At 69.6% G+C, this 50,521-nt stretch carries 52 protein-coding genes and 1 pseudogene (1 of these 53 running past the window's edge); 32 read left to right on the top strand and 21 right to left on the bottom strand.

Annotation, left to right across the window (positions count from 1 at the left end; translation table 11 throughout):
- Positions 1-178 precede the first annotated feature (178 nt).
- From fdxA to ASG29_RS01410, 6 genes are all read left to right on the top strand, one after another.
- Positions 179-520 (top strand): ferredoxin FdxA, encoded by a 342-nt coding sequence (fdxA, locus tag ASG29_RS01435; protein WP_055979124.1) that lies wholly within the window; start codon positions 179-181, stop codon positions 518-520.
- Positions 521-527: 7 nt separating this feature from the next.
- Positions 528-1,499, top strand: coding sequence for a proline iminopeptidase-family hydrolase (locus ASG29_RS01430; RefSeq protein WP_055979121.1), 972 nt, complete (start codon positions 528-530; stop codon positions 1,497-1,499).
- 190 nt (positions 1,500-1,689) lie between these two features.
- On the top strand, positions 1,690-2,223 hold the full coding sequence (locus tag ASG29_RS01425; protein ID WP_055979118.1) for a CarD family transcriptional regulator: 534 nt from the start codon (positions 1,690-1,692) through the stop codon (positions 2,221-2,223).
- A 65-nt stretch (positions 2,224-2,288) separates the two neighbouring features.
- Complete coding sequence (locus ASG29_RS01420; RefSeq protein ID WP_082515545.1) at positions 2,289-3,044, top strand: GIN domain-containing protein; 756 nt, start codon at positions 2,289-2,291, stop codon at positions 3,042-3,044.
- Positions 3,045-3,099: 55 nt separating this feature from the next.
- Positions 3,100-3,813 (top strand): head GIN domain-containing protein, encoded by a 714-nt coding sequence (locus tag ASG29_RS01415; RefSeq protein ID WP_055979112.1) that lies wholly within the window; start codon positions 3,100-3,102, stop codon positions 3,811-3,813.
- The gene (locus ASG29_RS01410; protein ID WP_055979109.1) at positions 3,801-4,493 is read left to right on the top strand and encodes a GIN domain-containing protein; all 693 of its coding nucleotides are present in this window, start codon (positions 3,801-3,803) and stop codon (positions 4,491-4,493) included. The genes ASG29_RS01415 and ASG29_RS01410 overlap by 13 nt, the downstream gene beginning before the upstream one ends.
- 117 nt (positions 4,494-4,610) lie before the next feature.
- Here ASG29_RS01410 and ASG29_RS01405 read toward each other — a convergent pair whose 3' ends face one another.
- Complete coding sequence (locus ASG29_RS01405) at positions 4,611-5,150, bottom strand: SixA phosphatase family protein (RefSeq protein WP_055979106.1); 540 nt, start codon at positions 5,148-5,150, stop codon at positions 4,611-4,613.
- 72 nt (positions 5,151-5,222) lie between these two features.
- Entirely contained in the window at positions 5,223-5,504 is a 282-nt protein-coding gene (locus ASG29_RS01400; RefSeq protein WP_156457827.1) for a BolA family protein, read from the bottom strand.
- 32 nt (positions 5,505-5,536) lie between these two features.
- Between ASG29_RS01400 and ASG29_RS01395 the strand changes: the two genes are divergently transcribed.
- A complete protein-coding gene (locus ASG29_RS01395) occupies positions 5,537-6,136 on the top strand; it encodes a J domain-containing protein (RefSeq protein WP_055979100.1) in 600 nt (199 codons plus the stop codon).
- Between the two features lie 9 nt (positions 6,137-6,145).
- Here ASG29_RS01395 and ASG29_RS01390 read toward each other — a convergent pair whose 3' ends face one another.
- The 7 genes from ASG29_RS01390 to cobT form a co-directional block, all read right to left on the bottom strand.
- Positions 6,146-7,150, bottom strand: coding sequence for a PepSY-associated TM helix domain-containing protein (locus tag ASG29_RS01390; protein ID WP_055979097.1), 1,005 nt, complete (start codon positions 7,148-7,150; stop codon positions 6,146-6,148).
- A 46-nt stretch (positions 7,151-7,196) separates the two neighbouring features.
- Positions 7,197-7,880: a Fe2+-dependent dioxygenase gene (locus ASG29_RS01385; protein WP_055979094.1), complete on the bottom strand. Its 684-nt coding sequence runs from the start codon at positions 7,878-7,880 to the stop codon at positions 7,197-7,199.
- A 52-nt stretch (positions 7,881-7,932) separates the two neighbouring features.
- Positions 7,933-10,326, bottom strand: a complete 2,394-nt coding sequence (locus ASG29_RS01380) for a TonB-dependent receptor (protein ID WP_055979091.1) — start codon at positions 10,324-10,326, stop codon at positions 7,933-7,935.
- Between the two features lie 61 nt (positions 10,327-10,387).
- Complete coding sequence (locus ASG29_RS01375; protein WP_235532724.1) at positions 10,388-10,687, bottom strand: ribbon-helix-helix domain-containing protein; 300 nt, start codon at positions 10,685-10,687, stop codon at positions 10,388-10,390.
- On the bottom strand, positions 10,654-11,280 hold the full coding sequence (locus ASG29_RS01370) for an NADAR family protein (RefSeq protein WP_082515544.1): 627 nt from the start codon (positions 11,278-11,280) through the stop codon (positions 10,654-10,656). Before ASG29_RS01370 ends, ASG29_RS01375 begins: the two co-directional genes overlap by 34 nt.
- Complete coding sequence (locus tag ASG29_RS01365) at positions 11,277-12,278, bottom strand: hypothetical protein (protein ID WP_055979088.1); 1,002 nt, start codon at positions 12,276-12,278, stop codon at positions 11,277-11,279. Before ASG29_RS01365 ends, ASG29_RS01370 begins: the two co-directional genes overlap by 4 nt.
- Before the next feature lie 86 nt (positions 12,279-12,364).
- On the bottom strand, positions 12,365-14,188 hold the full coding sequence (gene cobT / locus ASG29_RS01360) for a cobaltochelatase subunit CobT (RefSeq protein ID WP_055979084.1): 1,824 nt from the start codon (positions 14,186-14,188) through the stop codon (positions 12,365-12,367).
- A gap of 343 nt (positions 14,189-14,531) precedes the next feature.
- Between cobT and ASG29_RS17330 the strand changes: the two genes are divergently transcribed.
- Positions 14,532-15,491, top strand: a complete 960-nt coding sequence (locus ASG29_RS17330) for a PEPxxWA-CTERM sorting domain-containing protein (protein WP_055979080.1) — start codon at positions 14,532-14,534, stop codon at positions 15,489-15,491.
- A 141-nt stretch (positions 15,492-15,632) separates the two neighbouring features.
- On the opposite strand, the gene cobS is transcribed toward ASG29_RS17330, so the two are convergent.
- Together cobS and ASG29_RS01345 are read right to left on the bottom strand one after the other, a co-directional pair.
- Positions 15,633-16,637 (bottom strand): cobaltochelatase subunit CobS, encoded by a 1,005-nt coding sequence (cobS, locus tag ASG29_RS01350; RefSeq protein WP_055979077.1) that lies wholly within the window; start codon positions 16,635-16,637, stop codon positions 15,633-15,635.
- Between the two features lie 74 nt (positions 16,638-16,711).
- The gene (locus ASG29_RS01345; RefSeq protein WP_055979074.1) at positions 16,712-17,383 is read right to left on the bottom strand and encodes a winged helix-turn-helix transcriptional regulator; all 672 of its coding nucleotides are present in this window, start codon (positions 17,381-17,383) and stop codon (positions 16,712-16,714) included.
- 67 nt (positions 17,384-17,450) lie between these two features.
- Between ASG29_RS01345 and ASG29_RS01340 the strand changes: the two genes are divergently transcribed.
- From ASG29_RS01340 to cysN, 17 genes and pseudogenes are all read left to right on the top strand, one after another.
- The gene (locus ASG29_RS01340) at positions 17,451-17,879 is read left to right on the top strand and encodes a VOC family protein (protein WP_055979071.1); all 429 of its coding nucleotides are present in this window, start codon (positions 17,451-17,453) and stop codon (positions 17,877-17,879) included.
- Between the two features lie 117 nt (positions 17,880-17,996).
- A complete protein-coding gene (locus tag ASG29_RS01335) occupies positions 17,997-18,701 on the top strand; it encodes a glutathione S-transferase family protein (protein WP_055979069.1) in 705 nt (234 codons plus the stop codon).
- A pseudogene (locus ASG29_RS17325) lies at positions 18,698-18,991 on the top strand (DUF1428 domain-containing protein); the annotation flags it as partial. The gene ASG29_RS01335 and the pseudogene ASG29_RS17325, both read left to right, overlap by 4 nt.
- Positions 18,992-19,009: 18 nt before the next feature.
- Positions 19,010-19,414 carry a DUF1428 domain-containing protein gene (locus ASG29_RS17320; protein ID WP_321163178.1) on the top strand — a complete coding sequence of 135 codons (405 nt, stop codon included), beginning with the start codon at positions 19,010-19,012 and terminating at the stop codon, positions 19,412-19,414.
- Between the two features lie 16 nt (positions 19,415-19,430).
- Positions 19,431-20,216 carry a VOC family protein gene (locus tag ASG29_RS01325; protein WP_055979062.1) on the top strand — a complete coding sequence of 262 codons (786 nt, stop codon included), beginning with the start codon at positions 19,431-19,433 and terminating at the stop codon, positions 20,214-20,216.
- A 1-nt stretch (position 20,217) separates the two neighbouring features.
- A complete protein-coding gene (locus tag ASG29_RS01320) occupies positions 20,218-20,694 on the top strand; it encodes a VOC family protein (RefSeq protein ID WP_055979059.1) in 477 nt (158 codons plus the stop codon).
- A complete protein-coding gene (locus ASG29_RS01315; RefSeq protein ID WP_055979057.1) occupies positions 20,691-21,146 on the top strand; it encodes an SRPBCC family protein in 456 nt (151 codons plus the stop codon). Before ASG29_RS01320 ends, ASG29_RS01315 begins: the two co-directional genes overlap by 4 nt.
- A gap of 112 nt (positions 21,147-21,258) precedes the next feature.
- On the top strand, positions 21,259-23,175 hold the full coding sequence (locus ASG29_RS01310; protein WP_055979055.1) for a heme lyase CcmF/NrfE family subunit: 1,917 nt from the start codon (positions 21,259-21,261) through the stop codon (positions 23,173-23,175).
- Positions 23,172-23,699 (top strand): DsbE family thiol:disulfide interchange protein, encoded by a 528-nt coding sequence (locus ASG29_RS01305; protein WP_055979052.1) that lies wholly within the window; start codon positions 23,172-23,174, stop codon positions 23,697-23,699. Before ASG29_RS01310 ends, ASG29_RS01305 begins: the two co-directional genes overlap by 4 nt.
- Positions 23,696-24,067, top strand: coding sequence for a cytochrome c-type biogenesis protein (locus ASG29_RS01300; RefSeq protein ID WP_055979050.1), 372 nt, complete (start codon positions 23,696-23,698; stop codon positions 24,065-24,067). Before ASG29_RS01305 ends, ASG29_RS01300 begins: the two co-directional genes overlap by 4 nt.
- Before the next feature lie 117 nt (positions 24,068-24,184).
- The gene (locus tag ASG29_RS01295; protein WP_082515543.1) at positions 24,185-25,399 is read left to right on the top strand and encodes an LLM class flavin-dependent oxidoreductase; all 1,215 of its coding nucleotides are present in this window, start codon (positions 24,185-24,187) and stop codon (positions 25,397-25,399) included.
- Positions 25,396-26,187, top strand: a complete 792-nt coding sequence (locus ASG29_RS01290) for a glutathione S-transferase family protein (protein WP_200932335.1) — start codon at positions 25,396-25,398, stop codon at positions 26,185-26,187. The genes ASG29_RS01295 and ASG29_RS01290 overlap by 4 nt, the downstream gene beginning before the upstream one ends.
- Before the next feature lie 14 nt (positions 26,188-26,201).
- Positions 26,202-27,278, top strand: a complete 1,077-nt coding sequence (locus ASG29_RS01285) for a zinc-binding dehydrogenase (protein ID WP_055980659.1) — start codon at positions 26,202-26,204, stop codon at positions 27,276-27,278.
- Between the two features lie 93 nt (positions 27,279-27,371).
- Positions 27,372-28,727: a cytochrome P450 gene (locus tag ASG29_RS01280; RefSeq protein ID WP_055979047.1), complete on the top strand. Its 1,356-nt coding sequence runs from the start codon at positions 27,372-27,374 to the stop codon at positions 28,725-28,727.
- A gap of 96 nt (positions 28,728-28,823) precedes the next feature.
- Positions 28,824-29,639 (top strand): 3'(2'),5'-bisphosphate nucleotidase CysQ, encoded by an 816-nt coding sequence (gene cysQ / locus ASG29_RS17315; protein ID WP_055979044.1) that lies wholly within the window; start codon positions 28,824-28,826, stop codon positions 29,637-29,639.
- Positions 29,636-30,526: a sulfate adenylyltransferase subunit CysD gene (gene cysD, locus ASG29_RS01270; protein WP_055979041.1), complete on the top strand. Its 891-nt coding sequence runs from the start codon at positions 29,636-29,638 to the stop codon at positions 30,524-30,526. Before cysQ ends, cysD begins: the two co-directional genes overlap by 4 nt.
- Before the next feature lie 40 nt (positions 30,527-30,566).
- On the top strand, positions 30,567-32,471 hold the full coding sequence (gene cysN / locus ASG29_RS01265) for a sulfate adenylyltransferase subunit CysN (protein ID WP_055979038.1): 1,905 nt from the start codon (positions 30,567-30,569) through the stop codon (positions 32,469-32,471).
- Positions 32,472-32,570: 99 nt separating this feature from the next.
- Here cysN and ASG29_RS01260 read toward each other — a convergent pair whose 3' ends face one another.
- The 8 genes from ASG29_RS01260 to ASG29_RS01225 all read right to left on the bottom strand — a co-directional run bounded on the left by ASG29_RS01260 (position 32,571) and on the right by ASG29_RS01225 (position 40,332).
- Positions 32,571-33,593 (bottom strand): sensor histidine kinase, encoded by a 1,023-nt coding sequence (locus ASG29_RS01260; RefSeq protein ID WP_235532723.1) that lies wholly within the window; start codon positions 33,591-33,593, stop codon positions 32,571-32,573.
- Between the two features lie 4 nt (positions 33,594-33,597).
- Complete coding sequence (locus ASG29_RS01255) at positions 33,598-34,047, bottom strand: response regulator (protein WP_055979032.1); 450 nt, start codon at positions 34,045-34,047, stop codon at positions 33,598-33,600.
- On the bottom strand, positions 34,044-35,558 hold the full coding sequence (locus ASG29_RS01250) for a sensor histidine kinase (RefSeq protein WP_055979027.1): 1,515 nt from the start codon (positions 35,556-35,558) through the stop codon (positions 34,044-34,046). Before ASG29_RS01250 ends, ASG29_RS01255 begins: the two co-directional genes overlap by 4 nt.
- Before the next feature lie 45 nt (positions 35,559-35,603).
- Positions 35,604-36,365, bottom strand: a complete 762-nt coding sequence (locus ASG29_RS01245) for an exonuclease domain-containing protein (RefSeq protein ID WP_055979026.1) — start codon at positions 36,363-36,365, stop codon at positions 35,604-35,606.
- A gap of 17 nt (positions 36,366-36,382) precedes the next feature.
- Positions 36,383-37,468, bottom strand: a complete 1,086-nt coding sequence (locus tag ASG29_RS01240) for an MBL fold metallo-hydrolase (protein ID WP_055979023.1) — start codon at positions 37,466-37,468, stop codon at positions 36,383-36,385.
- 206 nt (positions 37,469-37,674) lie between these two features.
- On the bottom strand, positions 37,675-38,355 hold the full coding sequence (locus ASG29_RS01235) for a DUF1013 domain-containing protein (RefSeq protein ID WP_055979020.1): 681 nt from the start codon (positions 38,353-38,355) through the stop codon (positions 37,675-37,677).
- Between the two features lie 92 nt (positions 38,356-38,447).
- A complete protein-coding gene (locus ASG29_RS01230) occupies positions 38,448-39,479 on the bottom strand; it encodes a glycosyltransferase family 4 protein (RefSeq protein ID WP_055979018.1) in 1,032 nt (343 codons plus the stop codon).
- Between the two features lie 10 nt (positions 39,480-39,489).
- A complete protein-coding gene (locus tag ASG29_RS01225; protein WP_055979015.1) occupies positions 39,490-40,332 on the bottom strand; it encodes a UDP-2,3-diacylglucosamine diphosphatase in 843 nt (280 codons plus the stop codon).
- A gap of 216 nt (positions 40,333-40,548) precedes the next feature.
- Here ASG29_RS01225 and ASG29_RS01220 point away from each other — a divergent pair, with 216 nt between their 5' ends.
- Both ASG29_RS01220 and ASG29_RS01215 read left to right on the top strand, forming a co-directional pair.
- Entirely contained in the window at positions 40,549-40,803 is a 255-nt protein-coding gene (locus ASG29_RS01220; RefSeq protein ID WP_055979012.1) for a hypothetical protein, read from the top strand.
- Between the two features lie 687 nt (positions 40,804-41,490).
- Entirely contained in the window at positions 41,491-42,222 is a 732-nt protein-coding gene (locus ASG29_RS01215) for a hypothetical protein (protein WP_055979009.1), read from the top strand.
- Between the two features lie 48 nt (positions 42,223-42,270).
- Here ASG29_RS01215 and ASG29_RS01210 read toward each other — a convergent pair whose 3' ends face one another.
- Complete coding sequence (locus tag ASG29_RS01210) at positions 42,271-43,272, bottom strand: NAD(P)H-quinone oxidoreductase (RefSeq protein ID WP_200932334.1); 1,002 nt, start codon at positions 43,270-43,272, stop codon at positions 42,271-42,273.
- A gap of 89 nt (positions 43,273-43,361) precedes the next feature.
- Here ASG29_RS01210 and ASG29_RS01205 point away from each other — a divergent pair, with 89 nt between their 5' ends.
- From ASG29_RS01205 to ASG29_RS01185, 5 genes are all read left to right on the top strand, one after another.
- Positions 43,362-43,559: a DUF1192 domain-containing protein gene (locus tag ASG29_RS01205; protein ID WP_055979006.1), complete on the top strand. Its 198-nt coding sequence runs from the start codon at positions 43,362-43,364 to the stop codon at positions 43,557-43,559.
- Positions 43,560-43,689: 130 nt separating this feature from the next.
- Complete coding sequence (clpA, locus tag ASG29_RS01200; protein ID WP_055979003.1) at positions 43,690-46,011, top strand: ATP-dependent Clp protease ATP-binding subunit ClpA; 2,322 nt, start codon at positions 43,690-43,692, stop codon at positions 46,009-46,011.
- Positions 46,012-46,110: 99 nt separating this feature from the next.
- Complete coding sequence (locus tag ASG29_RS01195; protein WP_055979000.1) at positions 46,111-47,784, top strand: sensor domain-containing diguanylate cyclase; 1,674 nt, start codon at positions 46,111-46,113, stop codon at positions 47,782-47,784.
- A gap of 63 nt (positions 47,785-47,847) precedes the next feature.
- Positions 47,848-48,063: a hypothetical protein gene (locus ASG29_RS01190; RefSeq protein WP_055978996.1), complete on the top strand. Its 216-nt coding sequence runs from the start codon at positions 47,848-47,850 to the stop codon at positions 48,061-48,063.
- Between the two features lie 46 nt (positions 48,064-48,109).
- Positions 48,110-49,786, top strand: a complete 1,677-nt coding sequence (locus ASG29_RS01185; protein WP_055978993.1) for an AMP-binding protein — start codon at positions 48,110-48,112, stop codon at positions 49,784-49,786.
- Positions 49,787-49,798: 12 nt separating this feature from the next.
- Here ASG29_RS01185 and ASG29_RS01180 read toward each other — a convergent pair whose 3' ends face one another.
- A protein-coding gene (locus tag ASG29_RS01180; protein ID WP_055978990.1) for a DMT family transporter crosses the window boundary here: on the bottom strand, positions 49,799-50,521 show its 3' portion. The gene runs 111 nt beyond the window's last position; the window shows 723 of its 834 coding nt (coding positions 112-834); its start codon lies beyond the right edge, outside the window; the stop codon is at positions 49,799-49,801.

Genomic DNA, 50,521 nt, shown 5'->3' with positions numbered 1-50,521 from the left:
CCGCCTCCCATTCAATATACTGACATGGGAGGCGGGGCGGGGGAGAGGGCCGGCCAGGCGACATGCCCGAGAGGGCATCAGACAAACGCGAACGTGTCGCATCAGGCCGCGGATTATTGACGCCTCCCCGCGGCAGGCATAGCAGCCGTTGCAACGGACAAAGAGGGTAGAACAGGCCATGACCTACGTCGTCACCGACGCGTGCATCCGCTGCAAGTACATGGACTGCGTGGAAGTGTGTCCGGTCGACTGCTTCTACGAAGGCGACAACATGCTCGTCATCAATCCCAGCGAGTGCATCGACTGCGGCGTGTGCGAGCCGGAATGCCCCGCGGAGGCGATCCTGCCCGATACCGAGAACGGGCTGGAGCAGTGGCTGGAGCTGAACACCACCTTCTCCGCGCAATGGCCCAACGTGACGCGCAAGGGGGACCAGACCCCCGCCGACGCGGACGAGCACAAGGGCGAGGAAGGGAAGTACGACAAGTATTTCTCGCCGGAGCCGGGCGCGGGCGACTGATCCGCGCATGCTGACCCGCCGCGCGCTGCTGGCCGGGGCGGCGGCGCTGCCGCTGGCGCGTGCGGGCGCGGCGAAGGGGCTGGCCACGGTCCCGCCCCCGACGAGGGAAGCGATGGTGCCGGTGCCGGGCGGGCGCGTGTACGTGCGCGTCGACGGCGACCTGTCGGGCCCGCGACCGCCCGTCATCCTGGCGCACGGCGGGCCGGGCGGCACGCATGCGGGGCTGGTGGAGGCGATCGCGCTGGCCGATCAGCGCGCCGTCATCCTGTACGACCAGCTCGACACCGGGCGGTCGGAACGGCCGAACGATCCGAGACTGTGGACCGTGGCGCGCTTCACCGACGAGCTGGAGGCGATCCGCCGCGCGCTGAACGTCCCGCGATGGCACATGGGCGGATTCAGCTGGGGCGGGACGCTGGCGCTGGAATATGGCGCGCGGCGGCCCGCGGCGCTGGCGGGACTTGTTCTGGGCAGTCCGCTGATCTCGACGACGCGCTGGATCGCGGACAGCGATGCGTGGCGCGCCTTGCTGCCCGCGGACGTGCAGGCGACGCTGACCGCGTGCGAGCGTCCCCTGCCGCCCGCGAAGCCCGCGTGCACCGCGGCGGAGGACGCCTTCTACGCCCGCCACATGGTCCGCACGCGGCGCAACCCCGCGGTCGCGGCCTATGCCGCCGCCGCGGGGGTGACGGGCAACGACCGGATGTATGCGGCCATGTGGGGGCCGACCGAATTCACCGCGACCGGCACGCTGAAGGACTATGACGGGACGCCGCTGCTCGCGCGGCTGGACGGGCGGCGGGCGTTGTTCGTGGCGGGGCAGTATGACGAGGCGCGCCCGGCCACCGTCGCCGCCTTCGCCCAAAGGGTGCCCGATGCGGAACTGGCGGTGGTGCCCGGCGCGGGCCACGCGCTGTTCGCCGATCGCCCGGACGAGACGATCGCGATCCTGCGCGCGTTCCTGGCGCGGCACGACTGAGGCGCCGCGGACGGCGCAGGCCGCGCTGGCATTTTTTCCAATAACGTGGTACGTCGTATACGACCCTGCATGATCGATCCTCGATCGCGCGCGGGCCGGAGACGTCTAGAACCCTTTCCCGCCAGCATCGATGCGCACCGCCTGCGCACCGGCGCCGCTACGGCGGGGCATTCAGAACGAAAGGCCACCCATGGCTGCCAAGGCTCTGCATTTCGATGTCGGTGATTATGTCGTTTACCCGAAGCACGGGGTCGGCCGTGTCATCGAGTTGCAGAAACAGGAGATCGCGGGGATGCAGCTGGAGCTGTACGTCCTGCGGTTCGAGAAGGAGCGCATGACGTTGCGCGTCCCCACGAACAAGGCCGAGAGCGTCGGCATGCGCAAGCTGTCCAGCGACAAGACGATGCGCGAGGCGATGGAGACGCTGAAGGGCAAGCCCCGCGTCAAGCGCACGATGTGGTCGCGCCGCGCGCAGGAATATGAGGCGAAGATCAACTCGGGCGACCTGGCGTCGATCGCCGAGGTGGTCCGCGACCTGTTCCGCGCCGACGACCAGCCCGAACAGAGCTATTCCGAGCGCCAGATCTTCGAAGGCGCGTGCAGCCGCCTGGCGCGCGAGCTGGCCGCGATGGAGCAGATCGACGAGCCGGCCGCGAGCGAGAAGATCCTGGAGATCCTGCGCGCCGCCGCCGCGATCTACAACAAGGACAAGGTGCCCGCCTGATCGGCGTTTACATCCGTAATCGAAAGCGCTAGGAGGCGCATCGTCCGGTTCGCAGGAGAACGACGATGCGCCTCTTTTCATTGATGTTGCTGCCTTTGACCGCGCTGCTCGCCGCCGCGCCCGCCGCCGGTGCGCGCGACCGCGACCGCGGCCCGGGCATCGCGGGGGAGCGGCAGGGCGATACGACGGTCTATCGCGTCGCCGGTTTCGACAGACTGGCGGTCGGCGGACCGGCGTCGTCGGACGTGCGCGTCGGTCCCGCATGGTCGCTGCGCATCGACGGCCCGCCCGAGGCGGTCGCGCGGTTGCGCGTCGTGGTGGAACGCGGGCGACTGGAGATCGGGCCACGCGCGAACGACGCGCGCGCCGATCGCGCCGAGGTCGACGCCGACAGGCGCGTCCGCATCGCGGTGACGATGCCGCGGCTGTCCGACGTGGCGCTGGGCGGATCCGGGCGGATGACGGTCGACCGCGTGACGGGGGACCGCTTCGCCGCCGCGCTGGGCGGCAGCGGCGCACTGTCGATCGGACGGCTGGCGGTGGGCGACGCCACCGTGTCGATCGGCGGTTCGGGGCAGGTGTCGACCGCGGGCGAGGTCCGGACGCTGACCCTGAACCTGGGCGGGTCGGGCGACCTGATCGCGCCGGACCTGCGCGCCGGGTCCGCCACCGTTTCCGCCGCGGGATCGGGCAGCGTACGCGCGCAGGTGGACGGCGAGGCGCGCGTGAGCCTGGTCGGCAGCGCGTCGGTCGACCTGGGCCCGCGCGCGCGATGCCGCACCACGCGCATGGGCAGCGGGACGGTGCGCTGCGGCGGTTGATCCGGTCGGGCGAGCCGTGTATTATCGTGGCAACACACACGATGGAGGATGCCCGATGCGCAAGTTCCTGATCGCGGCGCTGCTGCCGCTCGCCGCGTGCGGCAACGATGCCGACGACCGTGCCGGAATCCAGGGAACGGGGACCGGCGACGCGCGCAGCTATGCCGTCGCCGGGTTCAGCCGCGTCGCGGCGGCGGGCAGCGACGACGTGGACGTGCGGGTCGGCCCCGCCTTCTCGGTCCGGGCGGAGGGCGATTCGGACGTGCTCGACCGGCTGAAGATCGAGCGGGACGGCGACGCGCTGAAGATCGGGCGGCGCAGCGGCAATTTCTTCTCCTCCGGCGAGGCGAAGGTGTTCGTGACCATGCCCGCGCTGTCGGGCGCCAGCCTGGCGGGATCGGGCGACATGGCGATCGACCGCGCGCAGGGCGACGGGCTGAAGGCGTCGCTGGCCGGATCGGGCAATATCCGCTTCGCGCAGGTGGCGGTCGGCAAGGCCGAATTCTCGATCGCGGGATCGGGCGACATCGAGGCCGCGGGCACCGCGAAGGCGCTGGAGGTGTCGATCGCGGGATCGGGCGACGTGAAGGCGAAGGACCTGACCGCCAGCCAGGCCGACATCCGCATCGCCGGATCGGGCAGCGTGCGCGCGACCGTCAACGGCCCGGCGAAGGTGCGCGCCGCCGGATCGGGCGACGTCGACCTGGGCGCGGGCGCGCGGTGCGACACGAAGGACCTGGGATCGGGCGAGGTGACGTGCGGCGGCTGATGCTGCCGGTCGCGTTGCTCGCCGCGCCCCCGGCGGCGGCGGACAAGGTATGGCCGGTAAGCTCGTTCGAGCGGCTGCGCGTCGAGGGGCCGGTGGCGGTGTCGGTCGCGGTCGGCAGCCCGTCGGCGCGCACGGCGACGACGGATCGCGCGATCCTCGCCCGGCTGACCGTGACGCGCGAGGGCGATACGCTGCTGGTCCGGCTGAAGGGCGCGGCGCCGACCGGACTGGGCGTGGCGAGCGACGATGCGCCGCTCGCGCGGGTTTCCCTGTCGACGCCGCGCCTGTCCGCGCTGCGGGTGCAGGGGACGGCGCCCGTATCGGTCGCGCGCCTGTCGGGCACGCGCGTCGACGTGGCGGCGACCGGCGGCGGCACCGTCACGGTCGCGGCGATCGACGCGTCCGTGCTGGGCGTGACGATGGTGGGCGGCGGCGCGCTGGCGCTGGCGGGGCGCGCGGCGACGGCGCGGCTGACGCTGAACGGCGATGGCGCGATCGACGCGGGCGCGCTGGCGGCGGATGCGGCCGCGATATCACTGGTCGGCAAGGGCGCGGTGCGCGCGGCGGCACGCCACAGTGCGCAAGTGGTGGCGAGCGGCGGCGGGCGCGTGACCGTCACGGGCAACGCACGCTGCACGGTGCGCGCCACCGGCGGGACGGTGGTCGACTGCGGCCGTTGAGTTGGTCGCGCGGCGGTGTCGGGCCCGCCGCGATGTCCCGTCCGCCATCGGCGGCTAGTGTTCGGGGTTTCGCCGGTGCGAGACGGTGCCTCGACCGGATCAACGCCGAGCGAAGACTCAGTCCTCGTCCGGCCCCAGCGTCGGATCGAGATCGCGCGGGCGGACGAAGCGGGTCAGCGCCGCCTGCCCCGCGCGCACGTCGGCCCAGCGTGTCACCGCGAAGGTCAGTTCGGCCAGCGTGGCGGTCGGATATTTCTCCTCCACGCTGTCGCGCAGGTCGCCGCCCGCATCGGGGACGAGGTCGAGCACCAGTTCCTCCAGCCCCGGATTGTGCCCGACCAGCAGCAGGACGCCGTGCGCGTCGTCGGTCTCGCGCACCATGTCCAGCAGCATCGCGCTGCTGGCCAGGTACGCGCGCTTGTCCCACGCGGGGGCCAGCGTGCGGCCGTAGCCCGATTCGATCTCCCCGATCGTCTCCGTCACGCGTACCGCGGGACTGGCGACGACATGGTCGAACGACAGGCCCAGGACGCGCATCTGCCGCCCCATCGCGGCAGCGGCGCGACGGCCCTTGGCATTGAGCGGACGGTCGAAATCGCGCGCGACGGGATCGTCCCAGCCCGATTTGGCATGGCGCAGCAGCGTCAGCGTCTTCACGGGGCGCACGTCTCCGGGGCGAATGGCGGGATCATTGGTTAGGCGAGCAGGCGGGGCCGGGCAAGCGTCGCGTCAGGCCGGGGGGCGGGCGACGATCGCGAGCGCGTGGATGCGATCGACCAGCAGGTCGGCGAGCGCGCGATTGACCATGCGCTGGCGTTCGACGCGCGAGACGCCGGCGAACGCGGCGCTTTCGATCACCACGCGGAAATGGCTTTCGCCCGTGCCGTCGTCGCCCATGTGACCGCGGTGCGCCGCGCTTTCGTTCTGCACCTCCAGCAGGGTCGGGGCGAGCGCGGCGGTGAGACGATCGGTGATGGCCTGTTCGACGGGGCCGGTGGCGGTATCGGTCATGGCCCCCATATAGGCCGCTTTTTGCGGAAAGGGTGACGAAAGCCTTGTCGAAGGAACGACCGAGCCCGCGCTTCCACGGCCGCGTCGAGGGGACGGGACGGGAATGCGCGCATCCGGGATGCGCGGCGGCGGGCGAATTCCGCGCGCCGCCATTGGAGGGACCGGGCGACGGCAACCGCCCGCCCGCGTTCCGCTGGTTCTGCCTGGAGCATGTGCGCGCGTTCAACGCGGGCTACAATTATTTCGACGGGATGACCGCGGAGGAGATCCGCGTGGCGCAGAGCCCGATCGCGGGATGGGAGCGCGAGACGCGCGCGTTCGCGCAAGGGGGCGATCCCGGGCCGCGCTGGCGCGACTTCGCCGACCCGCTGGACGCCATCGGCGCGCGCTTCCGCCGCGAGACGACCGCGCCGCGCCCGGACGGGAAGCCGTTGACGGGGGAGGATCGCCGCAACCTGGACACGCTCGGGCTGGGGCCGGACGTCGACCGGATGGCGCTGCGGCGGCGCTATTCCGAACTGGTGCGCAAATATCATCCCGACCGCAACGGCGGCGACCGCAGCCACGAGGCGCGGCTGACGACGGTGATCGCGGCGTACCAGAGCCTGCGGCGCGCGAAGGCGTTCGCCTGATCCTTCGGCTCAGCCGCGGCGGCGCGGGCGCCGCCACCACATCGCGACCCCCGTCGTCGCCAGCAGCAGCGGGACCAGGCCGCCCGCGGACAGCAGCAGTCGCCACGCGGTCCCCATGTCGGTCCCGTCGTGCAACCGCCGGACCCAGCGCGCCAGCGTCGGCCCGCGATCGACGACCGGCGCGACCGTCCCGCTGTCGTCGGCGACGGTGACGACGCGCATCGGTTGCGTCGCATAGGCGAGCGTCCAGTCGGCCCGCGTCGCGGTCGGCCAGACGATCGTGCGCAGCGGCGCCGTCCGTTCCACCCCGGCGCCCAGCGCGGCCGCCGCCGCCACCGACAGCGCGGGGCGGGCGAGCGGGCGCGACGGGGGCGGAAGGCGGGTGGCGGCGGCGCGCGGCGCCTCCCCGGTCAGCAGCGCGAACGCCGCGGGAAAGGCGATCCAGGTGCCGGTCAGCGCGATCCCCAGCAGCGGTAGCGCGCCCCACAGGCCGACGACATGGTGCACCGCGGCGGCGCGCCCCGCCCGATGCCGCCGCGCGCGGGCGGGGCGCCACAGCCACAGGCCCGACAGCGCCAGGACGATCGTCGCCACGCCGACCCACCCGACGATCGCGCGGCCGATGCCGGGGATCATCAGCCCGCCGTGAAGCCGATGCAGGACGCGCACGGCACCGCCGTCGTCGCCGCCGCGGACCGCCAGCAGGCGCGCGGTCGGCGGATCGAGGTACAGGCGCCGGCCGTCCTCGGCAGTGACGGTGACGGGTGCGTCCACGGCGTCGGGCAGGACGATGTTGCCGATGCGCACGTCGCCCAGCCGCGCGCGCGCGGTCGCGACATAGCGGTCGAGCGGCAGCATCGTCGCGCCGCCGACCGCATAGCGATCCGGCGACAGCAGGCGGTCGAGCGGGGCGCGCCAGACCAGCGCGCTGCCGCTGGCCGCGATCGCGACGACGGCCAGCGCGATGCCGAGGCCGAGCCAGCGGTGGAGGAGGGCCCAGGCGCGGCGGGTCATGTCGGATGTATCCCCCTGGTGCAGCCGTGGTCGCGACGACGAGCGGTCAGGCGTCGGCCCAGCGGCGCAGGAGGTTGTGGTACACGCCGGTCAGCCGCACGACCGCCGGATCGCCCTGCCCCTGCGCCACGGCCACTTCCTGCACCCCGCGGTCCAGGTCGAACAGGATGCGGCGCGCGCCGTCGTCGCGGACCATCGACTGGACCCAGAAGAAACAGGCGACGCGCGTGCCGCGCGTGACGGGCTCGACGCGATGCAGGCTGGAGGCGGGATAGAGGACCATGTGGCCCGCGGGCAGCTTCACGCGGCTTTCCCCGAACTGATCCTCGATCACCAGGTCGCCGCCGTCATAGTCGTCCGGCGGCGACAGGAACAGGGTGGCGGACAGGTCGCTGCGGATGCGAAAGTCGGTGCCGCGCCGCGTGCGCACCGCATTGTCGACGTGCATCCCGAACGCCTGTCCGCCCGCATAGCGATTGAACAGGGGCGGGAAGACCTTCAGCGGCAGCGCGGCGGCGACGAACAGCGGCGTCGCGCCCAGCGCGTCCAGCACCAGCCCGCCCGCCTCCCGCGCGGCGGGCGTATCCTCCGCCAATTGCTCGTTGCGCTTGGCCAGGGCGGACTGCGCGCCCGAGGTGACGTTGCCGTCGACCCACTCGCCCGCGTCGACGATCGATCGCAGCCGCGCCACGCCGGCGGCATCCAGAACGTCGGGTATCGCGATCAGCATGGCGGCTCCATCGGTCGCCTCCCCCGCGGCAGGCGGGGGAGGCGTACCGCGATCACAGGCTGTAGAACAGGCTCAGCACCGCCTGCCGCCGCTCGCCCGGATTGGCCCAGCCGCCGGTGACGACGCCCGCGGTGGGAGCGGTCGCGCTGATATTGTTGCGCACGGTGGTGACGTAGCGTTCGTCGGTGAAGTTCTGGACGTTCAGCTGCATCGTCAGCCGGTCCGCGATGGTATAGGCCAGATAGGCGCGGTGGATGAGGTAATCGTCCACCTGGAACTGGCGCAGGTTCGCCGCGACCGGATTGTTGCCGACGAACGCGCCCTGGTAGGTCAGGCCGTAGCCGACCTCCAGCCCGAACGGCAGCTTGTACGTCGTGAACAGGCTACCCGAATGTTCGGGCGTCTGGATCAGCCGCGCACCCGCCTGCGGATCGGCGACGCCCGCCGCGCGATCGCGGTCGGAGATCGATTGCAGGACCTTGCCGTCCAGGTACGTGTAGTTGGCGAACATCGTCCAGGCGGGCGTGATGTTGCCCGAAATGCCCAGCGCGACCCCGTCGACGCGGCTGCGTCCGTCCAGCACCTGCAACCCCGCGGGCAGCGCCGGGTCGTTCGACGGCACGCGATAGTTCGTGCGTTCGTTGCGGAACACCGCGGCGGTCAGTTCCAGCCGCCGACCGAACAGCCCCGCCTTCACCCCCGCCTCGTAATTGCGCGCGGTTTCGGGCGCGACCGCGCACGGATCCGCCGCGGTCGCCGTCGTCGGCACGCCGCAGCCCAGCCGGACCGTGGCCGACGACGGCGTGCGCGCATTGCCGACGCCGGCGTAGAGGCTGACGTCCTTTACCGGATGGAACACGCCGCCGACGCGCCAGGAAAACAATCGTTCGTCGCTGACCTGCGCGCGTTGTTGCAGCGCGGTCAGCGCGGCCGTGCCGGGGGGCACGACCTGCAACGGCAGGTTGCGGAACGTCGCGCGCTGCCGTTCCCAGCGGACGCCGCCGTTGACCTCGAACAGCGGCCCCAGTTCCAGCGTGTCGAAGGCGTAGAGTGCGACGTTCGTGGTTTCGCTGCGCGATTGCGCGGTCGTCGTGTAGTTGACCGGGCCGGTGTACCGCGTGTCGGGATTCGCGATATCGATCAGCGGCAGCGGCGTCACCGCCGACCCGTCGGCGTTGCGCAGCAGCGATCCGGTGGTGATGTCGTAATCCTCCACCGCGAAGGATACGCCGACGTTCGCGGTATTGCGGATGCCCCCCTTGCGGCCGTGTTCCAGCCGCAGGTCGGTCTGGTTGAACAGCAACTGGTTCTCCTGATCGCGCACGAGGCCGCGCGGCCCGGACGGGCGGTAGAAACCCGCGGGTACCGTGGCGGGGCAGGGCGCGCCGACGGTGCCCGTCGCGGTGTCCGTGATCGGCTGGCGGCCGGTGGACGCCAGGCAGAACGTCCCCTGCGGCGCGCTGGTCACGCTGTCCTGGCGCACGCGCTGCCACCGCGTCAGGTTGCGGACCGACACGGCGTCGTCGATCGCGTGGCGGAACGTCGCGGTCAGGCGATCGACGTCGGTATCCTGCCGGTCGAGGTTGGCGATGCCGTAATAGGCCGACCGGTCGAAATCGGGCGCGACGCCCCCGGTGACGCCGTTGTCGAAATACGGGACGCCGAACAGCGGCGTGTTGCGATCCTCCTGATGGACATAGGCCAAGGTCAGGCTGGTCGGGCCGTCGATGCCGATCGTGATCGCGGGCGCGACGCCCCAGCGTTCGTACTTCTCGACATCGCGGCCGGGGACGTCGTTGCGGTGATAGACGCCGTTCAGCCGTACCGCGACCAGATCGGACACGCGCACGTTGCTGTCGATCGCGCCGCGATAGTAATCGTCGGTCCCGACGGAGCCCTGCGCGATCGTCAGCGTCTCGGGCGTCGGCACCTTGCTGACCAGGTTGATCGTGCCGCCGACGCTGCCCGATCCGTTGAAGACCGAATTGGCGCCGTTGTAGACCTCGATCTGTTGCAGGTTGAACGGGTCGGTGCGGCTGTACTGCGCGCTGTCGCGCACGCCGTCGATGGTGATGTCGTTATTGGCCGAATAGCCGCGCAGGTTGATGCTGTCGCCGTACCCGCCGCCGCCCTCGCCCGCGCCGAAGGTGATCCCGGGAATGGTCTGGAGCGCGTCGCGCAGCGTTTGCAGGTTCTGCTTGCGCAGCACCTGGTCGCTGATGACGGTCACGGTCTGCGGCGTGTCGAGCAGCGCGGACGTGGCCTTCGGGCTTTCCAGCGCGGGTGCCGGATCCTGCCGCTTGCCGTTCACGATCACGGCGTCGCGTTCGGCGACGCGGTCCTGCGGGTCGGTCGGCGCCGCGGTTTCCGGCGCGGCATAGGCGGGCGCGCTGGCGATGAACCCGACGCAGGACAGCGCCAGGAAGCCCGACAGGGTGGACGACATTCGATTGGTTCCCCTTGGTGACGGGGGCTTCGCTATTGAGAGTCGTTCGCACTGTCAAACGTTATTGCGACATGTTCGCATCGTCGTCGCACATTTGTGCCAGCAGCCAGGACCGCAGCGCGCTGGCCAGGTTGGGGGGATCCTCCGCCACGATCCGCACCGCATCGATCCGCGCGACCAGCGCCGACAGCGGCAGGGCGCGCGCGTCCGCCTGCGCTTCCAGCACGCGCCAGAATATCGGCTCCAGACTGATCGAGGTCTGATGCCCCGCGATCGTGATCGACCGCTTGACCGGTCCGACGAAGCCGCCGGGGGGCGGGGCGATGGTCAGAGCAACGCTCCGGCTTCGGCGCGATCCCACTCCCCGCGCGCCTTCCCGACCGGCCCCACGATACCGATCGGCATCTCCAGCAACATGAAGTCCGGGAGGCGCAGGGGTTTGACGGACCGCAGTGAATCGGGATCGTCCCGATAGTGTTCGCGAAGCTGCATCAGCAGGCGCCCCAGCACGTTCCGTCCCTCCAGCGTCCCGTCTTCCTGCGGCACGGCGCCCCAGAACGGATCGCGCCGCGAATCCTCGACGATCGCGCGGGTGCCCGTTTCCTCCAGCAGGGCGCCGAATCGCCGCCAGTTCCATGCCAGTTTCGCCCGCAGGCACCATTTCATGATCGGTACGCGCGCGTCGTCCCAGTCGCCACGCGATCGCGAGCGGAAGGGCTTCGCGCGCATTTTTGCGGTCATCGGGCTGCCCTGCGCGAGGATCATCTCCTGCACATCCGGAAGATGCGGGAAGCGACATGCCTGATACAGCGCCTCCACCGTCGCTACCCGCCGGTCGCCGATCATGACGGGATAACCCGGCGCCATGTTCGACAGGCCGCCGAACGTCTCGCCCGTGCGTCGGAACGCGACGACGTCCTCGCGACGATAACGGCGGGCCTGGGTGTCTGTCATCGCCTTCCGGTGATCTTGGCGTTCGTCTTGCGTTCGAACAATGGATACCACGGATCGCCCGCCCATAGAACGAGCGGCGTGCCGTTGGCGATATTCCGATAGGTGACGAACATCGTGCCGAACCCGAGCGTCGCCAGCGTTACCGCACCCAGCGGGCGCATCGCGGGCCTCTCGCGCAGCAGGCGGCACCGGTCCAGTACGTCGATGCCGTCCTTCAGAAATTCCTGTTCGATCAGGTCGCGTGCGGCGGGTGAGGAGAACAGCTTGAGGGCGCCCAGCTGGTCGCCCGTACGCAGCACGGGAGGATAGCGAAGCGTCGCGGCATAGGCCTGCGCCTCGGTCGGCACGCTCTTGGGCCGCAGGACGTCCGACGAATTCGTGTACGTCTTGCGATCCTCGATCTCCCGCTGATGCCACCAGTCGAGCTTCACGTCCTTTCCTGCCGCGCTGGCCGCTTTCCTGATCCGGCCATCGGCGTTGTAGCGCCCGTACAGGTGCGTCGCGATGACGACGACCGCGATCCTGGCATTGGCGGGGGCCGCGGTTTCGATCCAGCGCATCACGTCGGTGGCGACGCGATTGCCGGAGAAGACGCCGTCGTCGAGATACACGTGCGTGTGCGGCTGCGCACCGCAATCCGCGGTCGTGAAACCGAACGCGTCCTGCAATATCTCGTCGAACAGCGCGAGCATGTCCCGCTGGCTGTTTCCGGCCTGCTGTATCCGCAGGAAGGCGACGCCGCGCCAGAACGTCGCCGGATCGTCACCGGCGAAGCGCTTGCTTGCTGCGACGGACGACAGGAAGCGGCGCATCGCAGGGCGGTCGACATAGGTGCGCGCGAGGACGTGCGTCGTCTCGGCCAACAGCGGCGCGCGCACGGCAGCCGGAAACTGTGCTATCCATCGCAGCACGTGGGCGGCGTCGGGCCGGTCGATCTCGCCTTCACGATAGTCGGCGATGATACCTGCGAGCCTTTCGGCATCGGTCTGCAACGTCACGTCTTTTCCTCACGATCGAACCGGGGCGGTCCGTCATAAGGTGCTCGGCGTGAAGCGGCGGGGGATCGCCTCCGTTCCGGAGGCAATCATTCCGCGTCGAACAGCGCCGCCAGTTGTTCGATCATCGTGCCGCCCAGTTGCTCCGCATCCATGATCGTCACCGCGCGGGCATAATAGCGCGTCACGTCGTGGCCGATGCCGATCGCGCAAAGTTCGACGGGGGAGCGTTTCTCGATCCAGTCGATCACCTGGCGCAGGTGGCGTTCGAGGTAGGAGCCGGAATTCACGCTCAGGGTCGAATCGTCGACCGGGGCGCCGTCGCTGATGACCATCAGGATGCGGCGTTCCTCCGGCCGCGCCATCATGCGCGAATGCGCCCACAACAGCGCCTCGCCGTCGATATTCTCCTTCAGCAACCCCTCGCGCATCATCAGGCCCAGGTTCGGGCGCGCGCGGCGCCAGGGTTCGTCGGCCTTTTTATAGACGATGTGGCGAATGTCGTTGAGGCGGCCGGGCTGGGGCGGGCGGCCCGCGGCGAGCCAGCCCTCGCGGCTCTGTCCCCCCTTCCACGCGCGCGTCGTGAAGCCCAGGATCTCGGTCTTCACACCGCAGCGTTCCAGCGTGCGCGCGAGGATGTCCGCGCTGATCGCCGCGATGGAGATGGGACGGCCGCGCATCGAGCCGGAATTGTCGATCAGCAGCGTGACGATCGTGTCGCGGAAATCGGTTTCGCGCTCCACCTTGTAGCTGAGCGAGCTACCGGGCGAGACGATGACGCGCGCCAGCCGCGCGGCGTCGAGCAGCCCTTCCTCCTGGTCGAAGTCCCACGACCGGTTCTGCTGCGCCATCAGGCGGCGTTGCAGCCGGTTCGCCAGTTTCGACACCGCGGATTGCAGGTGGACGAGTTGCTGATCGAGATAGCCGCGCAGCCGCGCCAGTTCGTCGGCGTCGCACAGATCGGTGGCGGCGACGACCTCGTCGTATCCGGTGGTCCAGATGCGATAGTCGAACTGCGCGTTCAGGTCGGTCGGCGGGCGGTTGGGGCGGACGGGCTGCATCCCTTCCTCCCCGTCGTCGCCGGGTTCGCCGTCGATATCGTCGAACTCGTCGCTCTCGACCTCCTGCCCCTCGCCCTCCTGATCGTCGGCGTCGCGCTGTTCGCCGCGCGCCTCGACCTGCGCCTCGCCCTCGCCGCCCTCGCTCTCGCCGTCCTCGTTCTCGCCCTCGTCGCCGGATTCCTCGCCGTCGCTTTCCTCGCCCTCGTCCTCGGACTCCTCGGGCATCTGTTCGCCCTCGACCAGGTCGAGGTCCTCCAGCAGCTTGCGCGTCAGGCCCTGGAACGCGCGCTGGTCGTCGATCGCGAGCGCGAGCGACGCGAGGTCGGCGCGCGATTCGACCCAGTCGCGGACCATCGCCACGCCGCCTTGCGCGGCGGCGGGCGGGGCGACGCCGGTCAGCGCCTCGCGCACCAGCAGCGACAGGGCGGTCGACAGCGGCACCTCGTCCCGCGTGCGGGCGCGATTGATCGGGTCGCTGCGCAGCCGCACGTCCAGCGCGGTCGACAGATTGTCCGCGATCCCGGCGTAGCCGCGGCTGCCCAGCGCCTCGACCCGCGCGAATTCGACCGCGTCGAACACCGCGCGCGCGGTCGCGTCCGCGGGCGCGGCGCGCGCGTGGAGCGCGATATCGTGATGCTTCAGCCGCAACGCGAACTGATCCGCGAACCCCCGCGCCTCCGCCACCTGGTCCGCGGGCAGCGCGCGCGCGGGCATCGGCACTTTCAGGTGCTTGCCCGATTGCGCGGGCGCGTCCGCGGTAAACGCCAGTTCCAGCTCCGGCTCGTCCGCCACGACGCGGGCGGTGCCGCCGAGGACGGCCTTGAAGCGGTCGAGGGGAGTTTCTGTGGCCATGGAAAAGCTGTGGTCCGTCGTTCGGGACAGGTCAACGACCCGCCGCCGCCAATCGTTTCGCCCCGGGGCCGCCACGCGCGAAGCAGGCGGGAAGCGGGCGGGAGGGCGCGGGCACGACGGCGCGAACGGTTAACGTACCAGTTCGAGACTCGGGCGAAGTTGTTGTAAGTAACAGCCGTTGCCGGGGGTGAATCGACGCAATAATGAACGCCTTGTTAACGGGGTGGCGGACGTCGATCGAGTCGACAGCAGCCAACGTCCGTCGACTTCGGCGACGCAGCATGCGTCGGTCACATCGCAACAAGGTCGCGGACGCGACCTTGCACTAGGGGGTAAGACTATCATGAAGCACGTTATTCTCGCAGGGCTCGTCGCCGCAAGCATCGCGGCGCCGTCGGTCGCATCGGCGCAGGCCGTGATCGACAACGGCACCATCCGCCTCGGCGTTTCGGCCGAAGGCCAGCTGAACAACGGCGGCTTCGGCGTGTTCGACATCCGCAACAACGTCGACGGCACGCGCGCGGGCTGCGCCTGCGAAGGCTGGGGCGTCGCGAATGCGGGCACGGGCGTGCAGGGTTATGCGAACAACGCGTCGGGCATCTCGAACCTGACCCTCGACAGCTTCACCAGCACGGGCTCGACCGCGGTGTCGAACACCTCGCTGACCTCGGGCGGGCTGAGCATCACGCATTCCTTCTCGCCCAGCATCGCCGCCGACCTGTACCAGGTCGACGTGACGATCACGAACACGTCCGGCGCCGCGATGACCGGCAACCTGCTGTATCGCCGCCTGATGGACTGGGACATCGAGCCGACCGCGTTCAACGAATATGTCACGATCCAGGGATCGAACGGCGCCGCCAACGTGCTGGGCGTCAACCGGAACGGCTTCGCGGACAACAACGGCCCGCTGACCTTCTCGGGCGCGTACACCGGTGACTTCGTCGACGCGGGCCCGACCGATCACGGCGCGCTGTTCGACTTCACCTTCTCGCCGCTGGCGGCCGGTGCGTCGCAGAAGTTCTCGATCTTCTACGGCGCCTCGCTGAACGAGGCCAGTGCGCTGAGCGCGCTGGGCCGCGTCGGGGCGGAAGTCTATTCGTTCGGGCAGAGCGCGCGCGACATCAACGGTGGCACCCCGGGCTTTTCCACCTTCATCTTCGGCTTCGCCGGCGTCGGCGGCACCGCGCTGCCGGGCGTGCCGGAGCCGGCGACCTGGGCGCTGATGATCCTGGGCATGGGCGCCGTCGGTGGCGCGATGCGCCGCCGCACCGCCGTGAAGGCGCGGATCGCCTTCGCCTGATCGGCGACGCGATCGCGGACGACAGGGGGCGGTCCTTCGGGGCCGCCCTTTTTCGTGCGCCGCGTCCCGCGGGGAAACGAAAAGGGGGCGACCGTTTCCGGCCGCCCCCTTCGTCGCGTCGGTGGTGCGGGGCCGGCGGACCTACGCCTTCCCCACCACGCTTTCGGGCAGGTCCTTGCCGAACACGCGCTGGTAATATTCCGCCACCAGGGCGCGTTCCGCCTCGTCGCACTTGTTCAGGAACGACAGGCGGAAGGCGAAGCCGACGTCCTTGAAGATCAGCGCGTTCTGCGCCCAGGTGATGACGGTCCGCGGGCTCATCACGGTCGAGATGTCGCCGTTGACGAAGCCCTTTCGCGTCAGGTCGGCGACGCGGACCATGTTCTCCACCACCTTCTTCCCGTCGGGCTTGTCATACTCGCCCGACTTGGCGAGCACGATCCGCGCCTCGGTCGCGGCGGGGAGGTAGTTGAGCGTGACGACCACGTTCCACCGGTCCATCTGCCCCTGGTTGATCTGCTGCGTCCCGTGATACAGGCCGCTGGTATCGCCCAGGCCCACGGTGTTCGCGGTCGCGAACAGGCGGAAATGCGGGTTGGGGCGGATGACGCGGTTCTGGTCGAGCAGCGTCAGCTTCCCCTCCGTCTCCAGCACGCGCTGGATCACGAACATCACGTCGGGGCGGCCGGCGTCATATTCGTCGAAGACGAGCGCGGTCGGGGTCTGCAACGCCCAGGGCAGCAGGCCCTCGCGGAACTCCGTCACCTGCTGCCCGTCTCGCAGCACGATCGCGTCGCGGCCAACGAGGTCGATGCGGCTGATGTGCGCGTCCAGGTTGATGCGGATGCACGGCCATTTCAGCCGCGCCGCGACCTGTTCGATATGCGTCGACTTGCCGGTGCCGTGATAGCCCTGCACCATCACGCGGCGGTTGTGCGCGAAGCCCGCCAGCACCGCCAGCGTGGTGTCGGGATCGAACACATAGGCGGGATCGAGATCGGGCACGCGCTCGTCCGCCTCGCTGAAGGCGGGGCATTCCATGTCCGAATCGATCCCGAACAGGTCGCGCACGCTCACCATCTTGTCGGGCGCGTCCAGGATCGTCGTGTCCCGGCTGTCGGGCTGGGTGTTCGGGATATCGGTCATTCGTTAAGCCGTTCGCTTGAAGTGGTCTTATCCAGTGCGAACGGAACGCGCCCGCGTCAACCACAACGCGCAGGTCACGCGATCTTCTCCGGCAGGCGAAACAGATCGACGAAGCGCCGCGCCAGCGTCCGGTCGCCGTCGACCGCCATCCCCTCCGCGGCATCGAACGGCACCTTGCCGTAGATCGTCATCCGCAGCGCCAGCGTGTCGCCGGTGAAGGTCGCGTCGGCGCCCGCATCCTCGCCGCGGCGGATCGACAGGCCGTCCGCATCGACGCGCGCGACGAAGGCGTCGGCGGGAAAGCGGAAGGCGATCGTCATGTCCTGCGCCACCGCCCGGTCGCGATCGACCAACGCTTCCAGCGACATCATCGCGGAGGCGGGCGACATGAACGCCATCCGGTCGTGCCGCGGCGAACGGGCCGCCCAATGGCCGAGCTGGCGGATCAGCGGACCGGCGTCGCGGCCCCAGTCGGTCAGGTCGTAGACCTGCACGTTGGCGGGGGAGGGCAAGTGCCGCTTCGTCGCGATGCCCGATTCGATCAGTCCCTCCAGCCGCTGCGTCAGCACGTTCGCGCTGATACCCGGCAGTCCCGCGCGCACCTCCCCGAACCGGCGCGGGCCGAACATCAGCTCGCGCACGATCAGCATCGACCAGCGCTCCCCCATCAATTCCATCGCCAGCGCGGTGCCGCAGGCATCATCGTACCAGCGCTGCCGATCGTCGGTTATCTTTTCTAACCTCATGGTTGTTTTTGATAACCATCGGGGGCAGAAAATGCAACGGGGCGATTCGCCGACGAGGAGAGGGACGATGCCGCAGACGATCTTCATCAACCTGCCGGTGGCCGACGTGGCGAGGGCGACCGCCTTCTACGCGGCGATCGGCTTCGTGAAGAACGACATGTTCTCCAACGCGCAGGCGAGCGCGATGGCATTGTCCGACACGATCCACGTCATGCTGCTCGACCACGCCTTCTACGCCACCTTCACCTCGAAGCGGATCATCGACGCGCGCACCGAATCGGGGGCGATGTTCGCGATCTCGCGCGACGGCCGGGCCGCGGTCGATGCGATCACCGCGGCGGCGGTCGCGGCGGGCGGACGCGAACTGCATGACGCGGAGGATCTGGGGTTCATGTACAGCCGCGCGTTCGAGGATCCCGACGGTCACGGCTGGGGACCGATGTTCATGGACATGGCGGCCGCGGCGGCGGCGCATGCGGCGGAGCCGGTGGCGTGAACGCGCGGCATCGTTCGACGATGCCGGGCATCGTCGCCTTCGTCGGCACCACGCTGGCGATCCTGGGGCAGGCCGCTTTGGCCGGCGCCGCCCCCTTCGCGTGACGGGAGCGAATCCATGAAGCCGATCATCACCGCGTTCGACTGGGTCCCCCCGTTCGCGCAGGGGCAGGTCCGCGACCTGCGCGTCCGCTGGGCGCTGGAGGAAGTGGGGCAGGACTATGACGTCCTGTACCTCAGCCAGGGCGAGCAGAAGCAGGGGCCGCACCGCGGGCGGCAGCCGTTCGGGCAGGTGCCGACCTACGAGGTGGGCGGGCTGACCCTGTTCGAATCGGGCGCGATCGTTCTGCACATCGCGGATTCGCACGACGGCCTGTGGCCCGAAACGCGCGACGGCCGTGCGCGCGCGATCGAATGGATGTTCGCTGCGCTCAACACGCTGGAGCCGCCGATCATGGACCTGTCGATCGTCACGATCTTCGAACGCGGCGAGCCATGGTCCGAACCCCGCCGCCCCGCGGTGGAGGCGCGCGTGCACGAGCGGCTGGCCGAACTTTCGGAGCGGCTGGGCACCAGGGAATGGCTCGACGGCGAGGTCTTCACCGCGGGCGACCTGCTGACATCGTCGGTGTTGCGGATCGTCGCGGGCGACGGGATGCTCGATCCCTATCCCAATCTCGTCGCCTATGTCGCGCGCGGCGAGGCGCGGCCCGCGTTCGCGCGCGCGCTGGCGGATCACATGGCGGGGTTCACCGGCACGGCACCGCCGGGGTTCCAGGCGTGGCTGGACGCGCAATCGCAGGATGCAGGAGAACGGGCATGACCTATGTCGAAGGCTTCATCACGCCGGTGCCGACGGCCGGCAGGGACGCGTATCTGAAACATGCCGCGAAGGCGGTGCCGCTGTTCGCGGAATTCGGCGCGCGCCGGTTCGTCGAGGCGTGGGGCGACGACGTGCCCGCGGGCACGCGCACCGATTTCGCGCGCGCGGTGCAGGCGACGGACGCGGAGACGGTGCTGTTCTCCTGGCTGGAATATCCCGACAAGGCGACGCGCGATGCCGCCACCGCGCGGATGATGAGCGATCCCCGGATGGAAGAGATGGGCGACATGCCGTTCGACGGCAGCCGCATGGTCTATTCCGGGTTCGAGGCGATCCTGGATGACGGCAAGACGGGCGGCGCGACCTATGTCGACGGCTTCGTCGCGCCCGTCCTGCCCGCGCGGCGCGACGATTATCTCGCCATGGCGCGAGCGGCGTCGGTGGTGTTCCGCGACCATGGCGCGATGCGCGTCGTGGAGACGTGGGGCGACGACCTGATGCGCGGGCAGAAGACCGATTTCCATCGCGCGGTGCAGACCGAGGGCGAGGAGACGGTCGTCTTCTCCTGGATCGAATGGCCCGACAAGGCGACGCGCGACGCCGGAATGGCGGCGGTGATGGCGGACCCGCGGATGCAGACGCCGCCGTCCGACATGCCGTTCGACGGCAAGCGGCTGATCTACGGCGGCTTCGCCGTCATCCTCGACGCATAGGGACAGGAGACAAGACATGGCCGATCCCGACGGCATGCCGATCTGGTTCGAACTCAATACCGCCGATGTCGACGCGGCGCGATCGTTCTACGCCGCGGTCGCGGGCTGGGACATCGCCGCGCCGCCGATGGCGGAGCATCACGATTATTTCGTCGCGCAGGCCGCGGACGGCGGCGGCGTGGCGGGGATCGTCAGCCCCCCGCTCTGCGTCCCCGGCTTTCCCGGCTGGCTGGTCTATTTCGCGACCGCGGACGTCGACGCGACGGCGGCGCGGGTGACGGGATCGGGCGGCGGGATCGTCCTCGGGCCGATGGATATCCCGCATGTCGGCCGCTTCGCGCTGGCGCACGATCCGCAGGGCGTGACCTTCGCGGTGATGGCCCGTACCGACCCGACGCCGTCGCAGGCGTTCGGTCAGCGAGCGGGCAACGTGGGCCATGGCGTGTGGATCGAACTGTCGACCCCCGATCCCGACGGGGCCTTCGCCTTCTACGGCGCGCTGTTCGGGTGGGAGAGAGCGGGGGCGATGCCGATGGGCGAGCTGGGCGATTATGCCTTCATCGGGAAGGGCGCGGATTTCCGCCCCGGCGCCATCATGTCCAGCACCGCGACGGGCGCGCCCGCGCGATGGAACTGGTACGTGCTGGTCCCCGACATCGATGCCGCGATCGCGACCGCGACCGCCGGCGGCGGCGCATTGATGCAGGGGCCGGACCAGATCCCCGGCGGCGATTATTCCGCCAATATCACCGATGTGGCGGGCCACCAGATCGGCATCGTCGGCCCGCGGAAGGAGGCGTGAGATGGGTGCGTTGAAGACCTGCCTGTGGTTCGACCACGGCGAAGCGCGGCGTGCGGCGGAATTCTATGCCGCGACCTTTCCGGACAGCCACGTCGACGGCGCCTATGCCGCGCCGTCGCCGTTCCCGGGCGGGGAGGAGGGCGCGGAGCTGGTGGTGGAATTCACCGTGCTCGGCCGCGCGTTCATGGGGCTGAACGGCGGGCCGGATTTCGTGCCCAACGAGGCGGTGTCGTTCATGGTCGAAACGCAGGACCAGGCGGAAACCGACCGATACTGGGATGCGATCGTCGGCAACGGCGGGGCGGAGAGCGCGTGCGGCTGGTGCAGGGATCGATGGGGCTTTTCGTGGCAGATCACGCCGCGGCGGCTGAACGAACTGATGATGCAGCCCGATCGCGCGCTGGCGCGGCGCGCGTTCGCAGCGATGATGACGATGCGCAGGATCGATATCGCAACGCTGGAGGAGGCGGTCGCATGAGCCACGAACTGAGCATCGAACGCGTCATCGACGCCCCCGTCGCGGCGGTCTGGCGCGCGTGGACGGAACACACCGAGGAATGGTTCTGCCCGCGGCCGTGGACGGTCGAGGTCGGCGCGCAGGAATTGCGCGCGGGCGGCCGCTCCGAAATGGTGATGCGCGGACCGGACGGGGAGGAGAATGCGCTGGCGGGCGTGTACCTGGAGGTCGTGCCCGAACGCCTGATCGTCTCCACCGACGCGGTGACGGCGGACTGGCAGCCCGCGGAACCGTTCATGGTCCGGATCGACCGGTTCGAGGATCTGGGCGACGGCCGCACCCGCTACACAGCGATCGCGCGCCACTGGACCGCGGCGGCGATGGAGAGCCACGCGGCGATGGGGTTCGAGGCGGGGTGGAACGCGGCGACGGACCAGCTGGTCGAGGTGGCGATGCGGCTGGCGGGAGAATAGCCGCGCGCCGTTCGGGCTGGGCGCGTCGCTCGGGGCGAACGCAGGTTGCTGGCTGGCATCCCGCCGCGCCACGCCGTAAGGCACGCCGCGTGACCGCTTCCCGTCCCGCCGCATGATCGCCGAACTCGGCCTTGCCGCTTTGTGGCTGGCCGCCGCGCTGGCCGCGTTGCAGCTGGCGCTGGCGTTCGTCGCGCAGCGGCGCGGGGAGGCGGTGGCCGCCGCCCGCGCGGTCGCGATCGTGCAGGGCGCGATGGCGGGCGTCGCGATGCTCGCGCTGATCGCGTGCTTCTGGAACAGCGACATGTCGGTCGCGCTGGTCGCGGCCAACAGCCATTCGATGAAGCCCGCGATCTACAAGCTGGCGGGCGCGTGGGGAAACCACGAGGGGTCGATGCTGCTGTGGGTCACGATCCTGGGCCTCGCGGGCGCAGGCGTGGCGCGGTTCGAGCGGCGCCTGCCCGATGCGACATTGGTCGCGACGCTGGGCGCGCAGGCGGGGATCGCGCTGGGCTTCTACGCCTTCTTGCTGTTCGCCTCGAACCCGTTCGCGCGGCTGAACCCCGCGCCGCCCGACGGCGCGGGGCTGAACCCGTTGTTGCAGGACCCCGGCCTCGCCTTCCATCCCCCGACGCTGTACGCGGGCTATGTCGGGCTGTCGGTCGCCTTCTCCTTCGCGGTCGGCGCATTGGTCACGCGCGATGTCGGGCCGGCGTTCGCGCGCGCGATGCGGCCGTGGGTGCTGGCGGCGTGGGTGTTCCTGACGCTGGGCATCACCGCGGGCAGCTACTGGGCCTATTACGAATTGGGCTGGGGCGGCTGGTGGTTCTGGGACCCGGTCGAGAATGCCAGCCTGATGCCGTGGCTCGCCGCGACCGCCCTGCTCCATTCGGTCAGCGTGCTGGCGACGCGCGACGGGTTGCGCGCGTGGACGATCATGCTGGCGGTCGTGGCGTTCAGCATGTCGATGCTGGGCACGTTCCTGGTCCGCTCCGGCATCCTGACCAGCGTCCACGCCTTCGCGGTCGATCCGTCGCGCGGCAGCTTCATCCTCGCGCTGCTGGTCCTGTACATCGGCGCGGCGCTGACGTTGTTCGCGGTCCGGATCGGCAGCGTGCGGCAGGGGGCGCCGTTCGACCCGCTGAGCCGCGAGGGCGCGCTGGTCACCAACAACCTGTTGCTGACCGTCATCCTGGGCATCGTGCTGATCGGCACCTTCTATCCCATCGTCGCGGGCGCGTTCGACGTCCAATTGTCGGTCGGGCCGCCGTTCTTCGATTCCACCGCGGGGCCGGTGGCGCTGCTGCTGGTCGCGATCATGGCGGTCGGGCCGTTGATGCGCTGGCGGCGCGAGGAGGCGGATGCGGTCCTGACGCGGATGACGTGGCCGATCGCGGCGACGCTGGCCGCAGGGGCGGGCGTGTTCGTGCTGGCGGGACCGATCAACCCGCTGCCGCTCGCCGGGATCGCGCTTGCGGCGGGGTTGGCGGTGGCCAGCGTCGCGCCGCTCGCACGCCGCAACCTGGCGCGGACGCCGCTGTTCGTGTGGGGCATGGTCGTCGCGCATCTGGGCATCGCGGTCAGCCTGGCCGGGATGGCGGTATCGACCGCCTTCACGCGCGAGACGATGGTGGCGGTCGGCACGGGCCAGCCCGCGCGCGTCGCGGGGTTCGGCGTGACGCTGGACGGCGTGCGGCCGGTCATCGGCGACAATTGGACCGCGCTGGAGGCACGGCTGTCGGTGACGCCCGACGGCGACGCGCCCTTCGTGCTGCGCCCGCAGGTCCGCTATTTCAACAACCCGGTCACCGCCACCAACGAAAGCGCGATCGCGACCTTGCCATCGGGGCAATTGTACACCGTTCTGGGCGCGCTGGGCGACGACGGGCGGTGGCAGGTGCGATTGTGGTGGAAGCCGTGGGTGACGCTGATCTGGCTGGGCGGCGCGATGATCGCGGTCGGCGGGCTCCTGTCGCTGCTGGGCCATGCGGCGCGCGCGCGGCGTCAGCGGGGGCGGAGGCTGGAGGCGTGAGGCGCTGGCTGTTGTGGGTGCCGCTGTGCGCGTTCGGCGTGCTGATCGCGGTGATCGCCTGGGGCCTGTACCGGCCCGCCGACCGGACGGTCCATTCCCGCATGGTGGGCAAGCCGCTGCCCGAATTCACGCTGCCCGCGATCGCGCCGGGCAAGCCGGGCCTGTCGAGCGCCGATTTCCGCAAGGGCAGCCCGCGCCTGCTGAACGTGTTCGCCAGCTGGTGCGTGCCGTGCATCGCGGAGGCGCCGCAGCTGATGACGCTGAAGGCGGCGGGCGTGCCGATCGATGCGGTGGCGATCAAGGATACGCCCGCGGCGGTATCGCGCTTCCTGATGCGCAACGGCGATCCCTATGCCGCGATCGGCGACGACCGCCACAGCCGGCTGCAACTCGCGATCGGTTCGTCGGGCGTGCCCGAGACGTTCGTGATCGACGGCAAGGGCACGATCGTCAGCCAGCATGTCGGCGACATCCGCGCCGACGATATCCCCGACCTGTTGCAGGCCCTGGCGAAGGCGAAGTGATCGTCGCGCTGCTCCTGGCCGCCGCCACGCCCGACGCCGGGCTGGCGCATACGCAGTTGCGCGATCCGGTGAAGGAGGCGGCAGCGCGGGGGTTGATGGAGAGCATCCGCTGCCTCGTCTGCCAGGGGCAGTCGATCGCCGATTCGGACGCCGACATGGCGGGCGAGATGCGTGCGCTGGTGCGGTCGCGAATCGCCGCGGGAGAGACGCCGCGCCAGGTGCGCGACTGGTTGATCGCGCGATATGGCGATTATGTCAGCTACGATCCGCCGCTGGGCTGGGCGACGCTGCCGCTGTGGATCGCGCCGATCGCGCTGCTGGCGCTGGGCGTGGTGCTGGCGCGGGGGAGTTTCCGGCGGCGGCGATAGTCCCCGCGCGCCGATCGTGGCGAGGGGAGGGTTTCGTCTCGAAACTTTTCACTTGGCCCGGACCGAAAGCCGACATACCCTCCGCCCCAGAACAAAAGTTATGGCGAGGATCACGACATGGCCGACCGGCTGCGTTTCGGGGCGTTCATCGCGCCTTTCCACCCGCTGGATGAAAATCCGACCCAGGCGATCGAGCGCGATCTCGACCTGGTCGTCCATATGGACAAGCTGGGGTTCGACGAGGCGTGGATCGGCGAGCATCATTCCGCGGGCTACGAGCTGATCGCCAGTCCCGAACTGTTCATCGCCACGGTGGCGGAGCGGACGAAGCATATCCGGCTGGGCACCGGCGTGTCGTCGTTGCCCTATCACCACCCCCTGATGCTGGCGGATCGCATCAACCAGCTGGACCACATCACGCGCGGGCGCGTGATGTTCGGGGTCGGGCCGGGCGCGCTGCCGTCCGACGCCTTCATGATGGGCATCCCGGTGGCGAAGCAGCGCGACCGGATGGACGAGGCGCTGGACGTGCTGGTCCCGCTGCTGCGCGGGGAGACGGTGACGAAGAAGACCGACTGGTTCGAACTGAACGAGGCGCGGTTGCAGATGACGCCGTACACGCGCCCGTCGGTGCAGATCGCGGTCGCCAGCCAGGTGTCGCCCACCGGCGCGTCGGCGGCGGGGCGGCACGGCGTCGGCGTGCTGTCGATCGGCGCGACGCAGGCGGGCGGGTTCAACGCGCTGGCCACCAATTGGGCGATCGCGGAGGATGCGGCGCGCGACGCGGGGCATGCGATGGACCGCGACCAGTGGCGGCTGGTCGGCCCGGTCCATATCGCGCGCACGACCGAGGAGGCGCGCGCGCAGGTAAGGTTCGGCATCGAGGAATGGCTGTATTATTTCCGCGAGGTCGCGGCGCTGCCGCTGGCGCCGCAGGACGGCAGCGATCCCGTCGATTCGCTGGTCAATTCGGGCATGGCCATCGTCGGCACGCCCGACGACGCGGTGCGCCAGATCGCACGGTTGCAGGAGCAGTCGGGCGGGTTCGGCGCGTTCCTGACGCTCGATACCAACTGGGCCGACTGGGCGGACAAGAAAGCGTCCTACGAACTGATCGCGCGCCACGTGATGCCGCATTTCCAGGGAAGCAACACCAACCGCGACGCCAGCCTGCGCTGGGCCGCGGACAATCGCCCGCGCTTCATCGGGGAGGCGCAGAAGGCGGTCGGCGCGCGCGTCGCGCAACATGTGGCGGACAAGGGCAGCGACAATATCCGGCCCGAAATCCTGGCGGCGATGGGCCTCGACAAGAAGCCGGAGGCGGCGGAGTGACGCTGACCCTCTGGGACCACCCGTTTTCGCCCTATGCGCAGAAAGTGAAGATCGCGCTGCGCGAGAAGGAGCTGGCGTTCGACACGGTCGTGCCCGGCGGCATCGGCACGGGCGGGGCGCGGGGGGATTTCCTGGCCGCCAATCCGCGCGCCGAGGTGCCCGCGCTGATTGACGGCGACGTGGCGGTGTTCGATTCGACCGTCATCCTGGAATATCTGGAGGACGCCTATCCCGACCGTCCGATGCTGCCCGCCGCGCCCGCGGACCGGGCGCGGGTGCGGATGGTCGAGGATGTGGTCGACACGCAGCTGGAGGCGATCAACTGGGGCCTGACCGAGGTCCGTGCCTTCGGCCGCGGCCGGGACGGGGCGGCGGACGCGTTGCTGGCGTCGGCGGAGCGGCAGCTGGCGGGGATGTTCGCGTGGCTGGAGCGGCAATTGGGCGCGGCCGACTGGTTCACCGGCGACCGCTTCGGCTGGGGCGACGCCGCAGTCGCGCCGTACCTGAACGGATCGGTCGGGCATGGCCATGCGCCCGGCGGGCGGCTGGCGGACTGGCTGGCGCGCGCCAACGCCCGCGCCTCCGTCGCCGACACGCTGGCGGAGGCCAGGGCGGCGAGGACCGCGGGGGGCGGGATGGGCGATGTCGCGAAGGCGGTGGAGCAGGGCCTGTTCAAGCGTGAGTATCGCGACCACCGGCTGGAATGGATGATCCGGTCGGGCGGGATCGACGTCGTGACCGAGGGGATGGCGCGCGACAACATCCGCTTCACCCCGGACATGCGATGACGAGCGGGGCGCTGATGCGCGCCGTCGTCCGCCGCGGTCCCGCGCTGGTCGTCGACGATCTGGCGACGCCGGAGCCGGCGGCGGGGCAGGTGCTGGTCCGCACCCTGTGCTGCGGCATCTGCGGCTCCGACCTCCACGCCGTCCATGCGATGGAGACGATGGTCGCGCTGTCAGCGCGCACGGGCGAGCCGGGGCTGATCGATCCGGCGCGCGACATCGTGTTCGGCCATGAATATTGTGCGGCGGTGCTGGATCACGGACCCGGCACCGACCGGCGGCTGAAGACGGGCACGCGCGTCGTCGGGATGCCCGTCGTGCCGACGCCGCGCGGGTTCGAGACCGTGGGTTATTCCAACCTGTTCCCCGGCGGGTTCGCGCAGCAAATGGTGCTGACCGAGGCGATGTTGCTGCCGGTGCCCAACGGCCTGTCCGACGTCGCGGCGGCGATGACCGAGCCGTTCGCGGTCGGCGAACATGCGGTCGCCGAGTCGGACGCGGGCGCGGACACCGTCAACCTGGTCGTCGGTTGCGGCCCCGTCGGCCTCGCGGTCATCGCGGCGCTGAAGGCGCGCGGGCTGGGGCCGGTGATCGCCAGCGACTACAGCCCCGCGCGCCGGCGGCTGGCCGAACAATTCGGCGCGGACGAGGTGGTCGACCCCGCCGCCGACGATCCGCATGCGCGCTGGGCCGCGTTGGGCGTGCCGCATAGCCGTACCGAACGATCGCTGCTGGCGATGACGGGCGGCACGGGGAAGCGTGCGGTCGTGTTCGAATGCGTCGGCGTGCCCGGCGTCATTCAGTCGCTGATCGAGCGCGTGCCGGTGGGGACCCAGATCCTCGTCGTCGGCGTGTGCATGCAGACTGACTCGATCGAACCGTTCCTGTGCATCAACAAGTCGATCGCGCTGAAATTCGTCCTGGCCTACACCCCCGACGAATTCGCCGCCACGCTGCGGCACATCGCGGACGGGACGATCGACGTCGCGCCCGCGGTGACGGGGGAGGTGGGGCTGGACGGCGTGGCCGACGCCTTCGCCGCGCTCGGCGAACCGGACCGGCATTGTAAGATCGTCGTGCGGCCCGGCACGTGAATTCATGAGCAGTTCCCCCGTTCGTGCTGAGCGCAGTCGAAGCACATGCCCTTCGACTGCGCTCAGGGCGAACGGGGGTTGAGGAGAACCAGGATGCATCTTGTCAGCGACAACATCGTCGAGGGCCGCGCGGGCCCGACCTATCCCCCCGTCCGCCCGACGTTGCCCGACGTCGACCTGACCGACATCTACCGCTTCACGAAGGGGCAGCCGTGGGATGATTTCCGCCGCATGCGCGAGACCGCGCCGGTGATGTGGCATCCCATGCCACGCGACGGCGTCGGGTTCTGGGCGCTGACCAGCCATGAGGCGGTCAAGCGCGTCAACGGCGATCCCGAGGGATTCTCGTCCGAAAAGGGCGGCATCCTGATGGCGCTGGGTGCGGAGGAGACGCGGCATCCGACGTTGTTCTCCGCGTCGACCAACAGCATGATAAACCTCGACGGGCGCCCGCATCGCGAGCTTCGCAAGGAGCACATGCCCTATTTCACCGCCACGTACATGAAGGGCCTGCGCGACCGCGTGTCGGCGGAGGTGACGCGGTTGCTCGACGGGATGGCGCCCACCGGCAAATGCGATTTCGTCGAGAAGTTCGCGCAGCGGCTGCCGATCTTCACGTTGTGCGAGATGCTGGGCGTGCCGGTCGCGGACCGCGAACGCTTCATGCAATGGATCCATTTCCTGGAAATGGCGCAGCAGATCGCGGTCGAGCAGATGGACCAGCTCGCCGGACTGTCCGAACCGACGCCGCAGATCGCGGCGTTCATCGACATGTTCAACGCCAACGTGGCGGAGATGTTCGAATATGGCCGCGCGATGCTGGCGAAGCGCCGCGCCGACCCGCAGGCGGACCTGATGAGCGCGATCGCGAATGCGCAGGTCGAGGGCGGCAAGCTGCCCGACGAATATCTGGACGGCGCGTGGCTGCTGATCGTGTTCGCGGGCAACGACACGACGCGCAACTCGCTGTCCGGCGCGATGAAGCTGTTCACCGAAAACCCGGAGCAGAAGGCGCTGTTGCAGGCGGACGGCGGCTTGCTGACCAATGCGGTGCACGAGATCACGCGGATGGTGTCGCCGGTCATCTACATGCGGCGCACCGCGACGCGCGACGTGGACGTATGCGGACAGACGATCGCCGAGGGGGAGAAGGCGATCATGTATTACGGCGCCGCCAATCGCGACCCGGCGATGTTCCCCGATCCCGACCGGTTCGACATCCGCCGCGCCAATGCGGAGAAGAACATCGCCTTCGGCCACGGGCCGCACATCTGCATCGGGCGGATGACGGCGCAATTGCAGCTGGAGGAAGCGTATCGCCAGATCTTCGCGCGCTTCCCCGACATCCGCTGGACCGGCGAGATCGACATCGCGCCGAACAACTTCGTCCATGCGGTGAAGCGGCTGGAGGTGGAATTCACGCCGGAGGCGACGGCGAGGGCGGCCTGATATCCTCCCCGTGCCGGGGAGGATAAGCCCATCTTGCCACCGCCCCGCGTACAAGTTGCTGGCGACCGCGGGCGTGCGCCGCCACATAGCGACGCGATGACCGACGTTCCGAACCGCGCGACCCTGCTCGACGCCCTCGTCTCGCTCGCAGAGGCGGGGGGCGATGTCGTGATGCGGCATTTCGTCGCGGGCTGCACCACCAGTTTCAAGGCGGACGACAGTCCCGTCACCGCGGCGGACCGCGATGCGGAGGGCGTGATCCTCGCGGGGCTGGCGCGCGTCGCGCCCGGTATCCCGGTCATCGCGGAGGAGGAATGCGCCGCCGGGCGGATGCCCGCGGTCGACGCGACCTTTTTCCTCGTCGACCCGCTGGACGGGACGAAGGAGTTCGTGCGGCGCGGCGACGATTTCACGGTCAACATCGCGCTGGTGGAGGCGGGGGTGCCGACGATGGGCGTCGTCTACGCGCCCGCGCGCCACACCCTGTACTGGGGCGATACGACGACGGGCGCCTGGGCAGCGACCCGTATCGCGGACGGACAGCGATCGGACGCCCGCGCGATCCATGTCCGCATCGCCGATTCGGCGGTCGTCGCGGTCGCGTCGCGCAGCCATGCGATGCCCGGGCTGGACGACTGGTTCGCCGCCGCGGGCATCGACGATCGCGTGTCGGTGGGGTCCAGCCTGAAGTTCGCGCTGGTCGCGGCGGGGGAGGCGGACGTGTATCCGCGCACCGGGCCGACGATGGAATGGGACACCGCCGCGGGCGACGCGGTCCTGCGCGCGGCGGGCGGACGGACGCTCGACCTCGACGGTGCGACGTTCCAGTACGGCAAGGCGGGTTTCCGCAACGAGGGCTTCGTCGCGACGGGCAGCTACGACCCCGCACCGCTGCGGCCGTTCCTGCCATGACGCATCTCGATCGCCTGGAGGCGGAGGGTATCCATATCCTGCGCGAGGTCGTCGCGGTCGCGGAGCGGCCGGTGATGCTGTATTCGGTGGGCAAGGATTCCGCCGTGATGCTGCATCTGGCGAAGAAGGCGTTCTTCCCGGCGCCGCCGCCCTTCCCGCTGCTGCATGTCGACACGACGTGGAAATTCCGCGCGATGTACGACCTGCGCGATCAGGCGGCGCGCGATGCGGGCATGGAATTGCTGGTCCACCAGAATCCCGATGCGAAGGCGCGCGGGATTAACCCGTTCGATCACGGCAGCCTGCACACCGACCTGTGGAAGACCGAAGGGCTGAAGCAGGCGCTCGACCAATACGGCTTCGACGCCGCGTTCGGCGGCGCGCGGCGCGACGAGGAGAAGGCGCGCGCGAAGGAGCGCATCTTCTCCTTCCGCACCGCCACCCACCGCTGGGATCCCAAGGCGCAGCGGCCGGAATTGTGGCACCTGTACAATGCGCGCCACGCGAAGGGGGAGAGCATGCGCGTCTTTCCCTTGAGCAACTGGACCGAGCTGGACGTGTGGCAATATATCGCGCGCGAGGGGATCGAGATCGTGCCGCTGTATTTCGCGGCGCCGCGCCCGACGGTGGAGCGCGACGGGTTGATCCTGATGGTCGACGACGACCGTTTCCCGCTGGCGCCCGGCGAGGTGCCGGTGGATCGTTCGATCCGCTTCCGCACATTGGGTTGCTACCCACTGACCGGCGCGGTGGAGAGCGAGGCCGCGACGCTGGACGATGTTATCCGCGAGATGCTGCTGACGACGACGAGCGAGCGGCAGGGGCGGGCGATCGACAAGGAGGCGGGCGCCAGCATGGAGCTGAAGAAGCAGGCGGGGTACTTCTGATGGCGAGCGGGCATATCCTCCCCGTGCCGGGGAGGATAGGATGAGTTACACCCCCGACGACCTGATCCGCACCGACATCCGCGCGTATCTGGCCAGCCATGAATCGAAATCGCTGCTCCGCTTCATCACCTGCGGATCGGTGGACGACGGCAAGTCGACGCTGATCGGCCGGCTGCTGTACGATTCGAAGCAGATATTCGAGGATCAGCTGTCGGCGCTGGAGGCGGACAGCAAGCGCGTCGGCACGCAGGGGCAGAACATCGATTTCGCGCTGCTGGTCGACGGTCTGGCCGCGGAGCGCGAGCAGGGGATCACGATCGACGTCGCCTATCGCTTCTTCGCGACCGAGCGGCGCAAGTTCATCGTCGCCGACACGCCGGGGCATGAGCAGTACACGCGCAACATGGTCACCGGCGCGTCGACCGCGGACCTGGCCGTGATCCTGGTCGACGCGCGCAAGGGCGTGCTGACGCAGACACGGCGGCACAGCTATCTCGCGCATCTGCTGGGCGTGCGGAACATCGTGCTGGCGATCAATAAAATGGATCTGGTCGGTTACGACCGGGGCGTGTTCGACCGCATCCGCCTGGCCTATCGCGCCTTCGCGAGCGAGATCGGGATCACCGATTTCCGCGCGATCCCCGTGTCGGGGCTGGGCGGCGACAATATCGCGACCGCCAGCACCAACATGGCGTGGTACGACGGCCCGACGCTGATCGAGCATCTCGACACCGTGCCCGTCGATGCGGATCGCGAGGCGCGCGGTGCCTTCCGCCTGCCGGTGCAATGGGTCAATCGTCCCGACCTCGACTTCCGCGGCTTCGCGGGCACGATCGCGGGCGGCGGCGTGAAGCCGGGCGATGCGGTGCGGATCGTGCCGTCGGGGCGCACCACCACCGTCGCGCGGATCGTAACGCTCGACGGCGATCGCGATGCGGCGGTGGCGGGCGAGTCGGTGACGCTGACATTGTCGGACGAGGTCGATTGTTCGCGCGGCGACGTGATCGCCGCGGCGGGCGACCCGCCGGAGGCGGCGGACCAGTTCGAGGCGACGATCGTGTGGATGGCGGACGAGGCGATGCTGCCCGGCCGCGCCTATGTCTTCCAGCTCGCGACGCAAAACGCGTCGGCGACGCTGCGGACGCCGAAATACCAGGTCAACGTCAACACGCTGGAACAGACCGCGGCGCGCACGCTGGAGCTGAACGCGATCGGGGTCGCGACGCTGTCGCTCGACCGGCCGGTGGTGTTCGAGCCGTACGACAAGAGCCGGGAACTGGGCGGCTTCATCCTGATCGACAAGGCGACCAACGCCACCGTCGCGGCGGGCATGATCCGGTTCGCGCTGCGCCGCGCCGCCAACGTGCATCGCCAGCATCTGGACGTGACGCGCGAGCGGCGCGCGGACCTGAAGAACCAGAAGCCCGCGGTATTGTGGTTCACCGGCCTGTCGGGGGCGGGCAAGTCGACGATCGCGAACCTGGTCGAGACGAAGCTGGCGCGGATGAACCGGCACACGTTCCTGCTGGACGGCGACAACGTCCGCCACGGGCTGAACCGCGACCTGGGCTTCACCGATGCCGACCGCGTGGAGAACATCCGCCGTGTCGGCGAGGTCGCGCGGTTGATGACCGACGCGGGGCTGATCGTGCTGACCGCCTTCATCAGCCCCTTCCGGGCGGAGCGCGACCTGGTGCGGCAGATGCTGAGCCCCGGGGAGTTCGTGGAGATCCACGTCGATTCGACGCTCGCCGCGGCTGAGGCGCGCGACGTGAAGGGCCTGTATGCGAAGGCGCGCGCCGGGAAGCTGGCGAACTTCACCGGCATCGACAGCCCGTACGAGGCGCCCGAGGCGCCCGACCTGCACGTCGATACCGCAGTGGAAAGCGCGGAGGCGGCGGCGGACCGGATCGTGGCGTGGTTGCTGGACCGGGAGGCGGCCTGACCACACCTCCGTTCGCCCGGAGCGAAGTCGAAGGGTATGCGCCGACGGTGGTGCATAGGCTTCGACTGCGCTCAGCCCGAACGGAAGGCTGAGGTGGACCTACGCCAACCCCGCCGCCAGCACGGCGCGCGTGCCGCGGTGGGCGGGGTCGTATTCCACCACGCTGTCCAGGCTCTGCGCCATCGCGCGGATCAGGCGGGTGCCGACGCCGGTGCCCTGCGGTGCGGCGTCGACGATGCCGATGCCGTCGTCCTCCACCGACAGGCGGAAGCGCGCGTCGCCGTCGCGGGTCAGCACGATGCGGACCTCCCCCGCGCCCGCGGGATAGGCGTATTTGCACGCGTTGCTGACCAGTTCGGTCACGATCACGCCCAGCGACACCGCGCGGTCGGTCGGCAGGCGCAGCGGCTCCGCGGCGAGATGCAGGTCCCGCGGGCGATCCGCGCTGGACCAGGTGGCGGACAGTTCGGCGATCAGCGCGGCGAGATATTCCTGCATGTCGACGCTCTCGACATCGTCGCCGGTGTACAGGCGGCGGTGGACCTGCGCGATCGCGGTGATCCGCGCCTGCGTGTCCTCCAGCGCCGCGCGCGCCGCCTCGTCCGTCAGGCCGCTCGCCTGCATTCGCACCATCGCGGACACGATCTGGAGCGAATTGGCCACGCGGTGGTTCACCTCCGCCAGCAACGCCTCCAGCCGCGCATTGCTGGCGCGCAGGTCGGCCTCGGCCCGGGTTTTCTCGCGCGCGGTTTCGCTGCGCCGGATGACCTGCGCGAAGGTGGCGTCGAGGAGGTCGAAGAAATCGTCACCGACCGATTTCACGACATAGTCCGCCGCGCCCGCGCGCAGGGCGGCGACCGCGACACGGCTTTCCTCCGACCCGGTGACGTAGACGACCGGCGGCGCGTCGGGCAGCGCGTTCAGCCGCGCCAGCGTCTCCAGCCCGTCGATCCCGGGCATGTAATGATCCACCGCGACCAGGTCGAACGGCTCCGCCGCGGCGGCGGCGACGCCCGCCACGCCGTCCGCCGCCGTCGTCACGCGATGGCCGCGCCGCTCCAGCGCGCGCGCGACCAGCCGGCGGATGCCGGCGTCGTCGTCGATGTACAGGACATGGGCCAAACGATCAGCGGCCCTCGTCCAGATCGGGGACCTGGATGACCGACAGGAACAGCCCGAGTTGCCGGATCGCCTGCGCGAAGTTTTCGTAGTTCACCGGTTTCGTGATGTAGACGTTGGCGCCCAGGTCGTAGCAGCGCTGGATCTCGCGGCTGTCGTCGGTGGTGGTCAGCACGACGACGGGCGTGCGCTTCACCGGGCCGTCCGACCCCTTGATCCGCGCCAGGATGTCGGTGCCGCTCATGTCGGGAAGGTTCAGGTCCAGCAAGACCAGCGCGGGCCCGTTCAGCGCGGGGCCGCCGGTATCGTTGAAGATATAGTCGAGCGCGCTCGTCCCGTCGGTGAAATGCCTGATCTCGTTCATGATGCCCGCGCGGCGGATGTTCTTCTCGATCAACCGGGCGTGACCTTCGTCGTCCTCGATCATCACGATTCCGACGGATTGGGGTGCGTTCATTCCCGGTTTTCCTGCGCGTCGAGGGTAAGGGGTAGATTGAGGCGGAAAGTGGTGCCCTGTCCGGGCGTGGATGTCACGTCGATCGTTCCGCCCAGGCGGAACGCCAGCGCGCGGACGGTGGCCAGGCCGATCCCCTCGCCCGCCACGTCCTGCGTCCCCGAACGGCGGAACAGGTCGAAGACGCGATCGTGATCGCGCGCGTCGATGCCGCGGCCGTTGTCCGCCACTTCCAGGATCGCGCGCGCGCCCGCGCGATGCCCGCGCACGACGATCCGGCCGGGAACGCCGCGGCGCAGGTATTTCACCGCATTCTCGATCAGGTTCGACAGGATCTGGTCGATCGAGAAGCGGTCGGTCACCATGACGGGCAGCGTCCCGTCGATCGCCAGGACGGCGTCCGCCGAATCCAGCCGGTGCGCCAGCGTGTCGCCGATGCCCGCGACCATCTGCGCCAGGTCGATCGGTTCGGGGGTCAGCACGCGGCGGCCATGGCGGGACAATTGCAGGATCGCGGTGATGAGCCGGTCCATCTTCTGCGTCGACGACCGGATGAAGCCGATCGCCTCGGGCAGATCCTCCCGCGCGGCCAGGCGGTCGTCCTGCGTCACCAGATCGGGCGCGTGCTCCTCCGCACGCTCGACCAGGCCGCGCAGCGTGCCCGCCGCCCCTTCCAGTTCGGCGGTGAAGCCCATGACGTTCACCAACGGGGAGCGCAGGTCGTGGCTGACGATATAGGCGAACCGCTGGATCTCGTCGTTCGCGCGGGTCAGGTCCGACGTGCGCTCCGCCACGATCCCCTCCAGCCCTTCGTTCATCTGCGACAGCGCGTCGCGCGAGCGGGCGAGATCGCGCGTGTAGGCCAGGATCGTCGCGAGGGAGACGAGCGCGACCCCGACCAGCAGCAGGCCGGCGAGCGCCACGACGGCGTAGAACAACCGCTCGCTGGCCCGAAGCGCCGCGTCGCGCTGCGCCAGCAGGCGCCGCTCCTCCGCCAGCATCCGGTCGAACCCGGCGCGGATCGTGCGCAACCGCGCCGATTCGTCGTCGCGGCGGAAGGCGGCGAGCCCGGCGGCGGCGTCGCCGTTCGCGACCATCGCCACGGTATCCTCGCGCCGTGCCGCCAGCGCCGCGACCGCGCGCCCGATCGCCGCGCCCTGCGCCTGTTGCCGCGGATTGTCGCCGGTCAGCGCCCGCAACCGCGCCAGCGCGGCGGGAAGCTGCGCCGCCGCCTCGCGATAGGAGCGCAGGAAGCCGCGGTCCTCGGGCATCAGCAGGAAGCCGCGCCGCGTCGTCTCCGCCTGCTCGATCAGGCGGCGCGAATCGAGGATGGCGTTCTCCACCTGATAGGTGTGCGCGACCATGCGCGCATGGCGCTCGTTCTCGCTCATCACCCAGGTCGCGGCACCCCCCGCCCCGATCAGCGCGACGAAGCCCAGGATCATGAAGAGGGCGAGGCGACGCCCGATCGATCCTTCCCGGACGACGACGAAGGGAAGCGGGCGGCGGACCATCGCGACGGGCGGTAGCGTGACTGGCACGTCGGCGCCAGTGACGACCTACAGCAGCAGTTCCTGCGCGGTGGCGCGGCCGACATGGCCGCCGCCGCGGCGGCGCGCCATTTCGGTTTCCGCGGTGAAGCGGATGTCGGGGTCGCGATCGGTCATGAACTTCACGAGGCTTTCCTCCTCGATCTCGCGCCAGTCCTTGCCGCGGTCGGGGCCGTAGCGGACGCGGGGGAGCAGGCCGGGCTGGCTGGTCCATTCGACCAGTTGCGCGACCGACGCCTCGTTCAGCTGGTCGCGCAGATGGTGCGCGGTGACATAGGCGTCGGGGAAGGCGCGATGCGCGGGCAGGCCGCGGTCGTGGTCCAGCCCGTCGGGCTTGCGCCAGTAGCGCAGCACCTGGTTCGAGAAGGACGGGCTGTCGGGCCACAGCCGCAGCGCGCATTTCCACGTGCAGATCCAGTCCGCGCCATGCGTCATCGCGGGCGTGCAGAACTGCTCCTCGAACGCGGAGCGATGCGCGGCCAGCGCGACGCGGCGGGGGTAGGGATCGAGGACCTGTCGCGCGACGTCGTGCCACCACGGCGCGTCGGCCACGTCCTCGTCGCGGATGTGGTGGATCGCCTGCGTGATCGGGGGCATCGAGCGGCCGGGATTGACCAGCCGGTTGCCGCCCTCGCCATATAATTCCCAGCGGCCGTCGGGGCCGAGCGCCACGTCCTGCCAGCCGACCTCGCACACCCCGTGCGCGGGCGGGGCGGAGCCGGTCGTTTCGAGGTCGATGACGCGGACGATCTGGGGCAGGGGACGACGCACGACCGCTACATGGACCTTCAGGCCCGCGAATACCACCACACGCCGTCGCGGTCCTCGCGCCGGGCGCGGCCGGTCGCCTCCAGATGGCGCAGGTGCGCCAATGCCTCGCCGGTCGCCATGCCGATGACGTCGGGGCCGATCGGGCGACGGAACAATTGCGGGAAACAGTCGGCGGCGCGGCGCGGGGTTTCGATATGCGCCGCCAGCGTGTCGAGCCGGTCGCGATGCTCGGTCGCCAGCGCGTCGAGCCGGGCGTGCAGCCCGTGGAAGGGATCGCCGTGGCCGGGCAGGACCAGCAGGTCGTCGGGCAGGAGGCGGAAGCGCGCGATCGAATCGAGCCATTCGCCCAGCGGGTCCGCGCCCGGTTCGTTGACGTGGAGCGACACGTTGCTGCTGATCCGCGGCAAAACCTGGTCCCCCGCGATCAGGATGCGGCGCTCGCGGTCGAGCAGGCACGCATGTTCGGGGCTGTGCCCGCTGCCGACGACCACTTCCCAGTCCGATCCGCCGATCGACAGCGTCTCGCCGTCGCGGATGCGCGTGAAGCCCAGCGGCAGGCGCGCGATCATCTTTCCGAAGCGCGCGAAGCCGCCCTTCTCCGCGCTCGCGATCTGTTCCGGGCTCCACCCGCAGGCGCGCCAGAAGGCGATCTGTTCCGGGGGCACCTCGTCGCGGCTGTCCGACGACAGCATCCGCGCCATCAGCCATTCGGTGCGCGTCATCAGGATCGGCGCGTCGTCGAACCGCCGCGCCAGCCAGCCCGCCAGCCCGATATGGTCGGGGTGCATGTGCGTGCACAGGATGCGCGTGATCCGCTGCCCCGCGAGCGGGCCGTCGAGGATCGCGTTCCACGCCTCGGTCGACCGCGGCGAGGCGGTGCCGGTGTCGATCGCGAGCAGGCCGTCGCCATCATCCAGGATCAGGCCGTTGACGTGCTTCAGCGGTCCCGACATCGGCACGCGCCACCAGCGGATGCCGGGCGCGACGGTCAGCAGCTCGCCGGGTTGCGGCGCGCGATCGCCGAACGGGAAGGTGAGGCCCGCCGAACTGGTCGGCGTCAGGCTCTCGTCGCCGATCAGCGCGCGCTGGTAATGGGTCGCCATGCGCGCGACGCTATCAGGCGGGGACGGGGAAGTGAAGCGAGCGGCTTAACTTGGCCCCGCGGTCGTCCCGAGCGCCGCCGTTCTCCCGCGAAGGCGGGAGTCCAGGGTTGCGCACGCTACGCGCCGTTGTCCTGCGTGACCCTGGGTCCCCGCCTGCGCGGGGACACGCCGGTTTATGACGTGCCGCGCAGGCGTCGCCCACATTCTCAGCGGCGGAAGGGGTCGACGATGCCGCCGGGCAGCAGGTTCGGGGCCTCGTCGCCCGCATGTTCGGCATCGCGCGCGGCCTGCTCGCGCTCGGCGCGCAGCGACGCGATCAATGCCTCGCGGTCGCCGTCGAGGCGCGTGTCGGTCGGGTTCGCCTCGATCCCCGCCGCCTTCGCCGCCTTCGCCACCGCGGCGTCCAGCTCGCGCTGCGTCGTCAGGCCGAGCGTCACCGGATCCTTCGGCGTGATGTTCGCGATGTTCCAGTGGCTGCGGTCGCGGATCGCGGCGATGGTCGTGCGGGTGGTGCCGATCAGGAGCGAGATCTGCCCGTCGGTGATCTCCGGATGGTTGCGGATGATCCAGGAAATGCCGTCGGGCTTGTCCTGCCGCTTGCTGACCGGCGTGTAGCGCGGGCCCTTCGTGCGGCGGACCTGCTCGGGACCCTTGGTCATCTTCATGCGGTAATCGGGGTCGGCCTGCGCCTTGTCGATCTCATCCTGCGTCACCTCGTGCGCGCGGACGGGATCGCGGCCGGTCAGCTTCGTCGCGGCGGTATCGTCCGCGATCGCCTGTACCTCCAGGATGTGGAGGCCGCAGAACTCCGCGATCTGCTCGAACGACAGCGCGGTCTGATCGACCATCCAGGAGGCGGTGGCGTGGGGCATGAGCGGCTGGGCCATGCGGATACTCCGTCAAACGTAAAAGGGCCGCCCCTTCACGGAGCGGCCTCAACCCGACGGACTTAGTGCGCCGGACGCCGCAGGGCAAGCGGTCAGGCGGCGCGCGTCGCGATCGGCCGCGGCACGGGCAGCGGGGCCAGTGCGGCGAGGAACTGCCGCGTGGCGCGGTCCCAGTCGAACCGCGCGCCGATCCGCGCCACGTCCGCGCGATCCAGCGCCATCGCGCCCGCCACCGCATCGCGCAGGTCGGCCCGCATCACGCCGCCGCCGCCCGCCAGCACGTCGACCGGGCCGGTGACGGGATAGGCCGCGACCGGCGTGCCGCACGCCATCGCCTCCGCCATCACCAGCCCGAACGTGTCGGTCAGGCTGGGGAACACCAGCGCGTCGGCGGCGCGATAGCAGGCGGCGAGGTCCTCGCCGCGCCGCTGCCCGAGGAAGAGCGCCGACGGGTATCGCGCCGCCAGCACGTCGCGCGCGGGGCCGTCGCCGACCACCACCTTCGTCCCGGGCACGTCCAGCGACAGGAACGCCACGACGTTCTTCTCCACCGCCACGCGCCCGACGTACAGCAGGACCGGGCCGGGCAGCGCGACCAGGCCCGCGTCGCGGATGCCGGCGGGATGGAACAGCGCCCGATCGACGCCGCGGCCCCAGCGGCGCACCTGCGCGATGCCGCGCGCGCGCAGCGTCGCCTCCACCGCGGGGGTGGCCACCAGGACCGCGGCGGCGGGGCGGTGGAACCAGCGGATGTAACGCCAGACGAAATCCGGGCTGACGCGGGTGCGCGCGGCGACATAGTCGGGGAATTGCGTGTGATAGGCGGTGGTGAACGGCAGGCCGTGGGCGAGGCACCAGCGTCGGGCCGCGAGGCACAGCGGCCCTTCGGTCGACAGATGGATCGCGTCGGGCGCGAACGCCGCCAGCCGCTGCCCCACCCCGCGCGGCGCGAGGGCGAGGCGGATTTCGGGATAGGTGGGGCAGGGCACGCTGGGGAACAGGTCGGGCGAGACGACCATCACCCGGTGTCCCATCGCGACGAGAGCGGCGCGGGTGGCGAGGAGGGTGCGGACCACGCCGTTGACCTGCGGCGTCCACGCATCGGTGACGATGGCGATCTTCACGTGCCGGTCCTCAGGCCGCGATCGCCACGGGCGGGGCGGTGCGCGCCGCGATCTCGTCCGCCCAGTGCAGGATCTCCATCCGTCCGTCGTGATGCTCGACCAGCGCGGTGCAGCTTTCGACCCAGTCGCCGTCGTTATAGTAAGCGATGCCGCCGATGCCGCGCATCTCCGCGCTGTGGATGTGGCCGCATACCACGCCGTCCACCCCGCGGATGCCCGCGGCGGCGGCGACGATCTCCTCGAACCGGCTGATGAAGGCGACCGCGTTCTTCACCTTCGCCTTGGCATGCTTGCTGAGCGACCAATAGGGCAGGCCCAGGCGGCGGCGCACCGTGCTGACGCGGCGGTTGAGCGCCAGCAGCACGGTGTAGGCGAGGTCGCCGACATGCGCGAGCCAGCGGTGCGACAGCGTGATCGCGTCGAATTCGTCGCCGTGCAGGACCAGCAGGCGGCGTCCGTCCGCGGTTTCGTGGATCGCCTTGCGCCGGATCTGGATGCCCCCGACGTCCAGGCCCGCGAACTGGCGGAACATCTCGTCGTGGTTGCCGGGGATGTAGACCATCCGCGTGCCGCGCCGCGCGCGCTTCATCAATCGCCAGACGACGTCGTTGTGCGCGGCGGGCCAGAAGAACCGCTTCTTCAGCCGCCAGCCATCGACGATGTCGCCGACTAAATACATCGTGTCGCTGTCGACATGGTCGAGGAAGTCGATCAGCATCTCCGCATCGCAGCCGCGCGTGCCCAGGTGGACGTCGCTGATCCAGATCGTGCGGTAGCGCCGCCGTTCCACGACCGCTTCGGGACGGGCGCGGCGGCGGGGCGGGGCGAGGCGGGTGACGGTGGCGGTCGTCATTGGCGGGCCTTTCGCGAGGGCGGCGATCCTGCCGACCGTCCCTGCCCGCGCGATGTTACGCCGCCGTCACGGCGCGGTGACGGTTTCGCGTCGTCGCGGATCCGACCTGTCGCATGGTTGCAACATCCGGCTGCTTAAGGGCGGCGGGGACGCCGCGCCGTGTTGACTCGCCACGTCGGGCGGCGAACAGGGCGCGCGACAGGGAGATCGATCATCATGCGCATCCGTTCGTACATCGCCACCGGCATCGCCGCCGCGCTGCTCACCGCCTCGACCGCCGCCGTCGCGGCGCCCGCCAACCGCGCCGCGTCGCTGTCGGTCGCGCGCGCCGCGACGCCCGCGACGAAGGCGAGCCGCATCGGCGCGGAAGTGCCGACGACCACGCTCATCAGCATCGGCATCCTGGGCGCGCTGACCGCGCTGGTCCTGGTGCTGACCAGCAGCGACGACGACGACAGCGACAGCAACTGATCGCGCGTCCTTTCGTGGCGTAAAGGCGGGCCGCGGCGGAAGCGTCGCGGCCTGTTTGCGTTAAAGCGGCATGGTTCGCGCATGAGGCGTTGCTATCTCGCCGGTAAGGCGCGCAATAATGCCGCAACGTCATCCGGGAGCCATTCGCATGTTGGATACCGTCATTGCGGCCCTTCTTCTCGCGGCTCAATCGTCGACCCCCCCGCCGCCGGGTACGCCCTACCCCCCGGTGCCGCCAATTCCACCCGGCCGTGGCGAGATCGTGCTCTTTCGCGCAGCCGATCCTGGAATTGGCAGATCGACCTGTCCTGTTTCCTATGGTGACACGCGGCTTGTCGATCTCCAGGCGGGAAGGTGGGCCAGATGGGCAGTGTCGCCGGGTCGCTATCTGCTGGTGAGCGGCAAGACCCGACTTTCGGTGAGAGTCGATCTCGGGGCTTCCCGCTACGTCAGATGCGAGGTGGCGAAGGCAGGTCGCCGTAAGGTGACTGCGCTCATCGCCGTAAGTCGGAATAAGTATGAGCAGCGATCGTTCACTTTGCGGTCTCAGCAGATGTTGAACGATATCGAAACCATGCCGCATGCCAAGTAGACACCGTGTCCGATAGATCTTGCGACTGTCCTACATGCGCTTGATCCCTTTATGTTCTCATCGCCTCGAGTCGGGGCGATAACCGGAGAACATAGATGGCGGACGACGATATCATCGTGGTGGGCAAGCTGCGGCCAACCAATCCGGGGGTGTTTGTTTCGTACGGGCGCGGCCTTTACGGCTATAAGTCCACTGAGCGGAACATCGGCAAGACGGGCACTCCCGAACGCGTGGAAGAGGGCGACATCATCGTGGTCGGACGCGCCAGTGATCCGGCCAACGCCACGCGACTAAAAGCCGCGATGGACAATGTGGCGAAGACGGTGGCTATCCTGACCCCCATCATCCGGGCGCTCAGCGCCACGAAGGAATATACGCTCAATTCGGGTGAGAAAGTGACTGGGGCCGAAATCAAGCGATTGTGGGGCCTCATCAGATTCTTCGTGACCGATCAGCCATTCGGCCAGAACCGTGACGGTTCAGTTCAGTTAATCGACGGCAAGCTGGTCGACTCTCTTTATTTCGCGGCGTTTGAAGGGGCAGATTCGTATGCTGACCCAAACTACCAGAACAACGCCGGCATGAACTTCATCATCATGCACGAGGTGATGCATATGACCAGTGCGTCGCAAACCCACTATGATGACGCCTATACGACGTTCCGGGAAACGGTTCCGCAGCCGAACGAGACTAAGTGGTTCGCGAACACCGGCGGCTGGTTCGGGCGTACCGAGCGTTTCACCAACACGCTTGCCAAGGTATTCGGCGATCAGCAGGGGTTCACCCCCGTCACCAGCCCGACCTTCGGATATATTCCGGGCAACTGATCCGGCGGACCGAGGGGAACGACGACCGGACGGCCATGCGCCGTCCGGTCAGCCCATCGTCAGCACGATCTTCCCCACGTGATCCCCCGCCTCCATGCGGCGGTGCGCCTCCGCCGCCTCCGCCAGCGGAAACGTTCGGTCGATCGCTGGCTTCAGGCGGCCGGCCTCGACATGCGGCCACACCGTGCGTGCGATCTCGTCGGTCACCAGCGCCTTGAACCCCGCATCGCGGGCGCGCAGCGTGGAGCCGGTCAGCGTCAGGCGGCGGCGCATCACGTCGAAAATCGGGATCGTGGCGCTCGCGCCGCCTTGCACCGCGATCGACACGTGCCGCCCGTCTTCGGCCAGGCATTGCAGGTTGCGCGGGACATAGTCGCCGCCGACCATGTCCAGCACCACGGCGCAGCCCGCCCCGCCGGTGATGTCCTTCACCCGCGCGACGAAATCCTCCGTCCGGTAGTTGATCGCGTGATGCGCGCCGAGCGCCGTCGCCGCCGCGACCTTCTCGTCCGAGCCCGCGGTGACGACGATCGTCAGGCCGAACAGCTTGGCGAGCGCGATCGCCATCGTCCCGATCCCGCTGGTGCCGCCATGGACCAGGACGGTGTCCCCCTCCGTCGCGTAGCCGCGTTCGAACAGATTGGTCCACACGGTGTACAGCGTCTCGGGCAGTGCCGCGGCCTCGACCGCGGACAAGGCCTCGGGCACGGGCAGGCACTGGTCGGCGGGCACGACCGCATATTCGGCATAGCCGCCGCCGCCCACGAGCGCGCACACGGTCTGTCCCAGCAGCGCAGGTTCCGCCCCGTCGCCCAGCGCGATCACCTCGCCCGCCAGTTCCAGGCCCAGCGTCTTCGGCGCACCGGGCGGGGGCGGGTACATGCCGCGGCGCTGGAGCACGTCGGGGCGGTTGACCCCCGCGGCGGCGACGCGGACCAGCACCTCGCCCATGCCGGGCACGGGCACCGGGATCCCGCGGGGCACCAGCACCTCCGGCCCGCCGGGCGCCTCGGGATCGATCGCCAGCATCGTGTTCGGCAGGTCGGTCATTCGTGTCATCGCCCCTTCGCCGCAAATCGTCCTGCGGTCGCTCCCCGCGCTTATTGACTTCGGCCCGGCGGGGGTCAACGCTGTGTCGCGTGGACCTGGACGACATTCTCGGCCCCGGATCGGGCGATCCCCTGCCTGCGTTGCTGGCGGAGGATCTCGATCGCCTGTCGGTCGCGGAACTGGAGGCGCGGGTCGCGGCGCTGGAACGCGAGATCGCGCGGTGCCGACGAAAGATCGAAGGCGCCGTTAACCATCGCGCAAGCGCCGACCGGCTATTCAAGTCGTGACCGCCGGCGCACCGGACCGGCGAGACGATCGCCCCCGGTGCCGCATCCCGGCGCTTGATGCGGAGCGCATGACTTCCGACATAGTTGGAAAGGCGCCGCGCATGCCTCGCGGCCCGATCGGAGTATCATAATGCCTTCTTTCGCGAGCGCCCTCGAAGCCACGCTCCACAAGGCGCTGGAGGCCGCGTCCTCGCGCCGCCACGAATATGCGACGCTGGAACACCTGCTGCTGGCTTTGGTCGACGACGAACATGCCGGGCAGGTGATGGCGGCGTGCGGCGTCGACGTCGGCGACCTGAAATCGACCGTCGCCACCTATCTCGACACCGAACTGGGCGCATTGAAGGTGGAAGGGACGACCGATCCCCAGCCGACCAGCGGGTTCCAGCGCGTGGTGCAGCGCGCGATCCTGCACGTGCAGTCGTCGGGCCGCGACGAGGTGACGGGCGCCAACGTGCTGGTCGCGTTGTTCAGCGAGCGCGAGAGCTACGCCGTCTATTTCCTGCAACAGCAGGACATGAGCCGCCTCGACGCGGTCAGCTTCATCTCGCACGGCGTCGGCAAGGGCAACGCCACCCCCGAGGCGACCAGCGTGAAGGGCGCCGCCGAGGAAGAGAAGAAGGACAAGCCGACGGACGGGAAAAAGGGCGAGAGCGCGCTGAAGCAATTCACCGTCGACCTGAACGAGAAGGCGAAGATCGGGAAGGTCGATCCGCTGATCGGGCGGATGGCGGAGGTCGACCGGACGGTGCAGATCCTGTGCCGGCGCAGCAAGAACAACCCGCTGTACGTCGGCGATCCCGGCGTGGGGAAGACCGCGATCGCGGAAGGGCTGGCGCGCAAGATCGTCGAGGGCGACGTGCCCGACGTGCTGAAGCCCGCGGTCATCTACTCGCTGGACATGGGCGCGCTGCTGGCGGGCACGCGCTATCGCGGCGATTTCGAGGAGCGGCTGAAGGCGGTCGTCAACGAACTGGAAAAGCTGCCCGACGCGGTATTGTTCATCGATGAAATCCACACCGTCATCGGCGCGGGCGCGACCAGCGGCGGGGCGATGGATGCGTCCAATCTGCTGAAGCCCGCGCTGTCGGGCGGCACGATCCGCTGTATCGGGTCGACGACGTACAAGGAATTCCGCAATCATTTCGAAAAGGACCGCGCCCTCCTGCGCCGGTTCCAGAAGATCGACGTGAACGAGCCGACGATCGAGGACACGATCAAGATCCTGGCGGGCCTGCGCAGCGCGTTCGAGGACCATCACAAGGTCAAGTACACGCCCGACGCGATCAAGAGCGCGGTGGAGCTGTCGGCGCGCTACATCAACGACCGCAAGCTGCCCGACAAGGCGATCGACGTGATCGACGAAGTTGGCGCGATGCAGATGCTGGTGCCGCCATCGAAGCGGAAGAAGACGATCACCGCGAAGGAGATCGAGCAGGTCATCGCCACGATGGCGCGGATCCCGCCGAAATCGGTCAGCACCGACGACAAGAAGGTGCTGGAGCATCTGGAGACCGACCTGAAGCGCGTGGTGTTCGGGCAGAACAAGGCGATCGAGAACCTTGCGTCCGCGATCAAGCTGTCGCGCGCGGGCCTGCGCGATCCGGAAAAGCCGATCGGCAACTATCTGTTCACCGGCCCGACCGGCGTCGGCAAGACCGAGGTGGCCAAGCAATTGTCCGCGATCATGGGCATCCCGCTCCAGCGGTTCGACATGTCCGAATATATGGAGCGGCATTCGGTCAGCCGGCTGATCGGCGCGCCTCCGGGCTATGTCGGGTTCGACCAGGGCGGCCTGCTGACCGATGCGGTCGACCAGAATCCGCATTGCGTGCTGCTGCTGGACGAGATCGAGAAGGCGCATCCCGACCTGTTCAACATCCTGTTGCAGGTGATGGACAACGGCCGCCTGACCGACCAGCACGGAAAGTCGGTGGATTTCCGCAACGTCATCCTCATCATGACGACCAATGCGGGCGCGAGCGACATGGCGCGCGAGACTTTGGGCTTCGGCAACCTGACGCGCGAGGGCGAGGACGAGCAGGCGGTGCAGAAGATGTTCACGCCGGAATTCCGCAACCGGCTGGATGCGATCGTGCCGTTCGGTTACCTGCCGCCCGAGGTCGTCGCGCGGGTGGTGGACAAGTTCATCCTCCAGCTCGAACTCCAGCTCGCCGACCGCGACGTCCACATCAAGCTGGACGACGAATCGAAGAAGTGGCTGACCGACAAGGGCTATGACAAGATGTACGGCGCGCGCCCGATGGGCCGCCTGATCCAGGAGAAGATCAAGCAGCCGCTGGCCGAGGAGCTGTTGTTCGGGAAGCTGGTCCATGGCGGCGAGGTGACCGTGAAGCTGAAGGACAACGCCCTGTCCTTCACGATCGAGGGATCGGCGCCGAAGAAGCCGGGGAAGAAGAAGGGTGGGCGCGCCGCGACGGTGAAGGCGTAGCCGTCCGTATCGCGATGTAATTACCCGTAAAGGCGTCGTCCGCGGCAGGCGGGCGGCGCCTTTACCATATCTTCGCTTCCCCGCCGCTACCCCGGTCGCATGGGGATCGCCCGCTTCCTGAACGGCCTTCTGCTCCTGCTCGCGCTGCTTGCGGCGCGGCCGGCGGCGGCGCAGAACGCCGATATCGGCGTGCCGGTCGCGATCTGCGTCGCGCGCGCGACGGACGGGGACAATGTCGCGGCGATGCTGACGGCGCGCGGTCGGTACGATTGCACCACGCCGCAGCACCGGATGGGGCCGGGCGATTACTGGGTACGGGCGACCGGGCTGCCGACGGAGGCGGGACGGTCGCCGCGCACGATCCGCAGCGCGAGCCTGTGGCAGGAGCGCGCGACCCTGTACGTCGCCTATGCCGACGGCGCGATGACGGCCCGGACGATGGACGACCGCGACGCGACGGCGGCGTTGCAGATCGGTGCGGTGCTGGAACTGCCCGTCCCCGTGCGCGGGGTGCGTGCCACCGCGCTGCTGTGGCGGATCGAGGGTGCCGCGAACACGCGCGGGATCGTCGCGCAGCCGCGACTGGCGACCCCGGACGACAGCGTCAGGTCGAACCTGCTGCTGGGCACGCTGTACGCGGGGTTCGCGGGATTGTGCCTGGCGTTGTTCGTCTACAACCTGGCGCTGTGGGCGGTGCTGCGGCACCGTTTCCAACTGGCGTATTGCGCGATGCTGGCCGCGCTGGTCGGCTATGCCGCGTCGTCGTCGGGGGTGCTGGGCTGGTGGACCGGCATGGCCAACACCGATCGCATCCGCGTGAACTACCTGCTGCTGGCGCTCGCCGGCGTGCTGGCGGTCGCGTTCGCGCGGCGATTCTTCGAGGATCGCGTCTTCGCCGGCGTGCTGGGCCGCGCCGCGCGGATCGTCAGCGGCACGTTGCTGGCCAGTGCGGTCGCGTTCGCGTCGCTGGCACCGTGGCACGCACTCGCGCTCGACCAGATCTACGGCGCCGCGTTCCTGGCGCTGACGATCTTCGCGGTGGCCGTGCTGTGGCGCGCATGGCGGATGCGCAGCAATCAATTGTGGCTGTTCGGGATCGCATGGGCCGCGCCGATCGCGCTGGCGGCGATGCGCGTGGCGGCGCAATTCCACCTCGTGCGCTTCAGCTTCCTGCTGGACAATTCCACGCTGGCCTCGATGACGGTGGAGGCGTTGCTGTCGGGGATCGCGATCAGCTACCGCATCCGCCTGCTGATGGGCGAGCGCGATGCGGCGATCGCGGGGGAGGCGGCGGCGCGTGCGCTGGCCGATACCGATCCGCTGACCGGGCTGCTCAACCGGCGCGCCTTCCTGCGCGAGGCGATCGGCGAGCCGGAACGGCGGCGGCTCGTGCTGGCGGACATCGACCATTTCAAGCGCGTCAACGACACGCTGGGACACGACCGGGGCGACGAGGTCCTGCGACGCTTCGCCCGCGCGCTGGAACAGGCGGCGCCGGCGGACGCGTTGGTGGCGCGGATCGGGGGGGAGGAATTCGCGATCCTGGCCCGCGACGACCACGCCGGACTGGCCGACAGCGTGCTGACCGCGGTGCGTGCGGCGCGGATGCCCTACGACCTGACGGTCACGGCGTCGCTGGGCAGCGAGGCGGGATCGATCGTAACGGAGGCGGACTGGAGCCGGCTGTACCGGCGCGCCGACCAGGCGCTGCTCGCCGCCAAACAGGCGGGGCGCGACCGCGTGCGCCATGCGCCCCCGGGCCTTGCCGCCTGAGCGCCGCCTGAGCGCCGCGTGGGCGATTGTATCGATCGCGCGACATGGTTTATGCAGCGTCCCATGGACCAGCAGCCGAATTACCGCCGCCGCCGCATCGCCGCCGTGATCGCCGCGTTCGCGCTGCTCGTCGTGGCGAACCACGATCGGCCGACCTTCGGAACGCTGTCGATCGGGTTCGATACCGACCGGGGCCCGCAGGTCGAGGCGCAGCTCGCCCCGCCGCTGGACGCGATGGCCGCGGCGGCGGTCTATGCGGCGGACCGCCTGATCCACTGACCGCGGCGGCGTTGACGGCGGCGACGCCGTGCTTACAGCCGTGTCAATGACCGATCCCGACTGGCTCCACGGCTACCGCCACCCCGTGCCGTGGGAAACGGCCTTCCCACCCGAATCGATGGTCGCGCTGTTCGACGATTCGGTCGCGCGGTTCGGCGCGCGGGCGCTGATCGACTTCATGGCGCGGCGATATTCCTATGCCGAGGTCGCGGACGGCGCGCGGCGCGTCGCGACCGGGCTGGCGGCGATGGGATATGGGAAGGGCGACCGGATCGGGCTGTTCCTGCCCAACGTGCCGCATTACCTGGCCGCCTATCACGGCGCGCTGCGGCTGGGCGCGACGGTCGTGAATTTCTCCCCGCTCTATTCGGTCGACGAACTGGTGCACCAGGTAGAGGATTCGGGCACGCGCGTCCTGTTCACGCTGTCCGCCACCGCGCTGCTGCCGAACGCGCTGGCGGTACTGGCGAAGAGTTCGCTGGAGCGCGTGATCGTCGGCTCGGTCGCGGGCGCATTGCCCGCGGGCAAGTCGCTGTTCTATCGCCTGTTCAAGGGCAGGGAGGTCGCGGCGCGGCCCGACGACGCGCGCGTCACCGCCTTTTCCGCCTTGATCGCGAACGACGGCGCGCTGCCCGCCGCGATCATCGATCCCGCGCGCGACGTGGCGCTGATCCAATATACCGGGGGCACGACGGGTACGCCGAAGGGCGCGGTACTGACGCACGCCAACGTCGCGGCCAATGCGCGGCAGGTGGCGTCGCTGGACCCGCATCCCGACCTGCCCGACCGCATCCTGGGCGCGTTGCCGCTGTTCCACGTCTTCGCCAACACCTGCGTCATGAATCGCACGATCGCGACCGGGGGGGAGATCGTGATGCTGCCGCGGTTCGAGGCGGGGGCGGCGCTGGCCGCGCTGCACCGGACGAAGGCGACCGCCCTTCCCGGCGTGCCGACGATGTACCAGGCGCTGCTGGACCATCCCGGGATGGCGAAGACCGACTTTTCGGGCCTGCGCATCTGCATTTCCGGCGGCGCGGCGCTGAACGCCGACCTGAAGGCGCGGTGGGAAGAGGCGACGCACGCGACGCTGGTCGAAGGCTATGGCCTGTCGGAAAGCACGGGCGTGCTGACCGTCAATCCGTACGAGGGGGTGCAGAAGCCGGGAACGATCGGCCAGCCGCTGCCCGGCACGCGATTGCGGCTGGTGGACAAGGAGGACCCGACGAAACCGGCGCCCGCGGGCGGCCCCGGTGAGATCGTGGCGAAGGGGCCGCAGGTCATGGCGGGATATTGGAACCGGCCCGACGCGGATGCGGACACGTTCGCGGACGGATGGCTGCGGACCGGGGACGTCGGCACGATCGACGCGGACGGCTTCGTCGCGATCGTCGACCGGCTGAAGGACATGATCGCCGTCGGCGGGTTCAAGGTCTTTCCCAGCCGGATCGAGACCGTGCTGCACCGGCATCCCGCGGTGCGCGAGGCGCTGGTGATCGGTGTGCCCGATGCCTATTCGGGCGAACGCGTGCGCGCGTACGTGACGCTGGAGCCTGAGGCGGTGCCGGTGACGGGCGACGCGCTGCGCGACTGGGTCAACCCGCAGGTCGGCAAGCACGAACGCGTCGATGCGGTGACCGTACGCGACGCGATGCCCAAGACGATGATCGGGAAGCTGAGCCGCAAGGACCTGATCGCGGAGGTGCGGGTGCTGGAGGGCTGGTAACGCCCGACCCGCCTATCGCGACAGGATCAAGGCCGCGCCGATCAGGATCGCCCCCACCGCCGCCGCACGCCGCCGCGTCACGCGTTCGCCGAGGAAGACGACGCCGATCAGCAGCGCGGTGACCATGCCCGTCTCGCGCAGCGCGGCCAGCGGAGCGGTGGGGCCGAGCGAGAAGGCGTAGAGCGCCATGCCGTAGGTGACGATCGATAGCGCGCCCGCCACCGCGGCGGGGCGCCATTGCGCGCGCATGTCCGCGAATACCCGCCCGCGGGTCATCGTCGCGAACTGCGCCACGACAACAACCCCCATGACGACGAAGCACCAGACGATATAGCTTGCCACCGACGGGGCCGCCCGCACGCCCTGCGCGTCGATGACGGTATAGGCGGCGGTGCAGCGCCCGGTCAGCACCGCCCAGCCGAGCGCGGCGCGGTCCAGGTGGCGCCCGATCGCGAGGCCCACCATCCCGCCGCCCAGAAGCGCGATGCCCGCGATCTGCGCCGTGGTCGCGCGTTCGCCCAGCCACGCCAGCGTCACCAGCGCGGTCAGCAGCGGTGCGACGCCGCGCAGGACGGGATAGGCGGCGGAGAAGTCGGCGCGCTCGTATGCCTTCACCAGCGCGATCAGGTACAGGCCGTGGATCGCCGCGCTGGCCGCGAGCCAGCCGACGGCGCCGGTCGGCCACGGCACCAGCACGGTCGCGGGCAGCAGCAGCAGCGCGCTGGTCCCGTCGGT

Origin of the sequence: Sphingomonas sp. Leaf412 (genome assembly GCF_001425405.1) — a bacterium.
Lineage (GTDB): Bacteria > Pseudomonadota > Alphaproteobacteria > Sphingomonadales > Sphingomonadaceae > Sphingomonas.
This window is presented reverse-complemented; position numbering and strand designations above follow the sequence as displayed.

Coding starts and splice junctions, on each gene's coding strand:
- ASG29_RS01310 (WP_055979055.1), top strand. CDS start 21,259: ATGATCGCCGAACTCGGCCTTGCCGCTTTGTGGCTGGCCGCCGCGCTG.
- ASG29_RS01255 (WP_055979032.1), bottom strand. CDS start 34,047: ATGAACGCACCCCAATCCGTCGGAATCGTGATGATCGAGGACGACGAA.
- ASG29_RS01380 (WP_055979091.1), bottom strand. CDS start 10,326: ATGTCGTCCACCCTGTCGGGCTTCCTGGCGCTGTCCTGCGTCGGGTTC.
- fdxA (WP_055979124.1), top strand. CDS start 179: ATGACCTACGTCGTCACCGACGCGTGCATCCGCTGCAAGTACATGGAC.
- ASG29_RS01340 (WP_055979071.1), top strand. CDS start 17,451: ATGCCGCAGACGATCTTCATCAACCTGCCGGTGGCCGACGTGGCGAGG.
- ASG29_RS01420 (WP_082515545.1), top strand. CDS start 2,289: ATGCGCCTCTTTTCATTGATGTTGCTGCCTTTGACCGCGCTGCTCGCC.
- ASG29_RS01425 (WP_055979118.1), top strand. CDS start 1,690: ATGGCTGCCAAGGCTCTGCATTTCGATGTCGGTGATTATGTCGTTTAC.
- ASG29_RS01415 (WP_055979112.1), top strand. CDS start 3,100: ATGCGCAAGTTCCTGATCGCGGCGCTGCTGCCGCTCGCCGCGTGCGGC.
- ASG29_RS01345 (WP_055979074.1), bottom strand. CDS start 17,383: ATGAGGTTAGAAAAGATAACCGACGATCGGCAGCGCTGGTACGATGAT.
- ASG29_RS01325 (WP_055979062.1), top strand. CDS start 19,431: ATGGCCGATCCCGACGGCATGCCGATCTGGTTCGAACTCAATACCGCC.
- cysD (WP_055979041.1), top strand. CDS start 29,636: ATGACGCATCTCGATCGCCTGGAGGCGGAGGGTATCCATATCCTGCGC.
- clpA (WP_055979003.1), top strand. CDS start 43,690: ATGCCTTCTTTCGCGAGCGCCCTCGAAGCCACGCTCCACAAGGCGCTG.
- ASG29_RS01320 (WP_055979059.1), top strand. CDS start 20,218: ATGGGTGCGTTGAAGACCTGCCTGTGGTTCGACCACGGCGAAGCGCGG.
- ASG29_RS17330 (WP_055979080.1), top strand. CDS start 14,532: ATGAAGCACGTTATTCTCGCAGGGCTCGTCGCCGCAAGCATCGCGGCG.
- ASG29_RS01335 (WP_055979069.1), top strand. CDS start 17,997: ATGAAGCCGATCATCACCGCGTTCGACTGGGTCCCCCCGTTCGCGCAG.
- ASG29_RS01185 (WP_055978993.1), top strand. CDS start 48,110: ATGACCGATCCCGACTGGCTCCACGGCTACCGCCACCCCGTGCCGTGG.
- ASG29_RS01240 (WP_055979023.1), bottom strand. CDS start 37,468: ATGGCGACCCATTACCAGCGCGCGCTGATCGGCGACGAGAGCCTGACG.
- ASG29_RS01215 (WP_055979009.1), top strand. CDS start 41,491: ATGGCGGACGACGATATCATCGTGGTGGGCAAGCTGCGGCCAACCAAT.
- ASG29_RS01285 (WP_055980659.1), top strand. CDS start 26,202: ATGCGCGCCGTCGTCCGCCGCGGTCCCGCGCTGGTCGTCGACGATCTG.
- cobS (WP_055979077.1), bottom strand. CDS start 16,637: ATGACCGATATCCCGAACACCCAGCCCGACAGCCGGGACACGACGATC.
- ASG29_RS01210 (WP_200932334.1), bottom strand. CDS start 43,272: ATGACCGACCTGCCGAACACGATGCTGGCGATCGATCCCGAGGCGCCC.
- ASG29_RS01400 (WP_156457827.1), bottom strand. CDS start 5,504: ATGACCGATACCGCCACCGGCCCCGTCGAACAGGCCATCACCGATCGT.
- ASG29_RS01295 (WP_082515543.1), top strand. CDS start 24,185: ATGGCCGACCGGCTGCGTTTCGGGGCGTTCATCGCGCCTTTCCACCCG.
- cobT (WP_055979084.1), bottom strand. CDS start 14,188: ATGGCCACAGAAACTCCCCTCGACCGCTTCAAGGCCGTCCTCGGCGGC.
- ASG29_RS01190 (WP_055978996.1), top strand. CDS start 47,848: ATGGACCAGCAGCCGAATTACCGCCGCCGCCGCATCGCCGCCGTGATC.
- ASG29_RS17320 (WP_321163178.1), top strand. CDS start 19,010: ATGGTCTATTCCGGGTTCGAGGCGATCCTGGATGACGGCAAGACGGGC.
- ASG29_RS01225 (WP_055979015.1), bottom strand. CDS start 40,332: ATGACGACCGCCACCGTCACCCGCCTCGCCCCGCCCCGCCGCCGCGCC.
- cysN (WP_055979038.1), top strand. CDS start 30,567: ATGAGTTACACCCCCGACGACCTGATCCGCACCGACATCCGCGCGTAT.
- ASG29_RS01235 (WP_055979020.1), bottom strand. CDS start 38,355: ATGGCCCAGCCGCTCATGCCCCACGCCACCGCCTCCTGGATGGTCGAT.
- ASG29_RS01250 (WP_055979027.1), bottom strand. CDS start 35,558: ATGGTCCGCCGCCCGCTTCCCTTCGTCGTCGTCCGGGAAGGATCGATC.
- ASG29_RS01195 (WP_055979000.1), top strand. CDS start 46,111: ATGGGGATCGCCCGCTTCCTGAACGGCCTTCTGCTCCTGCTCGCGCTG.
- ASG29_RS01220 (WP_055979012.1), top strand. CDS start 40,549: ATGCGCATCCGTTCGTACATCGCCACCGGCATCGCCGCCGCGCTGCTC.
- ASG29_RS01430 (WP_055979121.1), top strand. CDS start 528: ATGCTGACCCGCCGCGCGCTGCTGGCCGGGGCGGCGGCGCTGCCGCTG.
- ASG29_RS01370 (WP_082515544.1), bottom strand. CDS start 11,280: ATGACAGACACCCAGGCCCGCCGTTATCGTCGCGAGGACGTCGTCGCG.
- ASG29_RS01385 (WP_055979094.1), bottom strand. CDS start 7,880: ATGCTGATCGCGATACCCGACGTTCTGGATGCCGCCGGCGTGGCGCGG.
- ASG29_RS01390 (WP_055979097.1), bottom strand. CDS start 7,150: ATGACCCGCCGCGCCTGGGCCCTCCTCCACCGCTGGCTCGGCCTCGGC.
- ASG29_RS01280 (WP_055979047.1), top strand. CDS start 27,372: ATGCATCTTGTCAGCGACAACATCGTCGAGGGCCGCGCGGGCCCGACC.
- ASG29_RS01315 (WP_055979057.1), top strand. CDS start 20,691: ATGAGCCACGAACTGAGCATCGAACGCGTCATCGACGCCCCCGTCGCG.
- cysQ (WP_055979044.1), top strand. CDS start 28,824: ATGACCGACGTTCCGAACCGCGCGACCCTGCTCGACGCCCTCGTCTCG.